The 57671-nt window shown below is 51.2% G+C and carries 50 protein-coding genes (2 of these 50 cut by a window edge); 15 read left to right on the top strand and 35 right to left on the bottom strand.

Annotated features, from left to right (window positions below):
* A protein-coding gene (locus WFJ73_RS25910; RefSeq protein ID WP_336775835.1) for a LysR family transcriptional regulator crosses the window boundary here: on the top strand, nucleotides 1–204 show its 3' portion. 681 nt of this gene lie to the left of the window's left edge; 204 of the gene's 885 nt are visible here — the last part of the coding sequence; its start codon lies off the left edge, out of view; the stop codon is at nucleotides 202–204.
* Nucleotides 205–283: 79 nt separating this feature from the next.
* Entirely contained in the window at nucleotides 284–682 is a 399-nt protein-coding gene (locus WFJ73_RS25905) for a GNAT family N-acetyltransferase (protein ID WP_336775834.1), read from the top strand.
* A 219-nt stretch (nucleotides 683–901) separates the two neighbouring features.
* Here WFJ73_RS25905 and WFJ73_RS25900 read toward each other — a convergent pair whose 3' ends face one another.
* The 4 genes from WFJ73_RS25900 to WFJ73_RS25885 form a co-directional block, all read right to left on the bottom strand.
* On the bottom strand, nucleotides 902–1504 hold the full coding sequence (locus WFJ73_RS25900; RefSeq protein ID WP_336775833.1) for a response regulator transcription factor: 603 nt from the start codon (nucleotides 1502–1504) through the stop codon (nucleotides 902–904).
* Nucleotides 1505–2593: a sensor histidine kinase gene (locus WFJ73_RS25895; RefSeq protein WP_336775832.1), complete on the bottom strand. Its 1089-nt coding sequence runs from the start codon at nucleotides 2591–2593 to the stop codon at nucleotides 1505–1507.
* A gap of 74 nt (nucleotides 2594–2667) precedes the next feature.
* Complete coding sequence (locus WFJ73_RS25890) at nucleotides 2668–3426, bottom strand: ABC transporter permease (RefSeq protein WP_336775831.1); 759 nt, start codon at nucleotides 3424–3426, stop codon at nucleotides 2668–2670.
* Between the two features lie 15 nt (nucleotides 3427–3441).
* Complete coding sequence (locus WFJ73_RS25885; protein WP_336775830.1) at nucleotides 3442–4332, bottom strand: ABC transporter ATP-binding protein; 891 nt, start codon at nucleotides 4330–4332, stop codon at nucleotides 3442–3444.
* Between the two features lie 200 nt (nucleotides 4333–4532).
* Between WFJ73_RS25885 and WFJ73_RS25880 the strand changes: the two genes are divergently transcribed.
* On the top strand, nucleotides 4533–4991 hold the full coding sequence (locus tag WFJ73_RS25880) for a VOC family protein (RefSeq protein ID WP_336775829.1): 459 nt from the start codon (nucleotides 4533–4535) through the stop codon (nucleotides 4989–4991).
* A 265-nt stretch (nucleotides 4992–5256) separates the two neighbouring features.
* Here WFJ73_RS25880 and WFJ73_RS25875 read toward each other — a convergent pair whose 3' ends face one another.
* The 4 genes from WFJ73_RS25875 to tynA all read right to left on the bottom strand — a co-directional run bounded on the left by WFJ73_RS25875 (nucleotide 5257) and on the right by tynA (nucleotide 9318).
* On the bottom strand, nucleotides 5257–5919 hold the full coding sequence (locus WFJ73_RS25875) for an HD domain-containing protein (RefSeq protein WP_336775828.1): 663 nt from the start codon (nucleotides 5917–5919) through the stop codon (nucleotides 5257–5259).
* An 18-nt stretch (nucleotides 5920–5937) separates the two neighbouring features.
* Entirely contained in the window at nucleotides 5938–6294 is a 357-nt protein-coding gene (locus tag WFJ73_RS25870; protein ID WP_336775827.1) for a hypothetical protein, read from the bottom strand.
* A gap of 143 nt (nucleotides 6295–6437) precedes the next feature.
* Nucleotides 6438–6896 (bottom strand): GNAT family N-acetyltransferase, encoded by a 459-nt coding sequence (locus WFJ73_RS25865; RefSeq protein ID WP_336775826.1) that lies wholly within the window; start codon nucleotides 6894–6896, stop codon nucleotides 6438–6440.
* Between the two features lie 124 nt (nucleotides 6897–7020).
* Nucleotides 7021–9318: a primary-amine oxidase gene (tynA, locus tag WFJ73_RS25860; protein WP_336775825.1), complete on the bottom strand. Its 2298-nt coding sequence runs from the start codon at nucleotides 9316–9318 to the stop codon at nucleotides 7021–7023.
* A gap of 192 nt (nucleotides 9319–9510) precedes the next feature.
* On the opposite strand from tynA, the gene WFJ73_RS25855 reads away from it, so the two are divergent.
* The 4 genes from WFJ73_RS25855 to WFJ73_RS25840 all read left to right on the top strand — a co-directional run bounded on the left by WFJ73_RS25855 (nucleotide 9511) and on the right by WFJ73_RS25840 (nucleotide 12356).
* On the top strand, nucleotides 9511–10311 hold the full coding sequence (locus WFJ73_RS25855) for a helix-turn-helix transcriptional regulator (protein WP_336775824.1): 801 nt from the start codon (nucleotides 9511–9513) through the stop codon (nucleotides 10309–10311).
* 97 nt (nucleotides 10312–10408) lie between these two features.
* A complete protein-coding gene (locus WFJ73_RS25850) occupies nucleotides 10409–11215 on the top strand; it encodes an alpha/beta fold hydrolase (protein ID WP_336775823.1) in 807 nt (268 codons plus the stop codon).
* A gap of 18 nt (nucleotides 11216–11233) precedes the next feature.
* Nucleotides 11234–12208, top strand: coding sequence for a sensor domain-containing diguanylate cyclase (locus WFJ73_RS25845; RefSeq protein ID WP_336775822.1), 975 nt, complete (start codon nucleotides 11234–11236; stop codon nucleotides 12206–12208).
* A complete protein-coding gene (locus WFJ73_RS25840) occupies nucleotides 12198–12356 on the top strand; it encodes a hypothetical protein (protein ID WP_336775821.1) in 159 nt (52 codons plus the stop codon). Before WFJ73_RS25845 ends, WFJ73_RS25840 begins: the two co-directional genes overlap by 11 nt.
* A 14-nt stretch (nucleotides 12357–12370) precedes the next feature.
* Here the strand turns inward: WFJ73_RS25840 and WFJ73_RS25835 are convergent, their stop codons facing one another.
* On the bottom strand, nucleotides 12371–12640 hold the full coding sequence (locus WFJ73_RS25835) for a hypothetical protein (protein WP_336775820.1): 270 nt from the start codon (nucleotides 12638–12640) through the stop codon (nucleotides 12371–12373).
* Nucleotides 12641–12806: 166 nt separating this feature from the next.
* Between WFJ73_RS25835 and WFJ73_RS25830 the strand changes: the two genes are divergently transcribed.
* The gene (locus tag WFJ73_RS25830; RefSeq protein ID WP_336775819.1) at nucleotides 12807–14012 is read left to right on the top strand and encodes an MFS transporter; all 1206 of its coding nucleotides are present in this window, start codon (nucleotides 12807–12809) and stop codon (nucleotides 14010–14012) included.
* A 67-nt stretch (nucleotides 14013–14079) separates the two neighbouring features.
* Here WFJ73_RS25830 and WFJ73_RS25825 read toward each other — a convergent pair whose 3' ends face one another.
* The 6 genes from WFJ73_RS25825 to WFJ73_RS25800 form a co-directional block, all read right to left on the bottom strand.
* Complete coding sequence (locus WFJ73_RS25825) at nucleotides 14080–15279, bottom strand: glycosyltransferase family 4 protein (RefSeq protein WP_336775818.1); 1200 nt, start codon at nucleotides 15277–15279, stop codon at nucleotides 14080–14082.
* Nucleotides 15269–16267 carry a lysylphosphatidylglycerol synthase domain-containing protein gene (locus WFJ73_RS25820; RefSeq protein WP_336775857.1) on the bottom strand — a complete coding sequence of 333 codons (999 nt, stop codon included), beginning with the start codon at nucleotides 16265–16267 and terminating at the stop codon, nucleotides 15269–15271. Before WFJ73_RS25820 ends, WFJ73_RS25825 begins: the two co-directional genes overlap by 11 nt.
* Before the next feature lie 186 nt (nucleotides 16268–16453).
* Complete coding sequence (locus WFJ73_RS25815; RefSeq protein WP_336775817.1) at nucleotides 16454–16903, bottom strand: GNAT family N-acetyltransferase; 450 nt, start codon at nucleotides 16901–16903, stop codon at nucleotides 16454–16456.
* A gap of 122 nt (nucleotides 16904–17025) precedes the next feature.
* Nucleotides 17026–17796, bottom strand: a complete 771-nt coding sequence (locus tag WFJ73_RS25810) for an ABC transporter permease (RefSeq protein ID WP_336775816.1) — start codon at nucleotides 17794–17796, stop codon at nucleotides 17026–17028.
* Entirely contained in the window at nucleotides 17789–18769 is a 981-nt protein-coding gene (locus WFJ73_RS25805; protein WP_336775815.1) for an ABC transporter ATP-binding protein, read from the bottom strand. Before WFJ73_RS25805 ends, WFJ73_RS25810 begins: the two co-directional genes overlap by 8 nt.
* A gap of 26 nt (nucleotides 18770–18795) precedes the next feature.
* Entirely contained in the window at nucleotides 18796–19398 is a 603-nt protein-coding gene (locus WFJ73_RS25800; protein ID WP_336775814.1) for a TetR/AcrR family transcriptional regulator, read from the bottom strand.
* A gap of 498 nt (nucleotides 19399–19896) precedes the next feature.
* Here WFJ73_RS25800 and WFJ73_RS25795 point away from each other — a divergent pair, with 498 nt between their 5' ends.
* A complete protein-coding gene (locus WFJ73_RS25795) occupies nucleotides 19897–26880 on the top strand; it encodes an Ig-like domain-containing protein (RefSeq protein WP_336775813.1) in 6984 nt (2327 codons plus the stop codon).
* Between the two features lie 136 nt (nucleotides 26881–27016).
* A complete protein-coding gene (locus tag WFJ73_RS25790) occupies nucleotides 27017–27634 on the top strand; it encodes a DUF975 family protein (protein WP_336775812.1) in 618 nt (205 codons plus the stop codon).
* A gap of 281 nt (nucleotides 27635–27915) precedes the next feature.
* Here the strand turns inward: WFJ73_RS25790 and WFJ73_RS25785 are convergent, their stop codons facing one another.
* The 5 genes from WFJ73_RS25785 to WFJ73_RS25765 all read right to left on the bottom strand — a co-directional run bounded on the left by WFJ73_RS25785 (nucleotide 27916) and on the right by WFJ73_RS25765 (nucleotide 33259).
* Nucleotides 27916–28950, bottom strand: coding sequence for a FecCD family ABC transporter permease (locus WFJ73_RS25785; RefSeq protein ID WP_336775811.1), 1035 nt, complete (start codon nucleotides 28948–28950; stop codon nucleotides 27916–27918).
* Between the two features lie 3 nt (nucleotides 28951–28953).
* Complete coding sequence (locus tag WFJ73_RS25780; protein ID WP_336775810.1) at nucleotides 28954–30030, bottom strand: FecCD family ABC transporter permease; 1077 nt, start codon at nucleotides 30028–30030, stop codon at nucleotides 28954–28956.
* A 146-nt stretch (nucleotides 30031–30176) separates the two neighbouring features.
* Complete coding sequence (locus WFJ73_RS25775) at nucleotides 30177–31184, bottom strand: iron-hydroxamate ABC transporter substrate-binding protein (RefSeq protein WP_336775809.1); 1008 nt, start codon at nucleotides 31182–31184, stop codon at nucleotides 30177–30179.
* A 236-nt stretch (nucleotides 31185–31420) separates the two neighbouring features.
* Entirely contained in the window at nucleotides 31421–32293 is an 873-nt protein-coding gene (locus WFJ73_RS25770) for a carbohydrate ABC transporter permease (RefSeq protein WP_317982344.1), read from the bottom strand.
* 18 nt (nucleotides 32294–32311) lie between these two features.
* Entirely contained in the window at nucleotides 32312–33259 is a 948-nt protein-coding gene (locus WFJ73_RS25765) for an ABC transporter permease (RefSeq protein ID WP_317982345.1), read from the bottom strand.
* Nucleotides 33260–33416: 157 nt separating this feature from the next.
* Here WFJ73_RS25765 and WFJ73_RS25760 point away from each other — a divergent pair, with 157 nt between their 5' ends.
* From WFJ73_RS25760 to WFJ73_RS25750, 3 genes are all read left to right on the top strand, one after another.
* Nucleotides 33417–35165, top strand: coding sequence for a histidine kinase (locus WFJ73_RS25760; protein WP_336775808.1), 1749 nt, complete (start codon nucleotides 33417–33419; stop codon nucleotides 35163–35165).
* 37 nt (nucleotides 35166–35202) lie between these two features.
* Complete coding sequence (locus WFJ73_RS25755; protein WP_336775807.1) at nucleotides 35203–36810, top strand: response regulator transcription factor; 1608 nt, start codon at nucleotides 35203–35205, stop codon at nucleotides 36808–36810.
* Nucleotides 36811–36928: 118 nt separating this feature from the next.
* The gene (locus WFJ73_RS25750) at nucleotides 36929–38635 is read left to right on the top strand and encodes an ABC transporter substrate-binding protein (protein WP_336775806.1); all 1707 of its coding nucleotides are present in this window, start codon (nucleotides 36929–36931) and stop codon (nucleotides 38633–38635) included.
* Between the two features lie 61 nt (nucleotides 38636–38696).
* Here the strand turns inward: WFJ73_RS25750 and WFJ73_RS25745 are convergent, their stop codons facing one another.
* The 4 genes from WFJ73_RS25745 to WFJ73_RS25730 form a co-directional block, all read right to left on the bottom strand.
* Nucleotides 38697–39671 carry a glycoside hydrolase family 43 protein gene (locus tag WFJ73_RS25745; RefSeq protein ID WP_336775805.1) on the bottom strand — a complete coding sequence of 325 codons (975 nt, stop codon included), beginning with the start codon at nucleotides 39669–39671 and terminating at the stop codon, nucleotides 38697–38699.
* 30 nt (nucleotides 39672–39701) lie between these two features.
* Complete coding sequence (locus WFJ73_RS25740) at nucleotides 39702–40544, bottom strand: carbohydrate ABC transporter permease (RefSeq protein ID WP_336775804.1); 843 nt, start codon at nucleotides 40542–40544, stop codon at nucleotides 39702–39704.
* Nucleotides 40545–40546: 2 nt separating this feature from the next.
* A complete protein-coding gene (locus tag WFJ73_RS25735) occupies nucleotides 40547–41431 on the bottom strand; it encodes a carbohydrate ABC transporter permease (protein ID WP_201006611.1) in 885 nt (294 codons plus the stop codon).
* Between the two features lie 121 nt (nucleotides 41432–41552).
* Nucleotides 41553–42833 carry an ABC transporter substrate-binding protein gene (locus WFJ73_RS25730; RefSeq protein ID WP_442955990.1) on the bottom strand — a complete coding sequence of 427 codons (1281 nt, stop codon included), beginning with the start codon at nucleotides 42831–42833 and terminating at the stop codon, nucleotides 41553–41555.
* Between the two features lie 147 nt (nucleotides 42834–42980).
* Between WFJ73_RS25730 and WFJ73_RS25725 the strand changes: the two genes are divergently transcribed.
* Entirely contained in the window at nucleotides 42981–44051 is a 1071-nt protein-coding gene (locus WFJ73_RS25725) for a GntR family transcriptional regulator (protein ID WP_336775803.1), read from the top strand.
* A gap of 612 nt (nucleotides 44052–44663) precedes the next feature.
* Here WFJ73_RS25725 and WFJ73_RS25720 read toward each other — a convergent pair.
* On the bottom strand, nucleotides 44664–45494 hold the full coding sequence (locus tag WFJ73_RS25720; protein ID WP_336775802.1) for a sugar phosphate isomerase/epimerase family protein: 831 nt from the start codon (nucleotides 45492–45494) through the stop codon (nucleotides 44664–44666).
* Nucleotides 45495–45801: 307 nt separating this feature from the next.
* Nucleotides 45802–46086 carry a hypothetical protein gene (locus WFJ73_RS25715; RefSeq protein ID WP_336775801.1) on the bottom strand — a complete coding sequence of 95 codons (285 nt, stop codon included), beginning with the start codon at nucleotides 46084–46086 and terminating at the stop codon, nucleotides 45802–45804.
* A 238-nt stretch (nucleotides 46087–46324) separates the two neighbouring features.
* Here WFJ73_RS25715 and WFJ73_RS25710 point away from each other — a divergent pair, with 238 nt between their 5' ends.
* Nucleotides 46325–46942, top strand: coding sequence for a DUF975 family protein (locus tag WFJ73_RS25710; RefSeq protein WP_336775800.1), 618 nt, complete (start codon nucleotides 46325–46327; stop codon nucleotides 46940–46942).
* Nucleotides 46943–46993: 51 nt separating this feature from the next.
* Here WFJ73_RS25710 and WFJ73_RS25705 read toward each other — a convergent pair whose 3' ends face one another.
* From WFJ73_RS25705 to mmsA, 9 genes are all read right to left on the bottom strand, one after another.
* Nucleotides 46994–48268 (bottom strand): hypothetical protein, encoded by a 1275-nt coding sequence (locus WFJ73_RS25705; RefSeq protein WP_336775799.1) that lies wholly within the window; start codon nucleotides 48266–48268, stop codon nucleotides 46994–46996.
* A complete protein-coding gene (locus WFJ73_RS25700) occupies nucleotides 48249–48791 on the bottom strand; it encodes a sigma-70 family RNA polymerase sigma factor (protein ID WP_336775798.1) in 543 nt (180 codons plus the stop codon). The genes WFJ73_RS25705 and WFJ73_RS25700 overlap by 20 nt, the downstream gene beginning before the upstream one ends.
* 602 nt (nucleotides 48792–49393) lie before the next feature.
* The gene (locus tag WFJ73_RS25695) at nucleotides 49394–49828 is read right to left on the bottom strand and encodes a rhodanese-like domain-containing protein (protein ID WP_336775797.1); all 435 of its coding nucleotides are present in this window, start codon (nucleotides 49826–49828) and stop codon (nucleotides 49394–49396) included.
* A 104-nt stretch (nucleotides 49829–49932) separates the two neighbouring features.
* Entirely contained in the window at nucleotides 49933–50820 is an 888-nt protein-coding gene (locus WFJ73_RS25690) for a LysR family transcriptional regulator (RefSeq protein WP_336775796.1), read from the bottom strand.
* A gap of 30 nt (nucleotides 50821–50850) precedes the next feature.
* Nucleotides 50851–52044, bottom strand: coding sequence for a response regulator (locus WFJ73_RS25685; protein WP_336775795.1), 1194 nt, complete (start codon nucleotides 52042–52044; stop codon nucleotides 50851–50853).
* A complete protein-coding gene (locus WFJ73_RS25680; protein WP_336775794.1) occupies nucleotides 52010–53893 on the bottom strand; it encodes a cache domain-containing sensor histidine kinase in 1884 nt (627 codons plus the stop codon). The genes WFJ73_RS25685 and WFJ73_RS25680 overlap by 35 nt, the downstream gene beginning before the upstream one ends.
* Before the next feature lie 22 nt (nucleotides 53894–53915).
* Nucleotides 53916–54929, bottom strand: a complete 1014-nt coding sequence (locus tag WFJ73_RS25675) for a substrate-binding domain-containing protein (protein ID WP_336775793.1) — start codon at nucleotides 54927–54929, stop codon at nucleotides 53916–53918.
* Between the two features lie 102 nt (nucleotides 54930–55031).
* On the bottom strand, nucleotides 55032–56195 hold the full coding sequence (gene mmsB / locus WFJ73_RS25670) for a multiple monosaccharide ABC transporter permease (RefSeq protein ID WP_336775792.1): 1164 nt from the start codon (nucleotides 56193–56195) through the stop codon (nucleotides 55032–55034).
* Nucleotides 56196–56201: 6 nt separating this feature from the next.
* Nucleotides 56202–57671 carry the 3' portion of a multiple monosaccharide ABC transporter ATP-binding protein gene (mmsA, locus tag WFJ73_RS25665; protein WP_336775791.1) on the bottom strand. The gene runs 60 nt beyond the window's last position, so the window shows 1470 of its 1530 coding nt (coding positions 61–1530); the start codon falls outside the window, past its right edge; its stop codon occupies nucleotides 56202–56204.

Genomic DNA, 57671 nt, shown 5'->3' with positions numbered 1-57671 from the left:
CCGGGCTTTACGGCACGTCCGCCGTTTATCGGCGTTGTCCTTGCTTCCACCCCTCTCCCCGATGGAGTATTGCCGCTTGCCGTTGACTGGGAGGAGCACATAATTCCCGTTGGACTGCTTGAACGGCGGGATACGGTATATCCGTCGGCTGCGCGCGAGCGGCTTATCGGTATCCTCAAAGAGGTCTGGTTCAATGAGGCTTGACGAAAAAGACCGTTGACAGAACGAGCGATCCCCTATATTTTTCTTAATAAACAAATCGTAAAAAAGAGGTGTATCCGCCATGCCAGTTGAATACCGCATTGGAGCTCCCGTTACAGCCGTGCAAGTCGCCGAAGTATTCCGAAGCTCCGGCATCAAACGACCCGTTGACGACCTGGCCCGCATTCAGAAAATGATCGATAACGCCGATCTCATCCTCACGGCTTGGGATGGCGAAGAGCTTGTCGGCATTGCCCGGGCGGTTACCGACTTCTCCTATTGCTGCTATCTTTCCGATCTGGCCGTAAGCAAGACGCATCAACGTCTCGGAATCGGCACGGAGCTGGTGAACCGGCTGCGGGAACACGTAGGCGAAGAGGTTGCCCTTCTTCTGCTGTCCGCGCCCTCCGCCATGGACTATTACCCTCAGATCGGCTTTAACAAAGCCGATAACGCGTTCCTGATTAAGCGGGTAAGATAATTCCCAAATCCATACTCAAACAGTTGAATTGCGAAAATGCAGGTGAATTCCTCCTGCAACAGCAAAAATTCCGATTAAAATGCAAAAGTACAGCTCATCCGCGGCAAGATGCTCATTGGAGCATTTTTCATCGGAATGAACTGTACTTTTGCTTTTTCATTCTATTTGCAGGCCTAAACCATCCAATTCACCTGCACTTTTGCAGGTAAAAGCAAACTTCTAATCGAGCCAGCCGTTTTTCTCCGCGATTCCGATCGCGTCAATCCGGTTCTTGGCGTCAAGCTTCTGAATGGCTTCGGACAAGTAGTTACGCACGGTACCCGCGGACAGAAACAGCCGGGAGGCAATCTCGCCGGCAGGCAGACCTTCACGCGCCAGACGCAGCACCTCCCGCTCCCGCTCGGTGAGCGGATTTTCCGCTTCCCAGAACGATAGGGCAAGCTCCGGACTAATCGCCCGCTTCCCGGCATAGACGTTGCGAAGCGCCGCGGACAGCTCATCGATCGGGGAATCCTTAAGAAGGAAGCCCTTTACCCCAGCCTTCATGGCCCGCTGAAAGTATCCGGAGCGGGAGAACGTTGTCAGAATGACAACCAGGCAAGGATGCTTATCCGCACGCAAGCGTTCCGCAACTTCCAGCCCGGTCAGCTTGGGCATCTCGATATCCATCACGCAAATATCGGGCTTCAGGCTGCGAATCATTTCTAACGCCTGCTCACCGTCCTCCGCTTGTCCGACGACCTCGATATCCTCTTCCAAATCCAATAGGGCGCTGAGCGCACCGCGCAGCATTCCCTGATCCTCGGCTACAAGTACTCTCATTTATGTGGAGTCTCCCTTCTTCGATGACGAGCGTACTCTAGGCACGGTAATCGTAATAACGCTGCCGCTGCCTTTCGTGGACTTGAATTCAAATTTGCCGTCCACCAGATTTAGTCGTTCCTGCATCCCTCTAAGTCCGTTATGCGCCGGCCCTTTGTTGGCCAGATCGCAGCCAACCCCGTTATCCCGGATAGCCAAGCGGTACTGGTCAGGCGTCATGGCCCATTCAATGACACACTGACGGGCTTCGCTATGCTTCACGACATTGGTTACGGCTTCCCGCAGGCACATGCCCAGCATATTATCGATGAGTGGGCTTAAGGATGCGGAAGCGGGATCGCCTTGCACCTTAATGGTTATAAAAGCTGCTGCCAGAATCCGCTTGGCATTCGACAGTTCATCCTGCAGCGTTACCGTATTCATCCCCGTAACCAGCTCCCGAACCTGCTTCAGCGCCGCACGGGAGGTAAGCTGAACATCCCTTATTTCCTGCTTCGCCCGGTCCGGATGATGGACAATAAGCTTCTCGGCCAATTCACTCTTGAGCGTGATCATCGTAAGGGTATGGCCAAGCGTATCATGGAGCTCGCGGGAAATCCGCTGCCGCTCCTCCTGAATGGATAAACGGGCAATCTCGTCATTGGCCAGCTCGAGCTGGGTACGAAGTACTCTGGACCGTCGTCCGATAAACATGACAAAAGGAACCAGCAGTACCGCAAGCATAGCAGGCAATAAATTATAGAGCCCTTCCAGGCCGTTCGTTTCTTCATAGTGCCAGACCTCCATCCCGTACAACAGAAGCACGCCGGACATGGCAATTCCGATCTGACGAAGGTTTGGCAGCATGCCGACGAGCGATGCCGTAAAAAAGCCCATATACATGAAACTTTCATCATACCGCCAACTGAAATACCCGATTACGAGCAATTGAATAATAACCGCCCAAATACGCCAGGCTTTGCTCAAATGCCCCGCAATGTAACTTGCGATAAACAAAACAATAAGCGGGAAGCCTATCCACTGCTCATCGGACGGCCTTTCGGCGAGTGCCATGACCGGGAATAAGATATAGATGAGCCATAATAGCATAAAGAAAATGGGCGGCCCTCCTTCGGGGGACCGCTTCATTATAAATCGACGTAAATCATGCAAGTGTTTTTGCATTACACCGCTTCCTGTTTTTTCATGATATAAGACGAAATCGCAAGGAATACCACCACATAAGCTGCCAATATACCTACGCCGGTCCAGTTAATGGACACTCCGGCAACCGCATCCCAAGCCCCTTGGCCAAGACGGTAGGTAGGCGTCAGATGAGCAATAGTCTTCATCGTGCTCGACATTGTGTCCGTCGGGAACCACAGACCACCCAGAATGGACAGTCCCATATAGCATATCATGGAAAGGACCTGAACAAAATCCGCATTTTTGATCGATCCGATCAAGGTGCCAAGACCCATAAACGAGAAGCCGCCGATAAAGATAAACAATCCGCAAGTGATCCAGGTCGATGCGCTTAAGTGAACATCCTTAAACACTCCGCCAACGATAAACATGACGATGATAATGGCCAAGTTAATAACGCCTTGCGACAATACTTTGGACAGGACGTATGACCAGGACGGGAGCGGCGTGATTTTCAGCAGAGCCAGCCAGCCTTGGCTTCGTTCTCTCGACAGTCGCTGCGCATAGGAGGTCAAGCTTGCCCCTACAACCCCGTATACCGTCATCGACATCAGGTAATAGGCTTTCCAATCGACATTGCCAACTTGCACATTATCGCCAACGGTATTGGTAAAGATAAAGTAGAGCACAACCGGCATAATAAACGAGAAAATAACGAATCGACGGTTACGGACGGTACGCAGCAGCTCCGCCTTGCATTGCGCCAGCGTTGCCTTCATGCTTGTGGATTGACTCATGGTTATAGATCCCCCTTAGTTCGTGGAGTGGACAATCGCCTGGAATGCATCCTCAAGGCCGCCACTTTGAATTTCGATATCTTTCATCTCAATACGCTGTTCGATCAACGTTATAATCAAACGGTCGGTATCCCGGCTATGAAGCTTCACGCGTCTTCCGTTCCATTCCACGTCGATAACTCCAGGCAGCGCCTGCAGCTGATCGTTCGTTACGGAAGCACCAGCCGTAAAAGAAATGACCCGGCCCGTTGTTTCGGCTTTGATCTGACTTGGCGAGCCGTCCGCTACAACCTTGCCCTGATTAATAACGACGATACGATCGGCGAGGCTATCCGCTTCTTCCAGGTAATGCGTCGTCAGAACAACCGTGCGGCCTTTGTCCGCCATTGAACGGATCGTATCCCAGAACATTTGGCGGGAGGTGACATCCATGCCTACCGTAGGTTCGTCGAGGAAAATAATTTCGGGATCGCCTGCCGCTGCTAGCGCGAAGCCTAGACGGCGCTGTTGTCCGCCGGAGAGGGATGCGGCCATTTTATCCTTTTCCTTCTCCAGACCGGAGATCCGGAGCAGCTCCTGCAAGGAGAGCGGATTGCTGTAGTAATTGCGGAACAGCTCAATCGTCTCCGCTACCTTCAAGTTATCAATAACGCTGACATCCTGCAGCATCGCGCCAATCCGGTTGCGGACCTTAATGTCCTTCGGGCTTCCGCCCAGCAGCTTGATGGTTCCGGAGGTTGGCAACTTCAGTCCCAGAATCATGGAGATCGTTGTTGTTTTGCCGGCGCCGTTTGGCCCGAGCAACGCGATCACCGTCCCCTTTTCCACCTTCAGTGATAGATTGTCTACCGCTTTTTTGCCTTGGTAGATCTTCGAGACCTGATCCAATTCGATTGCATAACTCATTGTCTGCTTCACTCCCGCTATCTATGATTTGTTGTGCTGTTCACGTCTCAAGTTGTTGTCTTTCTCACATACATATCTTACCTTTTCGAGCAGCTTACTCCCACGCATGAACGTAATCTCTTTGGGATGACAAATGTCATATCACCGACATGATAAGTTACAATAGGATAAACAGGCATTTATTAAAGGAGTTTACCGACATGATTGATTCCATCTTCGAAACCCATTTGCAGGTGACGGATTTAGACCGTTCCATCAAGTTTTATAAGAAGCTGGGGCTAACCCTTGCGTTGCATAAGCCCGAGCGGAGGTCTGCCTTTTTCTATGTAGGAGAACGCAGAGACCTGCTTGCGTTAAAGGAGCTGCCGAAAGGACAAAAGCTGCAGCCGCGTCACTTCGCTTTTGGCGTTCAGCTTGATCAGCTGCTTACGGCTTCGGACTGGCTGATCGAGCGGGGAATCCACCCCCTTCCGGGCTTTGGCAAACAAGAGGCTCCTCAAGAGCCTTTCGTTCATGCGTGGATGCCGGCTGCAAGCGTCTATTTCAACGACCATGACGGCAATGAGCTCGAATTCATGGCTTGGCTGGACGAAGAGCCGCAGAATCTTAACTATGTTCCTTACTTAAGCGAGTGGAATGAAACCAAGGCAAAAAAATAAGACCTCCAGGGGTCTTATTTTTCTTACTTGTGTCTGCACAAGGCAGTTGAACAGATCCCGCTGCACGAAATGCAGGATATGGACTGTGAGTGAGGGCGTTTGGTGAATTATGCTGTACAGAATACAGCATATTAGATGGATTATGGCTGAATGGGCGGTTTAGCTGCTAATATCCTGCACTTCGAACAGGATATTTCTATGTATAGGGGTTAATTAGGCGAATATACTGCAATTCGTGCAATGACGTCATTCGCCACTACCTGCTCTACCGGTTCCCGTCCCATTCCTCGTAGAACCGTTCCACGAATTGCTCCATATAGAGGTGACGCTCTTCGGCTATACGTCTGGCAGAGTCCGTATTAACCAGGTCTTTAAGCTTCAGAAGCTTCTCGTGAAAATGATTGATCGCCGTACTCTTCCCGTTCCGGTATTCCTCGGCGGTCATTTCGCTGCGGGGCGGAATAGCCGGATCATGGATCGGCGTACCCTTCCAGCCCGCGTATACAAAAGCTCTCGCGATCGAGATAGCCCCAATGGCGTCAAGCCGATCTGCGTCCTGCACAACCTTGCCTTCCAGCGAGCGCATCGGGGGATTTTTCCCGCCGTTGTAGGACATGTTCGAGATAATATCCATCACGTGAGCGCGATGTTCTTCCTCCGACAGATTGGCTTCCAGCCAAGCCTGAACCTTGTGCAGGCCCGCTTCCTTCGAAGGATTCAGCTTCTCGTCCGCCACATCATGCAGCAGCGCCGCAATCGTGCAGACGAACAGATCCGCTCCTTCCTCGCGGGCGATCCGCTTCGCCATCTGTACGACCCGGTGAATATGCCACCAGTCGTGGCCGCTTGCATCATTCTCCAATACGGATCGGCTGAACTCTTCCGCCTCGCGGATTATCTTATCTTTATCTTCATGCGTAATTGTCATGGTTGCTGCACCTCATTTTTATTGGCCGTATTCATGCGTTTGTATCTTCTCCTTGTTTTTACGAGAGGCTAGAGCTGCATTTCTATCGTAGGCAACCCTGCATAGCTTAACGAATAGAATCCCTATTACGATAAAAAGAACGGTAACCCAAAACGTAAACGCGCCCGTATGTCTTGTAGCCGTATACCACAGCGGCGTCGAGCCCGGATTCCATGCATCGCTGGTAAATCGGTCGTATCCGCCATCAATAAACATCATCGCCCAGATCAGATAAATCTTCGCCATGGCGTAACCGGCAATACAACCAACAACCCCGCCTAGATAATAATAAGGATTAACCTTCTCCAACGCTCCGCCAATCAGACCGTCATTCATCTCCCCTGCAACTCCCTCCTTAAAGGTTCGTGTTCCATTTGTCATTTTCTACCGATAATGTTAATCGAGAACCATCTCCAGCCGCAAGCTAAGCTTTCAAAAATAAAACTCCGCCTCGAAGGACGGAGTTGATCTTCTATAAGTTACAGCACCTTCTCATAACAGAGGCTAGATTCGCAATCGGTATATTCGCCGAAGCGGTCGATCTCGTAATAGCCTTTGCTGTTGTAAAAACGAAGGGCCTCCGGCTGCGGCGCTCCCGCTTCCAACCGCATGATGCGTCGGTTCATCGCAATCGCCTTATCCTCCAGAGCTGATAAGACGGCGCCTGCAATCCCCTGCCTACGGTAGCTGGGATCTACATAGAAGCGCTTCAGTTCAACGGTTGCCTCATCCAGCGGGCGAATAGCGCCGCAGCCGACCGGAGTTCCGTGGATATACGCGACCATAAAGATCATATCCTTCACTTTCGGATCCGAAAAATCCACCGTAAACACTTCGTCCTGATTGGAATAGCGCTCTGCCAAATCCTCGTCCAGCTTCCGGATTAATTCATGCAAATCTTTGTTGTCATGGGCAACCTGGACAATCTCTCTATCCATTGACAGCTCCTCTTTCCCGGCATCCCAGCCTGTACGTTATATTTTCTAACATTATAGCTTGCTAGACTTGGAGGAACAACTAAAAACAAGGGTCCCCTCAAGAGACCCCTGTACAATACCATGCTTATTTTTTGCCGTTCAAATTCAGCGTTGGCGTCTGGTCGAAGAAGTTCCATGGCTTCAGCATCGTATACACCCATTCCGTCGGCATAATCGGCCATTCCTCGGCGCGCGCCACATGAGTGGTGCCCGTCGTCATCCAGACCACGTTGTCCGTATTGACGATGGATTCATTATCCGAGGTGAATAACCCAAGACCTGTATCCGTCTTCGCGCGGTTCGGGTATTTGCCCTCGGGATATCGCTCGTTCTCGTAATATCGCGTAACCCAAAGCTGCTTATCCATAAAGTTAACGCGGTTGAACAGCCATTCGTCCTCGCTGAAGTTCGCTCCTTTGGCAATCGGATGAGTGCCTCCGGCATACGGGATAATCTGATAGGAGACCGGATTGCCTACCTTGTTCTCTTTATTCGTGTTTGTGATCAGGCGGATTGTCGAAGCATCGAACTTCTGAGCCGCCTCCTGCTCCGTCCCCACAATACGCGTCTCGGTCTGCATCGTGCTCTTGCGCGGGCCGCCTGCCGTATTATCCGCCACGACGGGATTAATCTCCATCAGGAAGTTTTGCTCGCCGTCCACGTCCATATCGAGACGGAAATTATAAATATGCTGATGTGTCGTACCCACGATGTTATGGTCAATCAGCGTGCCGTATTTCGTATCATCGGCAGCGGTCTCGTCATGCATCGTGCTGGATTCTACGCCCTTTACGGCTTCAATGCCGGTAGCACCGGCGTTAATGCCGATCGTGCCGTTTTGCGCGAATACCCAGTCGAAAATATAATCGTAATTGCCAACCGTACTGATCCAGCGGACAACAAGCTCGCGTCTTTCGGCGCTGACATTATCCTGTCCCATCTCCTGATGCTTGTATTCCGGGCCTGCGTATCGCTCGAAGATCGCCATCGCGCTTGGAATGTTCATCGCCGCGCCCGTGTAATCGGCGATCGTCGCATCGAGCAACACAGCGTTGTCTGGCACATCCTTGCCCCGGGCAAGCGAGGAGGTCAAGGTCCCCATGCCATATTCGCCCGAATCGAGGTAAGCCTTGAAGTACCAGCCTACATCCGGATCCCCGTAAGGAACAATCATGCCGCCAAGCGAGCCCTCGTACATGATTTTGCGCTTTTTGCCCTGATCGTTATAAGTGACCGTCGACAGAATCGGACCTACGCGGGAGTCCAGGCGAAGGTGGAAGTCCCAATTTTGCCAATGAATCGTATTGCCGGTAATCGTGTAGTTCTTGCCTTCCGGTTCCGTAATTTCAAGGGGCTTAGAAGGCGTTGCGGCAGTCATATTGCTGCCATCGTACGGGGTTGCCTTCATTGGGATCGGCACGACGCCGGCATCTTCAATCTTAATAACCTTTTTCTGCTCGAGATCGACCACCGCGACCAGATTCTCGATCGGATGCGCCCAGTAATTGCCATCCCCCGTGTTCAGATAAGCGACTACCTTAAGCAGCCTCTTGTCCTGCTGCAGCTCGTCCTTGCCGTCGAAATAACCAACCGTCAGCGGCGTCGAGACGACTTGCTTCACATCGGTAATGCCGCGTTTCTTCAGAGCAGCCGCATATTCCGCGCTTTCTTCAATAGCGGTCTGCACCGTACCGAAATCATCAAGCAGCACCATTCCATGCGCGCCTTCAATCGGCTGCCATGCGGTCACTTTTTTGGCTGCCAGATCAACCGTCCCCTCAATAACATGCTTGCCGTCCAGAATTACGACCGCAGCCGAGCGGTGAGCCGATACGGCCGTGCCGTCAAGCGCAAACTTCCACACCTGCTCCTTTGGCGGAGCCTTCAGCGTAATTTCGGTAAAGCGGTAGTTGTCCCCGAGCTTCCCTTCCGCCTTCAAAATATTAACCGTCTCCGCAATCTCGGCGGAAGTAAGCGGGTTTAGCGGATTAGTCTTTTTCTCTACCTGGAACGTCTGGTCCAGACCAGATTGGAATACTTCACCGATAAAATGATGGGATACGTACGCCAGGCTTTTTTTCATAATGACCGGGGCTTCCATCTCCAGGCGTTGGCCGTTCACCAAGGCGACATTGGAATTTGGCTTTACCTTGACCAGCGTGCTGTTCTTGGTAATTGTAATGGTGCCCGCGAAGCTGTCCCATTTCACCTCAGCCCCAAACTCCTCCAAGGTTGTGCGAAGCGGAACAAAATCCTCCGAGCCTCCATGCGCTTCAGCTGTTGGTGCAGATAGCGGAGCGACTACCCCGCTGCCAAGCGCAACGGTTAAAGCCGTGCCTAATACCGCCGATTTTTTAGCAAGCGAACCCTTTAATTTCTTCATCTTTGTTTGCCTCCCCATTCTCTTGCGCCTCTTCTTGACGTTAATTTACCTGACATTATGGAGTGGGGGATTGTAAAAAACGGAACTAATCCGAAAATTATGTTAGAAAACATAACTTAAACACATTGACGAAAGAACAATGCCTTTGTTATTGTTGTACGCATATTAAGGTTGCGGGAGGAACGGACACAGATGATGGAGGAACTTATTAGCGGCATCCAATACGGCTTTGAATGGGAAACAACGAGCTATATAGAACGGAAAATTTATTATAGCGGGCAGCCCGTCATCTATTATCAGTTCAAGACGGATGCGTCCGGGCGGATGATCCATGTCGTGCCGGACGGCTGTGTCGACCTCCTCTTCTGCTGCCATCCCGGAAAGCCTTCCGCCAGGGTTTGCGGCACCGTGCTGCAGGGAAAAGAGCTTTATTTCGAATCTGATACTACCTATTTCGGGGTTCGTCTGTCCGCGAGGCTAAGTCTTCTGCTGCCTAATCTGCCGTTGAAGGAAGTCATTGAAATCCAGGTCCCATTCGAGGATTCTTTATCTAAATACAAAGATACGGGAGCTATTATTGCGGAGCTTGAAGGTTTTTCCGAGCGGATAACAAGCTTTGAAAAGCTTTGCATGCCCATTCTGTCCGGCGATGTCCGTTCCATCCGGATGATTGATTACTGCCTGACCTCCATGCAGCGATCAAACGGCAGCGTTACGATCCGCGAGCTGGCAGAGGATACCGGCTACTCCGAGCGTTATATCCGCTCAAAGTTCGAGCAGTCCCTCGGCATCTCCCCCAAGCTGTACAATCGGATTATCCGTTTCCAGCGTTCGCTCGGCGGCATTGTAAGAGGAGCATCCTCCTTGACGGATGTAGCGATGGAAGGCGGTTATTTCGATCAATCCCATTTTATGAAGGAATTCAAATCTTTCAGTCAGCTCACCCCTATTCAGCTACGGAAACACCTTAAACCTTCCTCATCCTTCCTCTAGTAAATTCGACACAAATCTACAAATGTTCATCCCAATTCCAAAATAATCCGATATAATGTTCATAGTGTTATACTTCTCTTAAGAGAGGAGACCGTCTATGAATACGGATATTCTCACACGCAATAACGTAAAAGTGCTTGGCCGCGGAAAACAGGCTATCGTATTCGCCCACGGTTTTGGCTGCGACCAGAATATGTGGCGGCATATGGTCCCCCTTTTCGAAAAGGACTATCGGATCGTTCTATTCGACTACGTCGGCTCCGGAGCATCCCAAATCAACGATTACAGCCCAGACAAATACAACAGCTTAAACGGCTATGCCGAAGATGTGCTTGATGTGATGGATACGCTTCGTTTGGAGGATGCCATATTCGTTGGCCACTCCGTTAGCGGTATGATTGGCATGCTTGCTTCCATTCGGGAAAAGAAATATTTTCGGCGGATTGTTATGCTTGGCGCATCTCCGAGGTACGTCAACGATCTCCCAAGCTATTATGGGGGCTTTGACCGCAACGAAATTGACGAGCTGCTGCAGATGATGCAGATGAATTTTATCGGCTGGGCAAGCTACCTCGCCCCTATCGTTATGCAGAATCAGGATCGCCAGGAGCTGTCAACCGAGCTTGAGCAAAGCTTCTGCTCCAGAGATCCGCATATCGCGAGGCAGTTCGCGGAAGTGACCTTCTTGTCCGATTGCCGGACGGAGCTGGCCTTCGCTTCAATCCCTACGCTTATTTTGCAATGCGCGGATGACAGCATCTCGCCCCCAGAGGTCGGAGAGTACATGCATACGAAGCTGAAGAACAGCACGTTAAGGCATATGAAGGCAACCGGACATTACCCGCATCTCAGTCATCCGGAAGAGACAACGCAGAATATTAAGGATTATTTGGCGATTTCTTAATAGAAAGGCAGTATTTGAATGGATACCCTGTTAAATGAAGCACCTTGCGGTTATTTCTCTATTACCGACAAGGGACTAATTCAATCGGTCAATCAGACACTGTTAACGATGCTGGGTTATGACCGCGAGGAATTGCTGGAAAGGCATATCGAATCCACGATGTCGGTGGCGAATAAAATGTTTTTCCATACGTACTTCTATCCCTACATCCAGCTTTACGGTCAGGTGAATGAAATGTACCTCTCGCTCCGGACGAAGGAAGGCAAGGATCTTCCCGTTCTTTTGAACGGCATCAGGCGGAACCGGGACGGCAAAGCCATGATCGATTGCGTAGCATTGGAGATGCGGAAACGGATTGAGCATGAAAAGGATATTATGAAGACCAAGCAGCAGCTAGAGGTCTTGTATCAGCAGACGAATGAAGCCAATCATAGGCTGGAGCTGCTGCATGCCCAATACGAGAACAAGCAGCAGGAGTTAATGGAGCTCAATGAGCGGCTCGAGGCCTTGGCTTCGACTGACCCGTTAACCGGACTAAAGAACCGGCGGTATTTCCAAGAGCAGCTGCAAAAGTATACGGACCTGTCCGAGCAGACGGAGGCTGTACTCTCGCTTTGTATCGTTGATATCGACCGCTTCAAAAGCATCAACGATACATACGGCCACCCTGTCGGCGACCTTGTCCTGACCAGACTGGCCCAGCTGCTGCAGGAGCAGTCGCCGGATGAGGCGGTTGTCGCCCGGTTCGGCGGAGAAGAGTTTGTCATTCTGCTGCCTGGACTGGATCAGGAGCAGGCACTCGCTGCCGCGGAGCGGTACCGTGCGGCTACGGAGACAACTCCGCTTGGCGATCTTAGGATCACCATCAGTATCGGTGCAGCAACCTTTGCTGCCTCGGAAACCGAACTTTCCCTGCTCCAGCAGGCCGACCAAGCGCTCTATCTCTCCAAAAACAACGGGCGTAACCGGGTTACGCATTACCGTGGTTCATAATAAAGGCAGTCCGTACCGGTGGTACGGACTGCCTTTATTCGATTCCTATTCGCTAGCCCTTGTGTGGGCCAGCTTAGTGATGTGCGGCATCATTAAGGCGGTTAACCAGCGGCTTTTTCACAGCCTTAACGATGCGCCGTATCGTTAAGAAAAACCTGGTCATCAACGATGGCCAGGTTTTTCATTAACCCCATTACTTTTAAACAATAAACCATAAAAGAACACAACCGCAAAGAGCAACGCAGCGGAAATAAGGAGGATATAAGCTACCCGGTACTTAACAAATTCACCGCGAAAGACAATAAGCTCCACGCACGCAATCATACTTAGACCAACATTCTCGCGATTGTACTTCGTTAGTTTATAGCGGAATATCCGATAGATAAGCAAAATAAAGATAAAGCCCAGAATAACACTTCCGAAATAGATCACGCCAACAGCCTCCCTTCCCTATAGATACGCAACTTCCAGTTATGCCCAAATAATACCATGCTGCAAAAACTTAATCTACCAGCCGCCATCTTCCACTTTACATTAAGAAATTTACGAGTAAGATTGTTAAGACAGTCAAATCTTATGCTCGAAAGGAACCGTCGTCATGTCTTCCACTCATACGCTACAATCACCGGCAGCACCGGCGGACAAAGCTTCGCTTTCTAAGGGGCTGCTGCTTCTGATGGCTTTTACCGCCGGTATGACCGTTGCGAATTTGTATTACAACCAGCCGCTCTTGGCGGATATCGGCCGTTCCTTTGGTGTTGCCCCCGATGAGGTTGGTTTTGTCTCCACCTGCACCCAGATCGGCTACGCCTTGGGCATGTTCCTGTTTGTGCCGCTTGGCGACATCAAAGAACGCAAAGGACTTATTACCGTCCTGCTCTCGCTGGTCAGTCTTTCCCTGATTGGCGTAGCCACCGCGCAAAATCTCGCATGGATGTTTATCGCAAGCTTTGCCGTTGGCCTGACAACCGTTGTGCCGCAAATCCTTATCCCGCTTGCTGCAACACTGGCAGCACCCGGCGAGCAAGGCAAAGCCGTCGGCACCGTAACAAGCGGTCTGCTGCTGGGCATCCTGCTCACCCGGACCGTGTCCGGCTTGATCGGCGGAACCTGGGGCTGGCGTTTCATGTACGCCGTAGCTGCCGCTGCCATGCTGGCTCTGCTGCTTCTGCTCCGTATCAAGCTTCCCGTCGCCCGCGCAACCGCCGAGCTGCGCTATAGCGAGCTGCTGCTCTCCATGGGCAGACTCGTGAAAAAGTACTCCACGCTGCGGGAGTCCGCTTTGATTGGCGCCGCCAACTTTGCCGCCTTCAGTATTTTCTGGACGGCGTTATCCTTCTACCTCGAAGGCGAGCCTTATCATTACAGCAGTCAGATCGCCGGCCTGTTTGGCCTTATCGGAGCGGCAGGAGCATTAGGTGCTCCCTTCGTCGGCAGACTCGCCGACCGTATCCCGACCAAGTGGATGATTGGCGCTTTAATCGCGCTTAATATCATCGCGTACCTGTTCTTTGGGCTGCTCGGCGGCATGTTATGGGCCCTTATTGCGGGCGTTATTTTGCTCGATCTGGGTGTACAAGGCACTCAGGTTGCCAACCAGACCCGCATCTATGCCCTCGAGCCACCGGCGCGCAGCCGTCTGAATACGGTACAGATGGTGACCACCTTCCTTGGCGGAGCGATTGGGTCGTCTGTAGGCAGCTTCGCCTGGCATGAATGGGGCTGGAGCGGCGTCTCATTTGCGGGCGGAATGGTAGGACTGCTCAGCTTTTCCGTATGGCTGATCCACCGTTTAAGAAAATAACGCACACAAGAAAAAACGCTGTAAAGCTGGTCTACCGCCAGCTTTACAGCGTTTTTCCCTTTAAGCGCTACATCCGCTGGGCTGCTCTTTTCCCTGCCCGTTTATAGCTAGCGGCAACCGGACTGGAGCAGATACGTCCCGCATATTGATCAAAAACCTCCGCAAGCACATCATGCTGGAATTGCAGCTTTGCGCGTTTATAACCTTCACGAACGAGTTTTTCGCGCAGCGGCGTATCGCTCGCCAGCTTTACAACAGCATCCGTAATAGCCATAACGGACTCCGGCTCCACAAGGAGCCCCGTCTCTCCGTCAAGCACCGCTTCCGAAGCTCCGCCGGAGCGTCCGGCAATAACCGGTACGCAGGCGGAAGCCGCCTCCAGATAGACGATGCCGAATCCTTCGGCGTCACCCTTCTCGAGCTGCCGGCTTACCATAATGAATTGATTGGCCAGATTGTAATAATCGTTCAGCCGTTCCGTGCCGCTCACTCCGCCTACGAACCGGACCTTGCCTACCACGCCAACCGTTCCGGCCAGCTGCTCCAGTCTATCCCGCTCCGGCCCGTCTCCTACGATGACATAGACGGCGCCCGGAATATGGCGCAGAATCGCAGGCATTGCTTCGATTACCTTGTCATGGCCTTTGCGGGTAACAAGCCGCCCTACCGACAGCAGCACATACTTCCCTTCCAACCCATGCTCCCGCCTTAACTCCTCGTCAACCGCCTTTGGCCCGAACAAGCTTTCAACGCCGGGATGAACAATCCCGATTCTGCCGGGCTCCACCCCGTACTCTTCGACCAGGCGGCGGGTGAATTCGCTGTTGACCAGCACGCCGTCCGCCTTGCGCAGAATCAGCTTCACAATATGATTAAGACCGAAATAACGACGGAACATCAGCATATCCATGCCATGGGCCGAGATAATATAACGACGTCCGCCAAACACGCGGAATAACAAACCGATAAAGCCGATTAACACATACCCGTACACCGTGACATCCGGTTCTTCGCTGCGCAGCGTTTTTTTGACCTGCCGGAACAGCCGTCCCCAGCTGAACACATCGGCACGCTCCCCCCGCATAAACGCCCCTCTTATGGTCCGGTAAGGCTGACCCTCGTCAAACGAAGCATAGTCCGGATATACCGGTGCTATTACGGTCATCTGATGCTTTGTATGTCTGGACAGATTGTAATAGTAGTTTTGCATACCTCCGACACCCGGCGGAAAAACCCCCGCGACGAGCACGATCTTCCTACGTTTCATATACCTTCTCCCTTCGCGTCAGATAGCATACAGCCCGAATAACCGCCCAGAACAGCACCTCCGCCATAATATTCCACAGCCGGGCAATAACCGAAATTTGAAGCGCCGTCTCCGTCCCAAGCTTCATGGACAGGAAATAGACCAGGAAGCCCTCCCTTACGCCAAGCCCGCCGGGCAGCGGACTTACAAGCCCAAGGAGCCAGGAAGTCGCAAACGTTCCCGCAGCGTAAAACAAACCTACCTTCCCTCTATCAAAGCTGTTGGTTAATAGCCAAAAAGCGATACCCATGACAAAGTGGCTGGCCAGAAAGCATGCCAAATAAACAAAAAACTGATTCCGAGTCAGGCTGACCTCCGAGCCGGCCATCTGCGCGCCGCCAAACGACTTGGACATTTTTCCGATCATCTTCTGCAGGAATTTCCACTTCGAAGCTTTGACGAACAAGCTTTTGACCGCTACCGTGAGCGGGCTGTAGAACAAATAAATAAGCGCAAACACGAAAACCAGCAAAAGCCCCACCCAGACCGGGACAATATGCAGGCTGACAATCAGCATCATGGCGTAGACCAGTGCCGCTGCAACGAGCAGAATATTCTCGTATACAATAGCGGCGAATTGGGCATCCAGCGGAACTCCCGCTTTGGTCGCCATCACAATCCGTCCGGCAACGTTCCAGAAGCCTCCGGGAATGTACTTGCCGAACTGGGTTTCAATAAAAATACGGAGACCGCCTAGCATCGGAAGTCCCGTACTGCCGCTTAAGCGTCCGGTATCGGATAAGGAGGCATTGACGATTAACACCCAGATACCGGCTTGAAGCATCAGAAAGATCGAGAATAAGAGCAAGGACAAGTAAAACCGGTCGTTCGCATGTACCAGGAAGGAAGTAAGATCCTCCAGCTTAAGCGGAATGTTGCGAACGATAAATACGACGATGATGGCCAAGACAGCGACCTTGAGCACCGTTGGCGCCAGCTTGCGGTACATCGGCAACCATCAACACCTCCTGACTATAGTTAAGCCATCTTTCCATTATAGGAATGTTCTGTTATCCGTGATTTATCTAGAATGCCGAATTTGGTAAAATCCCATACCTTTTCCATTTAAAAATGGATAAACAAAAAGCCGGCTGCCGAAGCAGTCAGCCTTGAATAGCTGCCTTTTCCGCCGTCGTTAACCCAGTTCCCTAAGCTGCTTCTTGAACCCCTGATTATCGCTGGAGTAGCCCAGCGCGCGGTAGAACTGATGAGCCTTCTCCCGGTAACCGCTGGATACAAAAATAATGTAGCTGCACACGCGCTCTTCTGCGAACTGCTCGAGTCGCTTCATTAGCATCTTTCCAACGCCTTGTCCTCTATAATCAGGATTCACCACAACATTCTCCACAACCAGGAACGGATGGCAGCTCCCGACGAGATCATAACACTCAATACCCATTGCGGTGCCAATCACCTTATCGCCCTCACAAGCGACTGCCAGAAAATAATGCGGAGCCTCCGTCACTATTGCCAGCTGTCTGCCCATCGCTTCCATATTAGAAGGAACCTCCATCAGCATCTCGAATAGCTTGGCCAAATCCTGAAGATCCCGCAGTCCCGCTTCCCGTATTTCAATCGTTGTCATATCGAGCATCCTCCAGTCTTTCTTTACCGTAGATTATTGTATCATTCCGGTGGACCATGGCCAAAAGCCGAATAACAAAAAACCGCCGCCTTGAAGGCCAGCGGTCATTGCTATCTTAGGAGTTAATCGGCTGCACGCCAGTTGATCATTCTCGAAATGAAGGCAAACGATACAATAATGAAACCAATCAGGACGAACATATCCACGGTCACTTGATGCGTCCAGCCTTTGGTGAGCATCTCCCGGAGCGCGGAGGCAGAATAGGTGGTCGGAAAAATAACCCCGATATATCTCAGAACCGGCGGCAGCTGACTGGCTTCCATCATAACCGGCGACAGGAATCCGACAAACATCATCAGCCCCTGCACAAGCATATTCGTCATCTGGTGGTCCGGGGACCAGAACCCGATTCCAGCCCCAATGCCGACCATGCTTAATACGGCCAGCAGGAAGATCGGAATAAGTCCCCACTCGTAATGCAGCCTGATCCCGTAAGCAAACTGCCCGATAAACGCCATGATGATAACCGAAGGCATTGCCGTCATCAGTCCGCGCACCAGCTGAGTGACGACAAAGACTGCTTTTGAGATTGGAAGAGAGGAGTAGAAGGTAAAGTACCCCGCATGCTTTTGCCAGGAAATTTCCTGCCCCAGCGCGTTAAAGCCCATCATAATAATGGCAAATACGATATTGCCAACGATGACATTTACCATGATCTGTCCGGAGGATATCCCGTACATAAACTTCATGAACAACAGCGTGGTAAGCGGAAAGATCGTCGCCATAATAAAGATCCATATCCATTGCTCCCGCACGATGGCAACTTGGATTCGCAACAGGATATACAGCTCGGTCCACATTCGTCCTTTGACAAAAGCAAGCGCATTAGCCAATGAAGCTCCCCACCTTTTCCTCATTGATAACATACCCCGCAGCCTTCTCCTTCTGACTGTCAATGTAGAGATAGACGTCCTCCAGATTGGGAGGAAGCATCGCGTATTCATCAATAGGCAGATCGTTCGCATGAACCATCCAGTCCAGCATCGTACCGGCCCGATTCTTATCGATCAGAAGCCTCAGCCGGTTCTCGCCAGTCTGCTGGATATCTCCCCATTCCTCCAGCTGCTTCATCAGATTCCCCGCTTCGCCTTCCGCTGCCGTCAGCTCAAGCTTCAGCCTTCCGTCCACCCTTTGTTTCAGGTGAGGAACGCTATCGATCTCCAGAAGTCTTCCGTAGTTGATAAAAGCAACCCGGTCCACCACCCGCTCCGCTTCCAGCACGTTATGGGTGACGAGAAGAATGGTAGCCCCTTGGCGATTCCGCTCCACGATAATATCCCACACCAGCCGCCGGTTCAGAGGATCAAGCTCGTTCGTCGGCTCATCCAGCACAAGCACGCGGGAATCGCCAATAATGGTTGTTCCGATTCCGACCATCCGCTTCTGTCCGCCGGACAGCTTCTTAAGCGGCTTGCTCGCAAACTCCGCCATGCCGAACCGCTCCAGCAGCTCCATGGTCTGCTTCTCGGCCTCCTTTTTGGGCAAGCCGCGAAGAACGCCGGTGAAGAGAAGCGCCTCTCTGGCCGTCAGCGCGCCAAGGGCATGCGGCTCTTGCGCATAATAGCCAAACTCCGACGCCACCTTCTTAGCTTGCTTAAGCACATTGACCCCTGCGTACCGGACTTCGCCGGAGGTTGGAGCAAGCAGTCCGACGATCTGCTTGATTAACGTGCTCTTGCCCGCGCCGTTAGGCCCAAGCAGTCCAAGAATCTCACCTTCCCGGATGGAAAAGCTGATGTCGATGTTAGCTTGCTTTTTCCCCTTCTTATATACCTTGTTGATCTGGTCAATCTCGATTAGATCCATCGGCAATCCACCTCTTGTTTCCAAGGTTATTGGTTTATTACGGGTGCAAACAGCTGCAATCCAACCCGGCGCATCCCATCCCATACCGGTGATGAAGGATCATCGGTGTTGACCAGTCCTACGCCTTGAATAAAGCAAAAGTACCCCCACGCGACTTCATGCGCATCATAAGACTGAAGCTGGCCCGCCGATTGGCCTTCGGCGATAACCGTGGTCAGCCCCACCGTATAATCATTGGCGAACCGGTACATCGCTTCCGCTTCCTCCGGAAACCGTTGATGCTGACCCAGCACATATTGCACCAACCGCAGGAAAGAAGAGTTGCTGGCGGCAATTTGAATATGCGCGTCAATCATGGACTTGATCCTGTCCAGCGGCGTTCCTTCCCCGTGCACGAAGGCAAGGAAGGGCTCACGGAACCGCTCGAGCGGCTCCAGCACGGCACAACGGAACAGCTCCTCCTTGCTATCGAAGTAGAGCAGAATCGTTGCCGCGCTCATCCCCAAGCTTTTAGCTAGCAAAGCAAATGTGGTACCGGAAAAGCCATTTTCGGGAAAAACGGTGACGGCTGTCTGTAAGATAAGCTCCCTTCTCTCTTGTCTGGCCTGCTCATTGACAGTCCTTGCCATGTACGAAAGACCTCTTTCCAATTAAATATATGAACGTTTATTTATATAATAAGCGAAGTTCCTTAAATTGTAAATACATCCATTTAAGAATTCGTAAAATTGTTACTCTCCTTTGTCTTTGCCTTCTTGGATTCTAGAAAAAAATGTTCCCCGATGCCCTCGTTTACTAGATATGTAAATAAAAAAAATATTATTTTTTTAATCTATTATTCTTTAACGCACTATCTGTTTTCCTATTATTCAAAGCTTCAGCAGTTAATAATTTCCGCCTAAAACAAGTTATTCTCGCTTAACTCTCCTTTAATAGCCTTATTCCAAATTAAGGAACGTAATCTCTTGTCGAAAAAATGGATATTACTAGAAAAATTCAAGTTGACGCTGTCGCCTGCTGTCATTTATAGTTATTTAGTACTAGTTTGGTGTCTAATTTAACAGGGACTTTTTTCCTAAAATTTGACACAACGAAAACAACTCTATTAACAGAAAGGAAGTGAGTCTATGTTGTCTCGATCATCGGCCTTTACAAGAATCGCTCTATTGCTTCTTGTATTAGGAGTCATGCTCGCAGTCACGCATCCAACTGCCACCAAAGCAGCAGTAAATGTGGTTGACATCAAGAGTAATGCGATGAATTTGGGTACACCTACCCTGGTTTCCGGCACTGCCGGACAAGTAGGGGCCGTCTACAAGTATACGAACGTCATTACAAGAGACGGTGTTACGATTGATGCCAAAGTAACGATTAAAGGGGCTAGCGGGGCATCCCTTGCAGGTAATGTATTGGATAATCCGGGAACCGGCTTTGATGAGCGGTTTAACCCATGGGTCACAACCAGTCCCGGAAGCGGCTCATTGACCCTTCACTTTGATTTCATTGATCAGGCAACCGGCAATCCGGTTCAAATCAAGAACTTCTTTGTAACGGTCATAGACATTGACGGCAGTAGTTCCACCTCTAAGGAATTTGTCCAATTGTCCGGCTTCGCAAGCTATTCTGTGAATAAAAATACACAGCTTGTCATAAGCTCGGTAACCGCCGGCAGAACGCAATTTGCAGGAAGAGGGTCCTCCCTTAATGGTACATCTTTTGAAGATACCGCTTCCGTAATCATCAATTACACCGCACCAATAAACGGGCTGGATCTTGTCGTTGGCAACACGAGCAATTTAAGCTCCCGTCAATTCTCGGTCAACTTCGGTGCTCCTGGCGGTACATTCAGCGATCCGAAGCAGGTAGACAACAGCGCTTCCCCAACTATCAACGTTTCCATTGACGACGGTGGAGACGGCAAACTGACCGCAGGACAAGATAATCTTAAACTGGTTAATATCTCCGGATCCACAAATGCGGGCGCTGGACAGCCTGTCACCCTTACGGTGAAGGATTCCTCGGGCACGGAACGAAATTATGCGGCAACCGTTGGGCCCGACGGGAAATATGCCGCTCAGCTTGACTTCTCCGCTCTGAAATACGGAACCGTAACCGTATCGGCGGACACGGTCAGCTCCGACGGCAATCCGGCCAAGACGGCAACGGATACAACGGATAAAGTGAATACGGCCCCAGTTGCCGCAGACGCTTCTTTCTCGGGAGACGAAGATACGATCTTTAACAAATCCCTGAGCGATAAAGGCAGCGATATCGACGGTGACTCTATCATCTATTCGCTTGTCACTGCTCCTACTCACGGCACTTTGGTTCTAAATGCAAACGGCTCGTTTACATACACGCCAAGCGCGAATTTCAACGGCTCGGACAGCTTCGCTTACAAGGTAAACGATAGCTCGCTGACCTCGAATACTGCGACGGTAACTCTTACCGTTAACCCGGTGAATGATGCTCCAATCGCTCATGATTCCAGTACAAGCACCGTGGAAAATACGCCGGTTGACGGCAATGTGAATGGTTCAGATATAGATGGAGATCTATTGCTGTACCTAGAACAAGACTTGCCGCAGCACGGTACTTTAGCTCTGGACGCGATAACGGGTTCATACACCTACACACCTGACAATGGGTTCGTTGGAACGGACAGCTTTACGTTTACTGCCAACGACGGCGACTTGGGCTCGAACACGGCAACTGTCACCATCACCGTTACAGCGGCGCCTAACGCTGCTCCGGTAGCGCAGGATGGCAGTAAGACTACAAATGAAGACATTCCGGTTACCGATGCAGTATCTGCAACGGACGGAGACAATGACACTCTAACCTATACGCTTGTTACAGCACCGGTTAACGGTACGGTCGTACTGAATGCGGACGGTACTTACACGTATAATCCAAATGCAAATTACAACGGCACAGACAGCTTTACCTATAAAGCGAATGACGGCAAAGCCGACTCCAACGTCGCAACCGTTACTCTGACGATTAATGCAGTTAACGATGCACCTACCGCGAACAATTCGAGCAAAACAACGGATGAGAACCAGTCGGTAAGCGGAGTTGTTACTGGACAGGATATCGATAGCAGCTCGCTATCTTATGAGCTGTATACTGCGCCTGTTAACGGTACGATCGTCTTAAACAGCGATGGCACCTACACGTATACGCCAAACCATAATTACTCCGGCTCGGACAGCTTCACCTTTAAAGCTTACGATGGTCAGCTTTACTCCTCGCCTGCTACCGTAAGTATCACGATTAATGAAGTCAATGAGGCTCCTGTTGCTCAAAACGATACTCTGCAAACCGAGGAAGATAAACCTCTTAACGGCAGCGTTCATGCAACAGACGGCGACGGCGATACGCTTCACTATTCGGTAGTCAATCAGCCTGCTCATGGCGATTTGACTCTGAACTCGGACGGAACGTTCACCTATACGCCAGATCCTAATTACAACGGACCGGACAGCTTTACGTTTAAGGCGAATGACGGCTTGGAAGATTCGAATACGGCATCCGTGAACATCACGGTAACATCGGTCAACGATGCGCCTACGGCCGACGCTTCCAGCAAGACAACGCCTGAGGATACCGCATTAAACGGCAGCGTATCCGGCCAAGATGTAGAAAACAGCACGTTGACCTATACGGTTGTTACGGAACCTGCGCATGGCGATCTTGTGCTTACTCCGAACGGCACTTATACCTATACACCAGATAAGGACTATAACGGTCCCGACAGCTTTACGTTTAAAGCCAATGACGGAGAACTCGACTCTGCACCGGCAACCGTTACAATCACGGTTACACCGGTCAACGATGCTCCTTCCGCGGTTAACAGCGGCGTTACAACAAACGAAGATACACCGATCAACAACTCCGTGTCCGCTAACGACGTGGATAACGACACCATCACTTATACGGTTAAAACCGAACCCGAACATGGTACGTTGGATTTGAAGTCGGACGGTACTTATACGTACACGCCGGATCCTAACTTTAACGGCGAAGACAGCTTCACATTCGAAGCGAATGACGGCCATGGCGGCAAGTCTACCGGCACCGTTACGATTAATGTCACTCCGGTAAATGACGCGCCGGTTGCGGAAGCCGGAACGAAAACAGCTACCGAAGATACTCCGGTTAACGGATCGGTTTCGGGAAGCGACGTGGAAGGCAGCACGCTGACTTACACGATTGTGACTCCGCCGCAGCATGGTACGGTTGATTTGAAGCCGGACGGCACTTATACGTATACGCCGGATCCTAACTTTAACGGCATGGACAGCTTTACGTTTAAGGCAAACGACGGCACGGATGATTCTGCTCCTGCTAAAGTGGACATCACCGTTACTCCGGTAAACGATGCGCCGGCTTCGGAGAACAGCACCTTCAGCACGGCAGAAGATACAGCACTTAACGATAAGGTCAAAGCAAGCGACGTAGACGGCGATACTTTGACTTATACGCTTGTTAATGAACCGGAACACGGGATAATTATTTTCAATCCGGACGGTACCTTTACTTACACGCCAGACCCGGATTACAACGGCCCGGACAGCTTCACCTTTACGGCAAATGACGGAGAGCTGGATTCTACCGAAGCTGCTGTCAGCATTACCGTAACTCCTGTAAACGACGCGCCAACGGCAAATGCAGGAACCAACACAACGCTTGAGGATAAGCCGGTAACCGGCACAGTAACCGGCAATGATGTAGACGGCACAACGCCTACCTACGTTCTTGTAACGGAGCCTGAGCACGGCACGGTTATTCTGAATCCGGACGGCACTTATACGTATACGCCGGATCCTAATTACAACGGTCCGGACAGCTTCACCTTTAAAGCAACCGACGGAAAGGCCGATTCCGTGCCGGCAGTTGTAGAGATTACGGTTACTGCCGTGAATGACGCACCAACGGCATCGGACGATTCCAAAGTTGTTGATTCCGGCTCCAGCGTGACGGACAGCTTCAAGGCTAATGATGTTGATGGCGATACTCTTACCTTCTCGGTTGTAACTCCGCCGACGCATGGTACGGTTGTTATCAATAACGATGGAACTTACACGTACACGCCAGACGCTGGCTATGGCAGCACAGACAGCTTTACGTTCAAGGCTAACGACGGAGAGCTTAATTCCAATACGGCTACCATCACTTTAACCGTTCGTCTGCTTGACGGTTGGGTTGGCGATCGTCCTGTTACGGATACATCCGAATGGACCGTAGCGCCTAACAAACCGCTCAAAATCTCGGCTATTACGGAAGTAACCGCAACGGCCGTTACGGCAACCTTTGACTTCGACGGTCCGGATAGCGGAACGGACAACGATTCGGTTACCCTGGCATTGGCTAACGGCGATACTTACCAGACAGACGGTTTCAAGAAATGGGAAAACGTGCAATACCGTCTTCCTTCCGAAGTAACGAGCGGCGCTCATTCGGTAACCTTCACCTCTTCGAAGGGTAACGAGGTTTTACCGGCTGAAGCTGCTTCCAAGCTTCTAAACAATAATTTTACCGTGATCCGCACCGTGTCCGTTGACGGAACGGTTAAAGATCGCAACACCCAGGCTCCGATTGAAGGAGCAAAGGTAACCTTGTATGATCCGACAGGAACCAATAAAGTTGCTAATACAACTACGGATGCTTCCGGTTACTATAAATTCCCGAATGTCCGTACCGAGCATTACCTGATTGTCGTAGAGAAGCAAGGCTACGCAACACGCAATCAAGTCATTAATGCTTTGCCGGGCTTGGCGGCTGAAACAACGATTCATCAAAACTTCGAGCTTGTGAAATACATCTTGAAGCTTAGCGCTAACCCTAGCTCCATCGTAGGTGATGGCCATACGGTTTCGAAACTGACGGCCATTCTGACTGACATTGACGGCAAACCGCTCAAGGATGTCAACATCACCTTCTCCGCATCGCTCGGAACCTTCCTAGGCGGTTCCCCAACCGCGGTGACCGATGCGGCAGGCAAGGCTACGATAGATTACCAATCGTCCAAGATAGAAGGTATTTTATCGCAAAGCGTTCCGGTAACGGCTACGGCTAATGACGTAGAACGCAGCATTTACGCGCAAGAGCAAATTATCATTACCTTTGAGCCTGCTTCCGTAACGGGCGTTGTTGCTACAACGGATAACGGAACGCGCACGATCGTTGCAGGCGCAGTCGTTAAAATCACAAAAGACTTTGACGGCGACGGCATTATCGATTTCGCAGCTGAAGCCATTACCGACGCAGACGGCAAGTACAGCATCGCCGTTCCGCGCGGTGACGAAAGCTACGATATCGAAGTCATCAAAACCGTTCAAGTAGGCGGCCAGACCAAAGAGGTTTCCTTCAGGCAAACCGTTGAGGTTGGCGCGGTAAGCGGAAATGCTGGCGAGGTTTTTGAATCGACGAAGACCATTACCGGCCTCCTTACTCAGAAGCTTCCAACCGGTCAAAATGACGTGCTTCAACAGGATTTCATGAACCAGGTAACTGTGAAGCTGATTGGTCCGGCACCGGATCATAAAGAATACACAGCACCTTTGAACGGTGGCGTATTTAATATTCCAGGCCTTGAGCGGAATACGGAATATCAGATTGCAATCATCTTCAAGGTTCCCGATGCGGAACACGGCGGCTTCAAAGACATCATTATTAACGCATTGGACAACAACGGTACCCTCCCGACAATCAAGCTGGCAGCCAACGGCGAAATGAACATTCTTAACGAACTCATTGACCCGTATGGCGACATTACCGACATCAATACCCATGCTGCCATTGACGGGGCAATCGTAAAGCTGTATTACGCAAACACGCCGCGTAATATTACAAACGGCAATACGCCTGGCACGGAAGTTAAGCTGCCTGCAATCGCAGGCTTCGCTCCAAGCGACAACGCGAACCCGCAGACAAGTAAAGACGGCGGTAAATACGCGTACATGGTTTATCCGACGACCGATTACTACATCGTTGCAACGGCTCCAGGCTATGTCACTTATACGAGCCCAACGATCCCTGTCGAGTTTGCGATTGTCCGCCATGACATTCAGATGTCCAAAGCGTCTGTTGCCCCTGCCGGCAAGCCTAACGTCGTTGTTAACGTATCCGTAGACAAGGACAGACAGGAAGAAGGAACAGCAGGCAAGATTAAAGTGGAGTACCTGAACAACGGTACAAACCAAACTACCGGCGCAACCGTGACGTTGACCCTTCCTGAGGGAACAACGGTAACCAATGCCGACGGCGGCAAGGTAGAAGGCAATAAAGTGACGTGGAACGTGGGAGATTTGAACATCGGAGATAAAGGCGTACGCAATGTGGAAGTGAAGTACCCTTCTATCAAAGAGACAGAGCTTCTCGTAACGATTTCCGCAGAGGGCAAAGCGAGCCAAGAGCTGCTGAACCCTGAAGCGGCAAAAGCATCCGTGAAAGTATTGCTGTTCAAGACCGGAGACGAGACTGTGAAGCATCAACGCTACATTCTCGGCTTCCCTGACGGCAAATTCAAACCAAGCCAGAAGCTGACCCGCGCGGAGCTTGCGGCCATTATCGCACGCCTCCTGAACGGCGGCTCGACAACGCTGAAAGCTGAATTCAAGGATGTGCCTTCAACCCAATGGGCTAGCGGCTATATCCGGATCGTAACGGACAGCGGTATCTTTAAAGGCTTTGCAGACGGCACCTTCCGTCCGAACCAGCCTGTAACCCGCGAAGAATTGGCTACGGTTATGGTACGTTACCTGAAGCTGGAGACGTCTATGCCAATCACTCCGCAATTCGGAGACAGCGACGGACGCTGGTCCTCCTCGGCAATCGAGGCATTGTTCCGTAACGGCCTGACAACGGGTTATCCGGACGGCACGTTCCAACCGGGCAAAGACATCGTTCGTCTTGAAGCCGTAACGCTGATCAACCGTCTTCTGTACAGAGGCCCGCTGACTGACGTAGAACCATCCTTCCCGGATGTTGGGAAGAGCAACTGGGCGTTTGGTCAAGTCGAAGAAGCAACAAGAAGCCACGAAGCTAAGCGCACTTCGGACGGCAACGAGCATTTCGTTAAAGCAATTGACGACAATGTGAAGTAAATCGTTAAGGCCGGCAATCCATATAGGACTGCCGGCCTTTTTTTTATCACATGGAATTAGGGCATTTACCTAAATTAAACCAATATTGCTGCCGATTAGATAATATACAGACAAATAGGAGAGTGTTATTTTCGCAATGAACGTTACTTATTCAGAACTTCGAGCAAGAGCAAGGGAAAGTCTGCAAGGCAATTGGGGCAAATCGATTCTGGCCATCATTGTATACGGCATTGTTGCCGGCCTCATCGGTTTGCTAAATTTCATCCCTGTAATCGGCTATATTATTCAGATACTTACAGGCGGAGCTTTTGCACTAGGCTTAATTATTTTCTTTGTTGGCATTGCACGGAATGAGGGTCCGCAAATTAGTGAAGTATTCAGCGGCTTTTCTCATTTTATTAAAGCTTTTTGTGTCTATTTCCTTATGACTCTCTTCACCGTTTTGTGGTCGCTATTGCTCATTATTCCCGGTATTATTGCGTACCTTCGTTATTCGCAGGCTTATTACATTCTGCAGGATAATCCGGATATCGGGGCGCTTGAAGCGATTCGTCAAAGCAAACAATTAATGAAAGGCCGCAAGTGGAAGTTTTTTGTGCTTAATCTTACGTTTATTGGCTGGATGTTCCTTGCACTCCTTACTTTCGGTATAGGATTCCTATGGCTCTACCCTTATATCTTTGTCACCCAAGCTCATTTCTACGACGAGATTACGGGCAGAACAACGCCTCCTCCTCATCCCGCATCCTTCTAACGAAACGTAGAATGCTTATTTGGCGAAAATCCAGCATTACGAGATTCTAACGAAACGTAGACACGCTATTTTCACGAAAATGCCTCGCAAGGCAGCTTAAACAGGCAAATAACGATACCAGGTTTCGTTAGATTTCATAAGAGGACGAAATCGGCAAAATAAGAATATGACGTTTCGTTAGCTAATACGAAAAAGAGGCAGTTGCCTAAGCCAATGATATGGCTTTTGGTAACTGCCTCTTTGCCTATACGCATGGGAATACGGGCTCCATCATCTACCGCTTATCCTTTTGTCCGAAACATTAAGTAGAGGAAATATGGAGCTCCAATAACCGCAACAACGATACCTGTCGGGATCTCCGACGGCTGCAGAATCCATCTGCCAAGCGTATCGGCTACAAGAACAAGCAGACCTCCGGCAAGCGCCGTGGCGGGAAGCAGGATCTGGTAGCGCTGGCCGACCAGTCTTCTGGCCAAATGCGGCGCGATCAGCCCAACAAAGCCGATACTGCCGCTGACCGCTACGCAGGAGCTTGCCAGGCCAACGGCAGCGGCTAGAAGCCAGATCTGCTGCTTCGCAACGGCTGCTCCAAGTCCCGTAGCAAGCGGTGCGCCAAGATTAAGGACATTAATCGTTTGCGACTTGAAATAAACGAAAGGCAGCAACACTACGATAAATGGCAGCAATGCCGTAACGTAGCTCCAGTCCTTGCTCCAGATGCTTCCCGCTATCCATGTCGATACGAATTGATACTGCTCCGGATTAATCCGCAAGGAGACCAGAATCGTCACCGCCGAGAAGCCCGAGCTGATCGCTACGCCGTTCAGCACAAGCCGGTTCGAGGACAGTCCCTTATGCTTGCGGTAAGAGATAATAAAGACCAGCAATGCGGCAACGCCGCCTCCCAGCCAAGCGAGAATCGGTAGCAAATACGCCGGCGCTGCTGTCGGTGAAGAATAGAATGCTACATAGAGCAGAATAACCATGCCTGCACCGGAGTTAATTCCGATTATGCCGGGGTCAGCCAGCGCATTTCTGGTCAGAGCCTGAAGTACGGCGCCGGATACGGCCAGTCCCATGCCGATCAGAATGGAAATGACAATACGGGGCAGCCGAAAATCAAACAGCACCAGATGCTGCTGGGCGGTTCCGAAGCCAAAGAGCGTTTTGACCACGTCAAGAGGCGACATCCGGATAACCCCGGTGTTCATGCTTATTAGAAAGGCTGCAAGAATACCGATTAACATGACGGAAATAACAAGAGTACTTCGCCGTTTTCTGCGTAGTTCGGTTAAGGAAATGATCGTCCCTTTCATCGCTTACAGCTCCCTCCTTTCCTTGTTGGCAAGGTACAGGAAGAATGGAACGCCAATCAGCGCAATCATTGTGCCAATAGGTGTCTCATAAGGAGGATGGACCGTTCTGGCAGCCAAATCCGCAAGCACAACAAGCAAAGCGCCAAGCACGGCCGAGGTTGGAATAATCCATTTGTAATCCACGCCTACCAGCTTGCGGGCCACATGCGGAACAAGTAGGCCGATAAAAGATACCGCCCCTGCCACCGATACCGCCGAACCCGCCAGCATAATGACGATGATAACGCCTGCCAGCTTAACGGGTCCCGTCCGCAGGCCAAGACCCTTGGACACTTCTTCGCCTAGACTCAGCATCGTGATGGAACGGGACAGCACCATTGCCGCGATAAGCGCAACGCCTACCCACGGAAACATAATTTTAAGCTGCTCCCAGCGGATACCTGCAACCCCTCCGGCATACCAGAAGGCAAGCTCCTGGCCAATGCGGAAGTATAACGCAATTCCTTCGCTTAATGCGGTTAACAAAGCGGACAGCGTTACGCCCGCAAGCACCATCCGCATTGGAGTCAGCCCTCCGCGTACGGATGCCCCAAGAACAACGACAACAATAGTGCTGACTGCCGCGCCAAGGAAAGAGAATAGAATAAGGTAGGGATAAGAAAGACCCGGGAAAAAAGCAAAGCATAAAGCAATAGCAAAGCCGGCGCCGGAGTTCAGGCCAAGCAGACCGGAATCGGCAAGCGGGTTACGCGTCATGCCTTGCATAATCGCGCCCGCAACCGCAAACGCGCTGCCTACCAGCATACAGCCTAGTACCCGCGGCAAGCGCAGCTCCTGAATAACCTGATGCTCCTTCAATTCCGGATTAAAATGAAAAACGGCATCCCATACCATCAAAAATTTGATGTCCATCGCGCCAAAAGAAACCGATAGTCCCAGCGCCAGAACCAGCGCAACAAGACCTCCGAGAATGATAAGAATTGCGGTTAGCGGCCGGGAATACAGCCGTTCAACCTCCTGGCCCGCCAACGCGGGTTCGGATTCCAATTGAGAGTTATGCAGCCTAGAGTTCTCAGCCATATCGTCTTATCTCCGCTCCAACTGAATTAATATAAGTACTGTATAGAGGAAATTATACTCTCTTTACTAACGCAAGGCGAAACGCCGTTCAGAACGGCAAAAAAGGGAGCAGCAGCTCCCTCTAATCCCTACTACTCCGTATTTCATTATTTCAAGAGATCTTTCAAGACATTGTCGATCATTTGGGAGCTTGCTACCGGTCCGTAGTACAACCAGCTGGACGTCCTGTCATATTCATAAACATGACCGTTCTTAACAGCCGGAATGGATTGCCAGATCGGATCTTTCAACGCTTCAGAGCCGGTCGCTTTGTCGCTGTTAACCAGAATCAGATGGTCAGCGTCCAGATCGGCAAGCTTCTCAAGGGAGATTTCATTCCAGCTGCCCGTTCCGGAAGCGGAAATTTCTTTCACGACATTCGGAACTTTCAGGCCAAGGTCGTTATAAAGAACCGTGCCGCTCGAAAGTTTATCGCTAACCACAAAGAATTTGTTGCCTACAAGCCAAATTGCCGCAACCGATTGGTCTGGAATGGCTGCCTGAAGCTTTGTTTTCGCGTCTGCCGCTTTCGCATTGTAATCGTCAAGCACCTTTTGAGCTTGATCTTTCTTCTGCAGCACTTCACCGATTTTCAGAAGCGCTTTGCGCCAATCGCTATTCACTTCGTCGCCCAGAACAAAGGTTGGGGCAATCTTCGCGTATTGATCGTATTTGCCTCCGTCAGCCGTGCTGTTAGCGCCAAGGATCAGCAGATCCGGAGTGAAGCTTGTTACCGCTTCGTAAGGAAGATCATACGCGATTGTCGGAATATCCTTCAAATCGCCTTGCAGGTATTCTTGAATACCGTTTGCTACGCTCCATTGCGCAACCGGCTTCACGCCAAGAGCGACCAGGTAATCTTCCAGGTAGGAAGCGATAATTCGTTGCGGATTAGCCGGAATCGTAACTTCGTGACCCATGCCGTCCGTCAGCTTCTGCTCCGTTGGTGCTGCAGCCGTCTCCGTCGTTGCAGGTGTCGGCGATGCGCTTTCCGTTGCCGCCGCGTTATTCGCATTACCGTTATTTTCTTTATTCCCTCCGCATGCCGCAAGTACAAGCGAAAGAGACATTACACTCAGAAGTACAATAATTAGCTTCTTCCCTTTACCGAACACAAATACGTCCCCCTATAAGCTGTTACGCCGTAATCTCGTTAATTGACTAAAGTGATGATAACAATTCTCATTATCAAAGTCAATCCTTAATTATAGGAAGAAACGCAAACACGATCCCTATTCGGTGCTCCTCTCATAAATGTTGCGTTTGATGACAAAAAAAACCTCTAATCGTAACCACTCGGGATGAGCGGCCGCGTTTAGAGGCTAATTTTGTTTCCGTATGGAATTCCGGTCTATTCCTTCACGGCGCCGATTACGACACCTTTCACGAAGAAGCGCTGGAGAAACGGATATACGATCAGAATCGGCAAAGCGCCGATGAAGATCTGCGAAGCGCGGAGCGTCCGCTGCGACATATTCGCGATAGCGGCTGCGTCGAATGACGTCATGTCCGACTGCACGATAAGCGTCTGCATAAAGCTCGCGAGCGGAAGCTTGGCCGCGTCCTTCATGTAGATCAGGCCGTCAAAGTACGCGTTCCAGTGGCCAACCATCGTGAACAGCCCTACGGTCGCAAGCGAAGGCAGCGAGATCGGCAGATAGATGGAGAAGAAGCTCCGAAGATGGCCCGAACCGTCCATAAATGCCGCTTCCTCCAGCTCCTTGGGCACCGTGCGGAAGAAGTTCAAGAGCAGAATCATATTGTAAGCCGCCACGAGACCCGGCAGGATAAGCGCCATAAGGTTATTGATCAGATGCAGCTTCAGGATAAGAATGTAGCTTGGAATGAGGCCGCCGCTGAACAGCATCGTAATGACGAAGTACCACAGGTAAATGTTTCTCGCGCGGAATACTCTAGTGTCCTTGGACAATGCATAAGCCGCAATCGCGTTCACGAACAGGCCAAGCGCCGTGCCGAGCAAGGTACGCTCGATGGCTACCCACAACGCGGTAAGAAAGTTCTTATTGTCGAACGTCTTGGCATACGCCTCGAAGGTAAAGCCTTTCGGCCAGAACGTGACCAAGCCTCCGTTCGCGGCGGCGCTGGAGCTTAAGGACACCATGAGCAAATGGAACATGGGCAGCAGGCAAAGAATCCCGATGACGAGCAGAATGACGTTATTAAACGCGCTGAACACGCGATAGGGTATCGTTTTGTGATACATGGGTTCCCCTCCCCTTTCCTAGAAAATCCGGTAACCGGCGAATTTGTAGGCAATCCGGTACGAGATCACGATCAGAACCAGACTGATGACCGACTTGAACAGACCAACCGCCGTTGCGAAGCTGAACTGACCGCTCAACAGGCCTTCACGATAAACAAACGTGTCGATGATGTCGCCCTGCTGGTAGATCATCGGGCTGTACAGGTTGAACACCTGGTCGAAGTTGGCGTTCAGCACGTTACCCATGGCAAGCGTTGCGACTACGATCAGCATTGGCAGGAGCGACGGAAGCGTGATGTGCATCGTCTGCTTCCAGCGGGTCGCCCCGTCTACCTCCGCCGCCTCGTAAAGGGCCGGATTAATCCCAGAGAGCGCAGCCAGGAAGACGATGGTGTTGAAGCCAAATTCCTTCCAGACGTCGCTTACGACGATGGTCATCCGGAACCAGCTGCCATCCCCGAGAAAGAAGATCGGCTGAATGCCAAAAACGCTTGTCAGGAACTGATTGACGATACCGGTCTGGCCCAGCACGTCGATCAGGATGCCGGACAGCGTAACCCAGGACAGGAAGTGGGGCAGGTAGACCAGCGTCTGAACGGAGCGCTTCAGTCCCATGTTGCGGACTTCGTTGAGCAGAAGCGCGAAGGCGAACGGGATGATGAGGTTCAGGACGATTTTTGAACTGGCGAACAGCAACGTATTCCCTATGATTTTCACAAAGTAATCGTTGGAGAACATGTAATTGAAATGCTTGAATCCCACCCATGGCGAATGAAGGAAGCCAAGCCGGGCCTTATAATCCTGAAAGGCCATCACGACACCCGACATCGGGATGTAGGAGAAGACAAACGACAGCAGAACGGCCGGCAGCACCATGAAGTGGAGAATCCATGGCTGCTTGTAGCGTCGTCTTTTGCCGGCTTTCGGCGGTGTCGATAATTCGAGACTGTTTGTTGTATTTTCCATGGCACTCTCTCCTATCTATTTTCTAAAAATCGTTAACTGGTATAATGGAGCAAATCCTTGCTTAGCTATCGTAGCAATCAAGCGCATCGTCCCACTATAGGACATTGTTAGGATCGATAGGGTTTTGTTAGGCATATCTCCGGGGGGAACGGAATCTATGAAGAAAACGAGACAGTCATTGCAGATCAGCCTGTTCGTCAAATACTTGGGGCTTATTATCCTGCTGTTTATACCGATCGGCATTTTATTCGCATATTCCAATAATGTCGCCACAGGCGTCATCGGCAAGGAAATCCGCAACTCGAACATCAAGCAGCTCAGCTTCCTGTCCAGCCAGATTGAATCCCGGATTAACCAGACGATGGATTTCGTGTTTACCTTTTCGAAGGATCCCAACGTGCAGAAATACAACGGACTTAACATCTGGGACGATAACTACGACTGGATGCAGACGCGATATATGGTTTTGGAGAAAATGGCGCTTCAGTCCGGCGTCGTCAACATCTGGCCGGTCGAGTTCACGGTGTATTCGCAGCTGCACAAGGAAGCGCTCTCAAATTCCAGTACAAGCGCCGCGTATGACGAGGAGTATCTGGAGCGCCATATATCGAAGAACTGGACCTATAGCGAAGGAGCGTCGGGGACGGAAGGAATGGCATTCCGCTGGTTTTATGCCGACTCGCTTGGCCAGCAGAAGCTTACGGGCAGCAATCTGGTCGTAGGAGCCAGCTTCGGCGCCTCGAACATCCAGAATATGCTGGATACGTACAAGGAAGGCGGACAAGGCGATCCCCTCTTCTACGCCCCGGGCCAGAAGCCGATTCTGAACAGAAGCGCCTCCCCGGAGCTTGCGGAGGAGTTGACGCGTTACTTGGACGGCCAAAAGCTGGAGGATTCGATGCAGAAGACGATCAAGCTGAACGGGCAAAGCTATCTCGTCAGCCTGGTGAAGTCGCCGCAGCTGGAGTGGTATCTCGTTGATCCGGTGCCTCTTGACCAAATTCTCGGCCCGATCTCGTCCAGCCGGAATTTGTTTTACCTGGCTATGGCCCTGTTGCTCGTTATCGGAGCTTTCTTCTCGATCGTGCTCTACCGCGACGTGCAGCGCCCGATTCTGAAGCTGATCCGCGGACTGAAGAAAGTTCAGCTCGGCGATTTCTCGGCTCGCATCCATGCCAAGGCGAACAGCGAATTTACCTTTCTGTTCTATCGGTTTAACGATATGTCGGCGCAGATCGAGACGTTGATCGACAACGTGCTGAAGGAGCGGCTGATCGCGCAGGAAGCAACGATGAAGCAGCTGCAGGCGCAGATCAATCCCCATTTTTTATATAACTGTCTAGGGTACATGATCAATATGGCGCAGATGAAGGATGAAGAGGCCGTCGTCAAGATGGGCTACAGCCTTAGCGCTTACTATCGCTACATCACCCGGATGGAGAAGCCGGTATCCAGCCTTCAGGACGAAATACAGTTAATCGTTAACTACCTGGATATTCAAAAAATGCGGAACGGACGGATCCACTATTCCATAGATATCCCGGATGAGATGCGGGGACAACAGGTACCGCGGCTTATGCTGCAGCCCCTGGTGGAAAACGCCGTCATTCATGGGGTAAGCAAATCCTATTCCTCCGGGGAGATCCGCATCGCCGGACGGATCGACGGCGGCTTCTGGCGAATCTTCGTCGATGACGACGGACCCGGTCTGGACGGAGAAAAGCTGGAGCTGATGAATCAAAAAATGAAAGGCCCTATGCAGGACGAGATGGGGTACGGGCTTTGGAACACCAATCAGCGGATTATCCATTGCTTTGGCCCCCGCTCCTCCCTGTCCTTCTCCTCCTCCGAGCTTGGAGGCTTCCGGACCGAGATCGTATGGGAGATTCCGAAGGAAGCTTCATAATTCCAATTAAGCAGCACACATACAAGGAGGCTCTTCCATGCAATTGTTAATCGTAGACGACGAAGCCCACTGGGTTGAGAACCTGTCCATGCACAAGCCTTGGCATACGCTTGGGATCGAGCATGTCCACCGCGCCTATTCCGCCCGCGAAGCGCTGCAAATCATCGGCACGAATCCGATCGATATCGTCATTTCGGACGTGCTTATGCCGGAGATGACCGGGATCGAGCTTATCGAAAAGATTCGGGAGCAGGACAAGCGAATCAAGTGCATCATCCTGTCCGGCCATGCCGACTTCGAATACGCCAAGGAGGCGCTTCGGCACCATGCCGTAGACTATTTACTGAAGCCGCCGACCAACGAGGAGCTGCTTGGCGCCGCGCAAACCGCGATCGATCAGCTTAAGGCGGAATGGGAAAGCATCAGCTCCCAGGAACGAACGGAGTTCGCCCTGCGCGAGAACCTTCCGCTCCTTAGGGGCCAGCTGCTTCTTGGCGCCTTCCGGGGAGAACGGATAGCGGAAGAGGAATGGATCCGGAAGCTGGACATGTACGGCTTGCCATTCCGGAGCGGATCCTGCGCGCTGGCGCTCGTGCGCCTGGAGGATGAATTCGGCCATTACCGGGGCAACGGACAGCATCTTGTGGAATACGCCATTATGAATATTGCGGAAGAGATTCTCCAGGAATTCATGGGCGTATGGAGTGTTAAAGAGGAGCACGGATACCTGGCCTTTCTGCTGCAAGCCAAGGAGCATCCGGCGGTAGACCGGCCCGACATTCTGCTCGAGAAGCTAGCTATGCAGATACAGGCCAAGGTGAAGCAATTCCTGAAGGGTGCCGTCTCCATCGTGGTGACGGATACGTTCCTCTTCCCCGAAGAGCTGCCGGAGCAATACCGGCAAGCGGTCTCCTACTTCCGGCAAATCGTCGGGGATGAACAGGAATTTGTCATGAAGGTGGACGGTACGAAGAAAACGGCCGCTTTTGGCGCGCTTGATGTCATTCACGGTCATCCGGGGCTCCTCAACCTCGCGGAAGCTGGCCGCTGGGATGCTGCGGAAGACAAGCTGGCCGCAGCGTTCGACGAGCTGGAGGACAAAGGCTCCGAGTCATGGGAGCATTGTCTCGAGATGGGCTATACGATCAGCTCCGCCTTCATGCACCTTGCCCATCGAAGCGGCCACACCTTGGCGGATTTAATTGGGCCGGATATGGAGCTGCTGCAAAGCGGGGAAGCCTTCGCTTCGATCGGCAAGCTGCGGAAGTGGTCGCTTAACGCTCTGGCGAAGCTGCGCGAAGGAACGGCCCACGACGCAAAGAATGCCCGCTCCCAATACGTGCAGAAGATCAGGGATTACGTGGACAAGCATCTTCATCTCGACGTATCACTGCGCGCGCTGGCGGATTACGTCAACCTTCACCCTACTCACCTGTCGAAAATCTATAAGCTGGAGACCGGTGAAGGGATCAGCGACTACGTAGCTTCCGTTCGGATGGAACGCGCCTGCCACCTGCTGAAGGCGACCGACAAGAAGATTTACGAAATCAGCGCCGACATCGGCTACCTGGATCCCGCTTATTTCATCAAGGTGTTCAAGCGGCAGTTCGATGTCACACCGCAGGAATATCGGGATGGACGTTGATTTTTCGCCAACAGCCTAAGAGAGTCCTACGAAAACTAATATCGCCATATAGATGCCGTCCCCGAACTCTTGATAGAGTTACACATGAAGACACCAAACAACGTTGGGGGATAGATAAATGAGCAAACTCAAGAAAAATTGGCTCGTACCTGCTGCCATGTCGCTCGTCGTTCTGGCCGGCTGCTCGAATAATAACGGCGGAAACAACGCAAGTCCTTCCGCTAATGCCGACGCAAGCCCTTCCGCTACGGCATCCGCGGAGCAATCCGCTGCCGACAAGGCTTTCGCGGCAGGCAAATACGACCCGGCAATCGAGATCAGCACCATTCTTATGCCGAAGAAGTATAGAGAGGGCGAGACCAAGGAAAACAACGTCCACACCCGCTTTATGGAGGAAAAGCTTGGCATTAAGCTGAGCAAGGATACCTGGTTCCCGGCAGGCAGCGACCAATACAAGCAGCAGCTCCAGCTTGCCCTGACTTCCGGAGAGAAGCTGCCCGACTTCATTATGGTGCCAACCGATCCGGTTCTGACCAACCAGCTGATCGATTCCGGCGAATTTATGCCGATCGACGAGCTGTTCGACAAGTACGCGAACCAAACCTGGAAGGACCACGCAGCCAAGCATCCGGAGCTGTGGTACCCGTTCACCAAGGACGGCAAGAAGTGGAACCTGCCTATTATGGAATACACCGATAACGACGATACCGTGCTCTGGCTGCGCGAGGACTGGATGGAGAAGCTGAACCTGCAAGCTCCGAAAACCATCGCGGATCTCGAGAACATTCTGGATAAGTTCAAGAACGAGAACCCGGACGGCCTGGCTGCGAAGGATGTTTATCCTCTCGCCGTCTCGCTTAAGAACAACACGAATACGTGGATGGGCGGCCTGGATTGGCTGTTCGGCGCTTACGGCACGATTGAGGAGCAATGGAACAAGGATGCTAACGGCAACCTGGAATACGGCTCCGTAAATCCGGGCGCAAAGCAAGCGCTCGCGAAAATGCAGGAATGGATGCAAAAAGGCTACATCCATCCGGACGCTGCCCTCTGGGATGAAGGCAAGTCTGCCGAAATCTGGACCAAAGGCAATGCAGGCGTCTTGCCTGGCGCAAACTGGGTTCCGGACTGGCCGGCTCCCGACCTTCTGAAGAACGTAAAAGGAGCCAAATACAAAGCTTATCCGGTTCCGGCCGGACCGGACGGCAAGATCGGCACGAAATGGCAAAACTCCGGCGTTAACAGCAGCTTTATGATCAACAAAAACGCCGAGCATCCGGAAGCTATCATTCTTTATTACAACTACTTGCTGGATAATCTCGCGAACCCGGCCGTTGGCAGCGAATACGAGTACGGCTTCGCCAAAGGCTACGACTGGGATGTCGTCGACGGGGAACCAACAAGCGACCAATCGAAAATCAAGGACTTCAACAATGACTTCCAGTTCATTACCGGCCCTGCCCGTATTCCGGACTTGTACATGAAGACGCTGGTGAAGCTGGCGGAAGGCAATAAGCCGGAAACACCTTACGAGAAGCAGCTGTTCGAATTCCGCAAACCGGAGAACTGGTACGCTGCGAAGGTGGTTATGTCGCAGATCGACGTCCGCAAGCAGAACTACTTCACGGGCGCGGCAACGCCAACAATGATCTCCAAATGGAACCTCCTCCGTCAGTCCGAGCTGGAGACGTTCAACAAGATCATTTACAACAAGCTTCCGATCGACGCATTCGATACCTTCGTCTCCAGCTGGAAATCCAACGGCGGCGATCAGATTACCCAGGAAGTTAACGACTGGTTCAAGTCGGTATCGCAATCGCAATAACAATAGCATGCGCAAAAAAGGACGGCTCGAGAATGATCTCGAAGCCGTCCTTCTTCTTTTATTATTGGTTCAATGCCGCAACGGATGCCCGGAAATCCGGTCTTCCGTCTTCGGTCCACTTCAGCTCCGTCACAAAGGTATGACGGTTCGGGTCATACAGCGGGTCGCCTACAATCTCTTTGTAGGTTCTGGCGTGGAAGACAAACAGCGCGGTTGAACCGTCCTCTGCTACCGTAAAGTTATTATGGCCGGGACCATAAAGGCCAAGCAGCTCATCGGTTGTCAGCACCGGTACCGGCGATTTGTCCCACGAAGCCGCATCAAGCAAATCCGCATCGGCGGAGGCTTCCAGAATTCCCATGCAATAGTTGAAGTCCGTTGCGCTTGCGGAGTAGGACAGGAAGACGCGGTCTCCTCTGCGGATAAAGGCTGCCCCTTCATTCACCTTAAAGCCGATTCTTTCCCAGTCCAGATCCGGAATAGAAATCATCGTTTGCTTGCCTGTGAGCGTCCACGGATTGCTCATTTTCGAAATATACAGATTGGAATTCCCTTCAATAGCCGGATCCTTCTGCGCCCAGACGTAGTACCTTTCCCCGTTATGTTCGAAGGTTGTGGCATCCAGCGAGAAGCTCTCCCAAGCCGCGCGCACCTGCCCCTTTTCCACCCACACGCCTTCCAGCGGGTCGGCAGCGCCGCACTCCAGAACAAACATCCGATGGTCGAACAAGCCTTCATTGGTCTCCGAAGTATGCGCCGCGGCGAAGTAGACATACCATTTGCCATCGATAAAATGCAGCTCCGGCGCCCAAATATTCGCGCTTAGCAGCCCAGTCTCGTGCTTTCTCCAAACAACGGCCGGCACGGCCTCCGCAAGTCCTTGAATCGTATCCGCTTTGCGGATTTCAATTCGGTCATACTCGGGGACGGAAGCAACAAAGTAATAACAGCCATCCGTATGTCTATAAATGAAAGGATCTGCTCTTTGTTCGATTAGTGGTTTAACTCCGTTAATTCCCGATTGGTGGACTCCCATCCTGTCACCTGCTTCTATTAGTATTAGTCATTAGCCTTTAACGCCACCCACGGTTAAGCCGGAGACGAAATAGCGCTGGAAGAAAATAAAGACGATCATAATCGGCACAATCGCCAGCACGGAGCCGGCAATAAGAATATCGTAGTTGTTGCCGTACGGCGTAACGAGACTGGACAGACCGATCGGCAGCGTCAGCTTCTCTCCCGAGTTCAGGACGATAAGCGGCCAGACAAAGCTGTTCCAGCTGGCGAGCGCCTGCACGATAATCATCGCGCCAAACGCCGGAGTCATAAGCGGCACGAAAATTTTGAAGAAAATGCCGTATTCGGAGCAGCCGTCGATTCTACCCGCATCCATGAAATCCTTCGGAAGCCCCGCCGCGTATTGGCGGAAGAAGAAGATCGGCAGCGGCGATACGACAAACGGCAGGATCACGCCGCTGAACGTATTGATCAGGTTCATCGCGATCATCTGCTTGTACAGCGGCAGCATGATAATCTCTACCGGTACCATCATGACCAGAAGGACAAACAGGAAGATGATATTGCGGCCCCTGAAACGATACATCGCTAGCCCATATCCAACCATGGAGGAGAGCAGCATGCAGAAGATCGTATATATAACGGTTACGATTAAACTGTTTTTGTACCAGATCAGGTATTTCTCCGCCCCGCTCGAGAAAATAAACGAATAGTTATGGAAGGATAGCAGCTCCGGCTGCAGGCGAATGTTCAGACCGAAGCGAAGCAATTCCTTTGACGGCTTGAACGAAGCTAACAGCAGGCTGTAGAAAGGAAAGACCGACAAGGCCGCAAATAGAACGAATAAGGCCAGCAAAAGCCAGGTTTGAGGACGATTCCATTTGGTACTCACGTTCAATCCTCCTTCCTAAACAAGCCGAATAAGCGAAGCTGAATGACATTAAGGACCATCGTAAGGAGCAGCAGGATCATCCCGATTGCCGAACCAAGCCCAAGCTCGTTCTTTTCGATGCCGCTGCGGTATAACAAGCCGATCATGGTAAGGCCAATATCGTTTGGCGAGTGGTTGCCGCTCCACAGAATGAAGCTTTCCGTAAACATGGAGTACCCGCCGTAAATGCTGATCGTAATGACGTAAATCGAAATCGGTTTGAGCAGCGGCAGCGTAATACGCCAGAATTTGTTCCAGGTATTCGCCCCGTCGATGCTTGCCGATTCGTAAAGCTCGCTTGGAATAGACTGCAAGGCCGACATAAAGTAAATGATGTTAATGCCCAGATAACGCCATGTCGCCAAGATGACCAACACGAGCATGCCCGACGCGCTGCTGCCAAGCCAGTTGATGGTCTCGAAGCCAAAGGCATGGCGGAACGTATTCATGACGGAGTTATCGAGCGAGCCAAATACGAGCCGGAATACGATGCCCGCTACAACAACCGAAGTCAAAGCCGGCAGAAACAGGGTCGAGCGGAAAAACGCGCTCCACTTCATCAGCTTCGAGTTAAGGAACACCGCAAGCACGAGCGGCAGCGGAATGAGGACGAGAATCGTCCAGAACGTATATTTCGAGCTGTTCCAAAGCGCGGTATAAAAGGAATCATCCCAGAGATTCCTGTAGTTGTCTAAGCCAATGAAATGGGTCTGGCCCGGCAGTACTTCCTGAAAGCTCATAATGAAGGTCGATATAACGGGATAGACGAAAAAGATCGCAAGCGAAAGCACAAACGGCAGCACAAAAACATAAGGGGCGACTCGCTGATTGTATAGTATCTTTTTCATTCGGACGCTCACTCGCTCCTTCCTGATCAGGATCACTTCGCTGAAGGACCGCCATGCATTGCATTGGGTCCTTCAACGAAGCGGTTAAGCTTGTTTTTTCAGCTAGACTGTCAGCTTCCTTCTACTTAATGCTCGCCGCTGCATCGTCCAATACTTGCTTCGGATCCTTCAGATCGTTAAGCGCCTGGAACATCGCCTTTGTCTTGATCACGTCGGATACGGCAGGCGTTTTCTCTTTGATATTCGTAGGCGCGATTTCGTCCTTGAGGCTGCTGAGGAACGTAAAGATATCTTTGCCGAAGTAGTCGGTATATTTGTTCGACTCGTTCATAGCCGGATCCGTCCACGCATCCGTACGGATCGGGTCAAAGCCAAGCTGTTTCCAGATCTCGATATTGCCTTCTTTGGATACTTTCGCGAACTCGAGGAACTTCTTAACCAACTCTTGGTTCTTCGATTGATTGGTAATAACCGTACCCGTACCGCCCATACCGGAGGAACGCATTTCGCCTTGTTTGAATACAGGCATTGGTTTGATGATGATTTTGCCTTTCAGGTCAGGCATGTAGTCCGTGAAACGGCCCATGTACCACATTGGCATCCAGATGGAAGCGGCGCCGCCGCCGTTCATAAATCCGTAGTATTCTTCCGCGTGATGGAAGCCGCCCGGCGCTACAACGGCTACCTTTTCTTTTACAAGCTTCTGCAGATAGGTCAGCACATCCACATTCGCTTGGTCGTTAAGCGTTACATTGCCGTCTTTATCGAGGAAGTCCGAACCGTGCTGAACGACCAGCGGCCAGAACGACCATTGGTCCGTTGTTTCAACGGTAGTCATCGGCTTGCCGGTTTTCTCGAGCACCTGCTTGCCTGCTGCTTCGTAATCATCCCAGGTGATGATCTTGTCGGCATCTACGCCTGCTTGATCGAGAATTTCTTTATTGTAGTAAATCACTTCCGCGCCTACGTGGTAGTCGATTCCGTAGTATTGTCCGTCCTTGGCGTAGTTGTCGAGGCGGGACATAACGAGATTGTCTTTATTCGGTTCTACGATATCGTTGAGCGGTACGAGCTGAGGCTCGCCTTTGAGGAAGTTGCCGATTTTGCTGATCTCGATGTCGGCCATGTCCGGAGCGCCTTTTCCGGATTGCAGCGCAACCTGCAGTTTGTTGTGGTTATCGTCGTACGGGAATGTCGTAGCTACCAGCTTAATCTTCTCGTCCGGATGCGCCGCATTCCATTTGTCCGCCATGCTCTCGAAAAATTGCTGATGAAGTTCATTAAAAGTCCAAAAGACAACCTTGGTTGCTTTGCCCGAGGACCCCCCGGAACTGCTGCAAGCGGATAAGACCAACATGAGTGCCAATGCCAAGGTTGCTGTTAACGTAATCCCTTTTTTCATTTGACGTTTCCCCCTCACATATTGGTTAAGCTTTTGTTACCTGACCATTGTAAGCGCTTCACAATTAGATTATAATAGGCGTAAAGTATTATTTATATATCCAATTGGTTATAAAAACATATTTATTTATTGAGAGTAGGTGCCTTCATGAAAAAGACAGCTCTGTATAAGCAAATCCAGATTGAGATCAAGGAACGAATTGCCTCCGGGCAGCTCCGGCCGCTCGACCGCATTCCTTCCGAGCAAGAATTAATGGATGAATTCAAGGTCAGCAAGATTACCGTTAAGAATGCATTGACGGAGTTAGCGGATGAAGGACTCGTCACTCGCATTCAAGGCAAAGGAACGTTTGTTGCGGCGGATTTGAAGCCTGTCGAAGTGAAGACGCCTGCTCCCGAGCCTGAGCCTGAACCTGTCCAAGTCCCTCTTGTTGGCTTCATTATCCCTACCATGAAAACAACCGTTATCCAGAAGCTCGTTGATTATATAGAGTTCTATTTGAAGGAAGCCGGCTTCCAAATGATTCTGAGCATTACCCGCGAGCATGCGGCAGAGGAATCCAGGGCGATAACCGCTTTGGTCGATGCCGGCGTTCAGGGGCTTATCGTGTTTCCGACTGAGGATGAGAAATATAACGAGTCCCTTCTGCGGCTGTCTCTCGATAAGTTCCCCTTTGTGTTTATTGACCGTTTCCTGCGCAATATCGAGACGTATACCATTACTTCGGATAACGATGGCGGCGCCTACCGGACCGTAACGCATTTGTTATCGAAGGGGCATCGGCAGATCGCGCTGATCTCGCCGGAGAACGCCAACACGACTATTGAAGACCGGACGACGGGTTTCGAGAAAGCCTATATCGATCAAGGCGAATCCATCGACAAAAGCCTCTGGTGCCATGTGCCGCTGGATGTGCTGCGCAGCGAGGGGGCTCTTGATTATGTAACGGACTTCCTGAAGTCGCATCCGACTATCAGTGCCGCCTTTACGCTAACCGAGGAAATTGCCGGCCTGACCTGGCAGTCTCTCCAGCTTCTCGAGCGCCGCACGGACGTCGAGCTCTTCTCCTTCGACAATCCGGACATCCCGAATGTCCCTTACGTCCAGCAGGACGAGCAGGAGCTCGCCCGCTCCGCGGTTATGCTGCTGCAGGACCAAATCGGGCAAACCTACGACCCGCGGCATATCGTTGTGCCGGTGCAGCTGGTGTTTCCGTGAGGCTTGCGTATCAGGCCATGCCTCGTCAAGTGGGCTCTTCGCGAGGGGCTAACGATGCTGGGCATCAGCAATGACTGATTCAGCCCGTTTCGGGCCAGACTTTGACGTTTAAGGGTTGCTTAACAATGTCCAACATTGTTAAGGAGCTGGTAAAGTTATTTTTTTGGAGTCTTAGCGATGCGGCGCATCGTTAAGATTAGAATGGTTTACGTGGAAGGCAGCTAGATTTCGTGTATAGGAGCTCTAAGGCGCGCTGTCGACAACAAAATGCAGAAGTACAGGTAAATATGATCCACCGTGGCGCGGCGGGCCATCGTAATGCAAAAGTACAGGTCATTCGCTAGTTGCACCCCATAAATGCCTCGATTCACTCGATTAACCTGCACTTTTGCAGCTGGATGCGTTAGTTTAGGGGTTAGTTGGAATAGAGAGTGGCTGCTGCTTGCTATTAATAATCAGTTACTTGCGGTAGCTGAGGCAATCGATAGTTGCTTTTTCGTGCTACAGCTCCATACGGGATGATGGTGTGCCACACGATAATCCGGCCGAGATCAGCCCAATAGAAAAAGGCTCTCCCGACAGGGAGAACCTTTTTCACTTTCATACACTCTATTAGATATTCGCAAACACCTTGTCAAACCCGGCTTTAGAGCGCTCGAGCGCTTCTTCGACCGAGCTGACGATGTCGCCTGGAGCAAGAATTTCTTGGGCAACCGCGCCGGTGTAGCCGATTTTCTTCAGACTGCGAAGGAAACCAGGCAGATCGATGACGCCTTCGCCCGGATACACGCGGTCATTGTCCAGTACTTGCTCGACCGGAATGTCTTTTGCATCGTTAATATGGACATGGACAATCTGCTCAGGGGACAGCTTTTCGATATCCTCCGTGCCAAGCCCGTTGGTATACCAATGATATGCATCAAACAGCAGGCCAACGTTCGGAGCATTGATTGCATCCGCAAACGCAAGCGTGTCCTCCATCGAGTAGATAAACGGATAATTCCAAGCCGTACGCAAATGATGCGGTCCAACAAACTCCAATCCAAGCTTAACGCCGTAACTATTTAACACGTTTGCACATTCTCTAAGACGGCGGACGGCCTGAATGGTGAAAATTCCCGGAGATACGTCTGTAGCCGGCAAAATATAAGTGCAGCTCGCCGTACAACCCAGCTGTGCCGCGGCTTTCGCCTCCTCCTCCAGTTGAGGCAACCCGTCCCGGAACGCCTCATCCGTAGCGCGCCATTCTACAGGAAAGCCGCAAGATCCTATCGAAATCCCGTTTGACGACAGCAATTCCCGCGCGCCGTCCAAGCCATATGTATGAATAAGTTTTGCAGCATCCAGATCTACCGATTGAAACCCGTAACGTGCCGCCTGTTCAATAAATGCTTTGTCATCACCGATTGGTCCAAGTCCTGCACGCGTTAACCCTTTCAGCATCTAATCAGCTCCATCCGATTGTAAATAAGTACTAGCTTTATTATACAAGAGCCCTTCCCCTGTCACTATTATAAAAAGGCGCCATAAAAGCCGTTAAATGGCGCCTTTTTATTCTGCTTTATTACAGTAGCCTATCGAGCAGTCGCACCAATCCAACCGCCGCTTTCGAGCGGGCAACTTCCTTATCCGTAGCGAAGTTTCCGTAGCCGGCACCATTCATTATACCGGAGGAAAAAGCCTTGTTAATCGCTTCAAGCGCTCAGCCGGAGATAGCGTTAATGTCGTTATATTGGTGTGTATTCCCCGTCTAGGATAATGTCGCGTATAAAAGCAATGTCCCAATGCTGCCCACCCATAACAAAGGTACACAGTTTGTTATTATTGCAGCCCTCTTATAGCGCCTGTGTATGGACCAGGCAATAATGGCGCTAGCGATCATAAAGAGCGGATAAACGCCAAGGCCCAATACAAACAAAATGTTTAATGCCGTGAAACCTCCGTCAAACGACATAAAAGACATCCCGAACGTAAACAGCCACGGAATCAGAAACAGCAAATAAATAATCTGGCTAATAACGAGATATTTCTTCAATTTTATCCCCCTAAATTCTATATGACCTTAATAGTTCGCTATGCGGAAAAAATATCCTTTTGCTTATTTTCAGGAATGTTCACGCTGTTCCCCCCGTATATTTAGATGGATATCCATAACAGCCCTAAACCAGGCTGTTTGAGTGATAATTCTTTTAAGCTTATGCTTTCGACGCAAGAATCATCATAACAGCCCTAAACCAGGCTGTTTGAGTGATAATTCTTTTAAGGAGGTACATATGAACGCATCGTACTCGGAACTGCGGGCCAGAGCGAGAGAAAGCCTGAGCGGCAATTGGGGAAAAGCGATCGGAGGCTTTCTGCTGGCCATATTAATGGGGGCCGTTGTAGGACTGATCAACTATTTGATCCCGGTACTCGGCAATGTCGTAAGCATCCTGATTAGCGGCTCCATCTCACTTGGGCTCATCAGCTTCTATCTGGGCATTGCCAGGAAAGAGAACCCTCCTGTATCGGAGGTCTTTAGCGGCTTCGCCCACTTTATTAAAGCGTTCTGTCTGTACTTTATGATCGGACTATTCACTTTATTATGGACGCTTCTGTTTGTCATTCCGGGAATTATTGCGTCGTTTCGCTACTCGCAAGCGTATTTTATTCTCCGGGATAATCCGGATATCGGCGTTATGGATGCCATTAACGAAAGCAAACAAATTATGAAGGGCAATAAATGGCGCTACTTCGTGCTGCAGCTGACCTTTATCGGCTGGGCAATCCTGGCCGCGATTCCTTTTGGGCTGGGTTATCTTTGGCTGTGTCCATACATCAGCGTTACGCAAGCTCATTTCTATGATGAAGTGACCGGCAGAAATTCGCCTCCAACTCCTGATTCGTTCTAAGTACCCCATAACAAGAAAGAAGACAGCGGCATCCGCTGTCTTCTTTCTTGTTTAACCGGAGAAATCACTTTGCCGCAAATGAAACACCCATGGTCCCCGAAGGACAAAATTAGGTCGATTGATATGCAAAGTTAACTGCTTGCTCCCCGGTTCCATCGTACATTCCAAGTACTCCACTTCGCCCGTTTTCTCCTTAAGCTTAGCCATTCCGCTTTCCTCGGCGCCAATCATGTACAGCGAGGAAGGCGCCTGCTTGTCATAGTGAAAATCCGTGTAAACCCTAAGCGTCGTTGGAGAAATCTTTTCTACTTGAGTAATCGTAACCGGATAACCAGCAATTTCGAATGTTTTGTTCAGGTTATCCGTTGTTTCGGCCGGCACTTTCACGCTGACCTCATCCTTGTATTCGACGTTTATTTCCGGAATCGTAAGCGTATATGGTTCATCTAGCGTGCGGCCAAGCGGAAAATACAACTCGCTTTGGGGGCTGCTCAAGCCCTGAACCGTGGTGATCTCCAGCTTTTTGCCTTCCTTATTCACGACATTCAGCTTGAGACTTTCATCATGCATGTAGACGCCATGTATTCCGTAATCGATAATCCGAAAATCCTGCCGTGGAGGGGTAATTATAGACACCCTTGCTTTTCCGTCTACCTTATCCGTTATAGCCGTTATGGACAGCCCATTTGCTGTGGAGGTTGGACCAAGCTCGGAATAGCTGTCGAAGGATTCCGCCTTCGTTAGATGAATGGGTACTTCTATCGGAGCTTGCTCCCCAATAATCAGCTTGCTCCCCCCCTGTACATCCAGTTCTCCTTTATGCCAGAAAGCAGACGTCCAGACCGTTCCTCCCCAAGAAGCCATAGATGCGTCAATCGTTACGGCCTCACCTTGTGCATTAACTAGAGTAACATCCTTCAATCTGGTTGCATTTTGCCCGGTCATCGTTATATACGTCATTTCATGGTCGGACATCATGCCGGTAATAACAACGGATCCCTCTTCCCCGACCTTTACGTTGATGGGCTTGCTTAGGATGTACCGGACCTCCGGCGACTTCTCTTCTTTCACCATTCCCATTCCAGGGACAAACTGCAAGGCATTCTGAATAGCCGCCCATACCTTCGTATGGTTAACTAGCGCCGTAGATAATAGAAGGACAACAATTACAGCAGCAATAGATGCCCAGCCGCGTCTTAATCGCGTTGCCTTCCGCCTCTCTGTTCCTGCTTGCTCTATACCAAGGCGCGCCCTGTAACGAAGCTGCTCAGAGGGGATGGGAATGGTCTGCATTTGCTGCTTTATTTTATCGGAGCCCGTATCCATAATCTCCATCCTCCTCTACCCGTTTCCTTAGCTTTTTCAACGCCCGATACAGCAAGGTCTTTCCCGTGCCTAGCGGTATATCCAATACTTCCGTAACTTCCCGGATCGTTAGATCATAATAGAATCTTAGAATAACGACGCTTTTCTCCTCCGGCTCCAGAGCCTCCACCAGTTCCTTTAACGTAATCGACAACGAAAAATCCTCCTCATCGCTGACGGTTATCGATTCCAGATATTCCGGCTTCCATTGAATTTGTCTCTTCCGTTTGCGCAGCAGATCGATCGAACAGCTTATCGCAATCTTAATGAGCCAAGTTTTGAAATAAGCAGGCTCCTTCAGCTTGCGTATTCCCTTGAAAGACCGATACGCCGTCTCCTGTATGACATCCAAGGCATCCTCTTCATTCCCCACATGCACATAAGCCGCCCTATACAAATCCTCTTCATACTGCTGAAAAAGCTCCAAGTACGCGGACTCGTCGCCGCGCTGCGCCCTTCTCACCAGATCAATAATGCCCCTCACCTACTTTGCTTTAACCTCTCTGTTCTATAGATTAGACGCATGAGCGTTTCTTTTGGCTTTAGCAAAAAAAAATACCAATCGGGCGATGCCCCTTCGGCCGGAGGCGGGTAACACTAACGAAACTGTAACACGCTATTTCAGCGAAATGGAGCCGTTGGGAATTCTAACGAAACTACGTATCGTTATTCCCAATATAAGTGCCTCTTTTAGCTCAAAACGGCCAAATAGCGTTACCACGTTTCGTTAGTTTAGAAATCATGGTGTTTGGGGTCAAATAAGCATACGTAGTTTCGTTAGCGGGGAGTGTGCGGGAGCGACGGCGGCCATTAGCTGGGAATGCTGGAATCCGACAGCGTACATTAGCGGGAACGAGCGGGATCAGACGGTGAACATTCGCGAAAAAGCGGAATCGAAAGGCGCTCGTTAGAGGGGAAGACGGATAGAGCGGTACTTGCTAGTGGGGAAGGTATGCGCGGTGTCGGACAGCTATCGTTAGCGAGGGGAGCCGAGGTGCAGGCTGCATCAAGACCCCCCGTGTCATGCTGCGTAACTTTAGCAAAAAGCCAGATTCCCCTCTGGGAATCTGGCCTACCACTCACTCACTACCCCACCATCGGCGCGGTCTCCGCATGCGTGCCTTCTACCGGGTTGCCTTCTTTGCGCCAGTACTCGATGCCGCCAATCATCTCTTTTACTTTGAAGCCTAGACCGGACAAGCGCGCCGCGCCTTTGGTGCCGCCGTTGCATGCCGGGCTCCAGCAGTAAACCACGATGAGCTGCTCCTTCGAGAACGATGCCGTTGTCTCAGCCGTCATTTCTCTCGAAGGCAGGTTAACCGCCCCCGGAATGTGGCACTCGGCATACGCTTTTGGACTGCGTACATCAATCAGTAAAAAGTCATTGAGGCCATGCTGCATGTCGTAGTACACATCCGCTACGTCCGTCTCAACGGACAGCTTGTTCATATAGTGGCGGTGCGTAGCTTCCGGTGCTGCGGCAGGAGTTTCAAGGACGAGCGAAAAGGGTTGGTTTGTCATAACGAGTACCTCCAGTTAGGGATTTGCCAAATGCCTTGGCTTGTTGAATTCAATATAGCATGATCCCTAACAACGGAGTTATCGATGGTTTTCGATGGCATACTTCAATGATTCTGATGATTGCCTCCGCCAATTAGATCCACGAAGCCAAGAAAGGCTTTGGACTGCCATTTCTTCTTCGAATAGATCAGCTGGGTATAAAACCTGCAAGCCGGATGGTTAAAAGGCAATGCAATCAGCTGCTGCCTCCGAATTTCTTCGGCAGCCGCGATACGCGGCAGCAAAGCAACGCCAAGGCCATACACCACGCATTGCTTGATGGCCTCCATGTTCCCGAATTCATAAGAGGGCTTGCTGTCAATCTCGCCGTCCCGCAGCACTTTGAGCAGCATGGCCCGGTACGTGCAGCCATCCTCGGTGAGGATGAGAGGCTCGCCCGATAAATCCTCTGCACGAACCTCGCTTAACGCCGAGAATCGATGCTCGGGATTCGCGATAATAACAAGCTCCTCTTCCCTCAACACCACCGTATGGAGCTCCGGATCCGAGAACGGCGGGTCCAGGATAATGCCTACATCCAGCGTCCCCTCTTTGACGGCTTCTATAATAAGAGGCTCATTTCCCGGCTGCAGCATGATACTGATATCCGGGTACTGCTGGCGGTAAGCCTGCAAATAGGGCGGCAAGTAATAAGCAGCCAGCGTCTCAATTGTCCCGATAGATAGCGTCCCTTTGGACTGCTTCGACACGACTTCCTTCGATTCTTCGTGGAGCCTGATCACTTCCTTGGCATAGGGAAGCAGAGCCTCGCCGGCGATCGTCAGCCTCATGCTCCGGCCGAACCGTTCAACTAGTACGGCTCCGTACGACTCCTCCAGCCGCTGGATTTGCGTCGTAATGCTGGACTGGGCATAACCCAGAATTTCCGCCGCGCGGGTGAAGCTTCCGTGCTTCGCGACTTCGCAGAAGGTTTTTAAATAGGTTAATTCCACGCAAGAACCCTCCTTTTCGCCAAAAGCAAGCTAATTCCGTTTACGATATTGATTCGGGGGCAGTCCCGTTGTTTTCTTGAATGCCGTGCTGAAATAATGCTGCGACTCGTAACCCGTCTTCTCGGCGATTTCATGAATAGCCAGATCCGTCTCGTTCAGCAGCCGAATCGCTTCCTTCATCCGGGCGGATGTCAGCATGCTTATAAAAGAAGCCCCCATCTCTTGCTTGAAAATACGGCTCAGATACACGGCCGACACGTTCAGCTCACCCGCAATTCCCTCAAGCGACAAGTCGCGGTCCTCATAACGGTTAGCGATAATTTCCTTCGTCCGCCGGACAAAGGGACTAAGCTTCGTTTCCCGGTTAACGGAAGCCCGTGCCTCCGCATAAAGCGAGGGTACATCCCCGGAAGAGCTATGCTGATAGCTGGCCACAATCTCAATCTTCAAATAGCCCGCCACATCCGCTTCAATCTGCCTAAAGACCGCTTCCGGCGGCTTGCCCCAGATCAGAACAACAATTAATCCTACTTTATCCCGGAAGTGAACGGAAGTAAACGGCTCAAGATGCTCTTCCATAATATTCTCGATGGCAAACAACAGAAGCTGGCGGTCCTTCTCGGAAAAAAACGCCTTGCCCTTAGACTGCTCCGGCCACCGGATGACGCCCACATAGTCCGGTTCCTCGCCCGGCATCCGAAGGAACGCAAGCTGCTCGCGAATCTCCGCTTCTCCGAGCTCCCCCTTTATCCATTCGAGGCAAAATCTTTCCCTCAGGAGCGCGAAGTTTTTATCAATCTGCTTGGAAGCCATCTGCAGAAGCTCTTCGTTAACGGTGGTATCCTCCAGCTTCTGAACAACTCTTGCCAGCACCTCTCCCAGCATATCGGGATTAACCGGCTTCAGAATATAATCGTCCACCTCCAGCTTGATTGCTTCATAAGCGTAATTAAATTCGTCATGGCCGGTAATGATGACAATCTTGCATTTGGGAAGCTGCTCCCGAAGATGGCTGATCAAGGTGAGGCCATTCATAATAGGCATGCTCAGATCGACGAGAAGAATATTCGCCTGCTTTTCCACGGCCAGCTCCAGCGCTTCCTCTCCGTCCTCGGCTTCCCCAACAACCTCAAGCTGCAGCTCCTCCCATGGTATAGAGCTGCGGATTCCTTCCCGGATAATGGACTCATCATCCGCGATTAACACCTTCCATGTGCGTATCATGCGTACCCTGCCCCTTCCGATGAATGATAGGATGCTTAATGATTACCGTCGTTCCGGCTTTCTCTTTGCTCTCAATCGTAATCCCGTAGGTCTCGCCAAAGCTCAGCCGAATTCGCTCCTGCACGTTACGGAGTCCGTAGCTGGCCGCTTGCCCCTGTCCTTGCTGACGCTCTTCGGCTGCCCTCTGCGCGGCAGTTGCTTCATGAACCGAAGGCACGGCCTGAAGCACGGCTCGCAGCGCTTCGAGTCTGGCTTCCGTCATTCCCGCTCCGTCATCTTGAATAACCAGCTCCAATATCTCTTCGCTAATAATGGCGCGAATCGTAATCATCCCCGGCCCGCGGCGTTCCTTAATGCCGTGATAGATCGCATTCTCGACAAGCGGCTGAAGAATAAGCTTCAGCACGAACAAGTCGTCGCAGCTTCCGTCTACTTCGATGTTATAGTTCAGCTTATCTTTATAGCGGGTTTGCTGGATTTTCAAATAGCTGCGGATATGCTCGATCTCATCGGTGAGCGGGATCATCTCTTGGCCTTTGCTCAGCCCGATCCGGAACAGCTTGGACAAAGCCTCGACCATCTCCGTCGCTTCCTTCGCGCCGTCCTTGCGGGCCAGCCACTGGATCGTATCCAGCGTATTGTACAGAAAATGCGGCTGAATATGGGCCTGCAGGCTGCGAAGCTCCGCCTCCCGCTTGAGCCGCTGCTCTGCCCACACCTGCGAGATAAGCCGGGTCATCTGCGACAGCATCTTGTTAAAGCTGCGGCCGAGCAGGCCAATCTCATCCTCCCGCTCCTCCGGAATACGAATGCTCATATTGCCCTCCTCAACCTTGCGCATGAAGGAGGCCAGCTGCGAGATCGGCCGAGAGATCGAATGAGACAGGTAATACGACGCGGCAATGCCAAGCATGCACACGATAAATACGAAGGTAACGAGATAGAGGTTAATATCCTTAATCTCCTGCACGCTGTCCTGAACGGCAAAGACCCCAACAGTCGTCCAATTGGTAAAAGAGGATTTCTGATAAATAAACTGCAGCTTCTGGCCTCCTACCGTTTGAGCGAACATGCCGGATAACTGCTGGCCGGGCAGGGCAACGCCCAGACTTCCGACCTTGGAGTTTTTTGGCGCGTAAATGCTCTCGCCCTTATCGTCGATAACCATCAAGTAGCCGGATTTCCCAAGCCGCACATCGCGTACCGTTTCTGCGATTACCCTAAGCTTAAGATCAATAAGGACAACGCCTAACGTCTTCTGCGTGTCCGGATCCTGTATGGCACGTACAACAGAGACGACCTCGCTGTCCTTGTAATTGGAATGGGTCGTCACGTTCCGGTTAGCCGGATGGCCGATGATTTTGAATATCCCTTTGGCCCCAACGGCCTCCTGGTACCAGGTCTCCTTCGCTAAACTATCGTTCGTCCGGGCATACATCTCATTGCTGAAATAATCGCCGTTAGGCCGCACAACGATAATTCCCGCAACCTCCGAGTAGAGCGAGGTAAAGCCCTGCAGAAATTTGGACATGCGGTATTCCTCATGGTCATCGTCAATGGCCTTCTTCCCTTCGCTCAGGAAAGCCTGAATTTCCGGATTCATCGATATAAAATAGGAGATATTCTGAATATTGCCCGCGTAATAATCCAGCGACTTGTTCACGTTGTCGATAAGCTGCATCGTATGGCCGTTAACCTGCTTCTCAACGATGCCGTTAACGATCCACCCCATTAATAATCCAATAACAAGGGAAGGCAAAATGCTGATCAATAGAAAATGAAGAATAAGCTTGTATCGGATAGACCAGTTGTTCAGCTGGAAGCTCTTCTGCAGTTGCTTGAATACCATGGTTAGCGCTCCCCTTTACCCGTTACTTGGCATAAAACTGGTCTACGTCACCCGGAGTCACTACCGTAATGCCCGTATCGATGTTCGTCGGCAGCGGCGGAATGCTGGAATCCCCGTTATCCGACATCGGATTTACGATATGGTTGCGGAGATGGAACAGCTGCATAAGCGACCAATATCCCATGTTCCACGTCCCCTGCGCCAGAGTCGCCGAGATCGTGCCGCTCTTAACCATATCGAGCGTTCCTTTATCCGTGTCAAAGCTGATGATCTTGACCTGATCCAGCTTATTTAACCGCAGAATGGCATTCCCCGCGCCAACCCCTCCGTTCGCTTCCGTTACGAAAATGCCGCTTAGATCCGGGAACTTGCTCAGCAGATCGCGGACCTTCTGCTCCGATATCATCTGATCGCCTTTGCCGTCGGCAATCCCAACCAGCTGTAGATCAGGGAATTCCTTTTCCAGCGTCTCCTCAAAGCCCCTTGTTCTCTCCTGATGGTTTAATTGATTAGGCAGCGTAATGACGCCAACCTTGCCGGTTCCGCCCGTCAGCTCGGCCATCTTCCGGGCTGCCGTTACCCCGGCGTTATAGTTATTAGTCCCGATGTAGGAATAAGCTTTGCTGCGCGGAGCGTCCGCGTCGAACATCACAACGGGAATGCCCGCCTCCACCGCTTTATTAATCGCCGGGTTTAGAGCCTCGGAATCGATGGCGCTTACGGCTATTCCGGCGGGACTCCGCGCGATAACCTGCTCGAGCACCATCATTTCCTCCTGCACGTCGTATTGCGTGGAGCCCCGGTATTCCACCGATACGCCAAGCGCTTCCGCCGCGTCCTCGAAGCCTTTTAGCCCATTTTTCCAATAATCGATACCGGCCAGAAAATTCACCATCACATACTTCTCGTCCAGCGTACCGTGCAGCCCCTCGGGCTCATCCAGCAGTCCGCTGTTGTCTTCCTTGACGAATACCATATACAAATAGGCCATTAGCGTCCCAATCAGCACGATATAGACGAGCAACAGCTTCTTCACCCGGATCCCCCCCAATATGCAAAAAACCGCTTTCATTAACATAGCAGTTAAGCGCGCCTAGACACAAGAAGTGTTTAGACGCGCTAAGAGACGGCTCTGTTACTAAGCAGATTTGTTTTTGTTATAGAGGTCAAAAGCGACCGCGAGCAGCAGCACCAGACCCTTGATGCCCTGCTGATAATCGATGCCGAGACCAACCAGCGACATCCCGTTATTCATGACGCCCATAACGAGACCCCCAACGATTGCCCCGATTACCGTACCTACTCCGCCCGTTGCCGAAGCTCCGCCGATAAAGACCGCTGCGATAGCATCCAGCTCGAAGTTCACTCCGGCTTTCGGAGTAGCCGCGTTCAGCCTTGCCGCAAACACAAGACCCGCAAGGGCGGCAAGCACGCCCATATTAACGAAGACCCAGAAGGTCATTTTTTTCGTCTTCACCCCGGACAGTCTTGCTGCCTTCTCATTGCCTCCGAGCGCATAGATATGACGGCCCATAACCGTTTTGCGCATCACGAAGGTGTACAAGGCAATCAGAATAAACAGCATGATGAGAATGTTCGGGAGACCTTTGTAGGAAGCAAGCACGTACGTGAAAAGGTTTGTAATAATCACGATAGCCGCCAGCTTGATAAGGAAGAACGGAATCGGCAGCAGCTCCAGCTTGTATCTTTTCTGGGCCAGGCGTCCGCGCCACTCCATAAAGATGTACAGCACCGACAGCACGATTCCGATCAACACCGTGAGCAGATGAATGTCCCAGCCGCCAGGAATGTCGGGCAGGAAACCCGTGCTTATGGAGCGGAAGCCCTGCGGAAACGGGGCTACCGACTTGCCGTCCAGCACCAGCATCGTGAGGCCGCGGAATAATAACATCCCCGCCAGCGTGACGATGAAGGACGGAATCCGTACGTAAGCAACCCAGAAGCCTTGCCAAGCGCCAACGATAGCGCCAAACACAAGCGACAGCACCATCGCTACCGGGAAGGACATCCCGTGTTTGACCATCATGATGGCCGATACCGCGCCAACAAAGGCAGCAACGGAGCCGACGGAAAGATCGATATGACCGGTGATAATGACAAGGAGCATGCCAATAGCCAGAATAAGAATATAGCTGTTCTGCAAAATCAGGTTCGTAATATTAAGCGGCTTCAGCAGAATGCCGTCGGATAGAAACTGAAAGAGCAGCATGATTAGAATAAGTGCAATAAACATGCCGTACTGCCGGATGTTGCTGCGTAATAATTTCAGTGCGGTTTCCATGCTGTCCTACCTCCTGCTTTTCGTCATATACTTCATAAGCGTTTCCTGACTGGCTTCGGCTCTTGGCACTTCCCCGGTAAAACGCCCTTCGTTCATGACGTAAATCCGGTCGCACATCCCGAGCAGCTCCGGCAGCTCCGAGGAGATCATCAGAATGCCTTTCCCTTGCTCAGCCAGCTGATTGATAATGGTGTAAATCTCGTATTTCGCCCCTACGTCGATGCCCCGGGTTGGTTCATCGAGAATAAGGAGGTCCGGACCGGTAAAAATCCACTTGCTCAGCACGACCTTCTGTTGGTTCCCTCCGCTCAGGTTGCCGGTTTTCTGATGGACGCTTGGCGTCTTGATGTTCAGCTTCTTGCGGAAGCCTTCCGCCTCGGTTATCTCTTTGTAATCGTCCACCACAAACCATTTGGAAATGCCCCATAGGTTGGCAAGCGTTGTATTGCGTTTGATATCGTCCATCAGGATAAGCCCGTATTCCTTGCGGTCCTCGGTTACGTAAGCAATGCCCTCGTCGATCGCTTTGCTGATATCGGGCAGCCGGATTTCCCGGCCTTCCTTGAACAGCTGGCCGCTGATTTTTTTCCCGTAGGACTGACCGAAAATACTCATCGCAAGCTCCGTCCGTCCTGCCCCCATTAGCCCCGCAATGCCAACAATTTCGCCGCGGTTAATATGGAAGCTGACCTCGTCGATCACTTTCCGGTCCGATTGCTGCGGATGATAGACGTTCCAGTCTTTGACCTCGAACAGGATATCTCCGATATGCGGCTCCCGCTCCGGATAACGATGCGTCAGATCGCGTCCAACCATCCCTTTTATAATCCGGTCCTCTGTAATTTGATCCTCCCGGACCCGCAGCGTCTCGATCGTCTGGCCGTCGCGCAGAATCGTAATCGAATCGGCCACCTTCATAATTTCGTTAAGCTTGTGGGAGATGATAATGGACGTCAGACCCTGTTCCTTGAACGCCAGCATCAGATTCAGCAGATTCTCGCTGTCCTCTTCGTTTAGCGCTGCGGTTGGTTCGTCCAGGATAAGCAGCTTTACTTCCTTCGATAAAGCTTTCGCAATCTCCACAAGCTGCTGCTTGCCTACCCCCATCGTCCCTGCAGGCGTGTTCGGGGATTCGGACAAGCCTACCGTTTGGAGCAATTCCCGGGTCTTCACAACCGTCTCGTTCCAGTTGATAATGCCGCGGCTTGCCTGCTCGTTGCCTAAGAAAATATTCTCAGCCACGGACAGCTGCGGAATAAGCGCAAGCTCTTGGTGGATGATGACGATGCCAAGCTGCTCGCTGCTTCCGATATCTTTAAATTCGCAGGCTTTGCCCTTGAATAAAATGTCGCCTTCATAGGATCCAAACGGATATACGCCGGAGAGTACCTTCATCAGCGTCGATTTGCCCGCGCCGTTCTCTCCCATAAGCGCGTGTATTTCGCCTTCTTTTACCTTTAAATTAACGTTCTCCAG

The organism is Paenibacillus sp. MMO-58, assembly GCF_037146255.1.
Lineage (GTDB): Bacteria > Bacillota > Bacilli > Paenibacillales > Paenibacillaceae > Pristimantibacillus.
This window is presented reverse-complemented; position numbering and strand designations above follow the sequence as displayed.

Bases quoted from the DNA above. Each gene is read 5' to 3' on its own strand.
- WFJ73_RS25750 (WP_336775806.1), top strand. From the start codon at position 36,929: ATGAGCAAACTCAAGAAAAATTGGCTCGTACCTGCTGCCATGTCGCTC.
- WFJ73_RS25875 (WP_336775828.1), bottom strand. From the start codon at position 5,919: ATGACAATTACGCATGAAGATAAAGATAAGATAATCCGCGAGGCGGAA.
- WFJ73_RS25745 (WP_336775805.1), bottom strand. From the start codon at position 39,671: ATGGGAGTCCACCAATCGGGAATTAACGGAGTTAAACCACTAATCGAA.
- WFJ73_RS25805 (WP_336775815.1), bottom strand. From the start codon at position 18,769: ATGGATCTAATCGAGATTGACCAGATCAACAAGGTATATAAGAAGGGG.
- WFJ73_RS25785 (WP_336775811.1), bottom strand. From the start codon at position 28,950: ATGAAAGGGACGATCATTTCCTTAACCGAACTACGCAGAAAACGGCGA.
- WFJ73_RS25890 (WP_336775831.1), bottom strand. From the start codon at position 3,426: ATGAGTCAATCCACAAGCATGAAGGCAACGCTGGCGCAATGCAAGGCG.
- WFJ73_RS25720 (WP_336775802.1), bottom strand. From the start codon at position 45,494: ATGCTGAAAGGGTTAACGCGTGCAGGACTTGGACCAATCGGTGATGAC.
- WFJ73_RS25710 (WP_336775800.1), top strand. From the start codon at position 46,325: ATGAACGCATCGTACTCGGAACTGCGGGCCAGAGCGAGAGAAAGCCTG.
- WFJ73_RS25760 (WP_336775808.1), top strand. From the start codon at position 33,417: ATGAAGAAAACGAGACAGTCATTGCAGATCAGCCTGTTCGTCAAATAC.
- WFJ73_RS25885 (WP_336775830.1), bottom strand. From the start codon at position 4,332: ATGAGTTATGCAATCGAATTGGATCAGGTCTCGAAGATCTACCAAGGC.
- WFJ73_RS25695 (WP_336775797.1), bottom strand. From the start codon at position 49,828: ATGACAAACCAACCCTTTTCGCTCGTCCTTGAAACTCCTGCCGCAGCA.
- WFJ73_RS25730 (WP_442955990.1), bottom strand. From the start codon at position 42,833: ATGAAAAAAGGGATTACGTTAACAGCAACCTTGGCATTGGCACTCATG.
- WFJ73_RS25905 (WP_336775834.1), top strand. From the start codon at position 284: ATGCCAGTTGAATACCGCATTGGAGCTCCCGTTACAGCCGTGCAAGTC.
- tynA (WP_336775825.1), bottom strand. From the start codon at position 9,318: ATGAAGAAATTAAAGGGTTCGCTTGCTAAAAAATCGGCGGTATTAGGC.
- WFJ73_RS25800 (WP_336775814.1), bottom strand. From the start codon at position 19,398: ATGGCAAGGACTGTCAATGAGCAGGCCAGACAAGAGAGAAGGGAGCTT.
- WFJ73_RS25900 (WP_336775833.1), bottom strand. From the start codon at position 1,504: ATGAGAGTACTTGTAGCCGAGGATCAGGGAATGCTGCGCGGTGCGCTC.
- WFJ73_RS25880 (WP_336775829.1), top strand. From the start codon at position 4,533: ATGATTGATTCCATCTTCGAAACCCATTTGCAGGTGACGGATTTAGAC.
- WFJ73_RS25780 (WP_336775810.1), bottom strand. From the start codon at position 30,030: ATGGCTGAGAACTCTAGGCTGCATAACTCTCAATTGGAATCCGAACCC.
- WFJ73_RS25865 (WP_336775826.1), bottom strand. From the start codon at position 6,896: ATGGATAGAGAGATTGTCCAGGTTGCCCATGACAACAAAGATTTGCAT.
- WFJ73_RS25895 (WP_336775832.1), bottom strand. From the start codon at position 2,593: ATGCTATTATGGCTCATCTATATCTTATTCCCGGTCATGGCACTCGCC.
- WFJ73_RS25850 (WP_336775823.1), top strand. From the start codon at position 10,409: ATGAATACGGATATTCTCACACGCAATAACGTAAAAGTGCTTGGCCGC.
- WFJ73_RS25735 (WP_201006611.1), bottom strand. From the start codon at position 41,431: ATGAAAAAGATACTATACAATCAGCGAGTCGCCCCTTATGTTTTTGTG.
- WFJ73_RS25820 (WP_336775857.1), bottom strand. From the start codon at position 16,267: ATGTACCGCAAGCTGGCGCCAACGGTGCTCAAGGTCGCTGTCTTGGCC.
- WFJ73_RS25790 (WP_336775812.1), top strand. From the start codon at position 27,017: ATGAACGTTACTTATTCAGAACTTCGAGCAAGAGCAAGGGAAAGTCTG.
- WFJ73_RS25755 (WP_336775807.1), top strand. From the start codon at position 35,203: ATGCAATTGTTAATCGTAGACGACGAAGCCCACTGGGTTGAGAACCTG.
- WFJ73_RS25705 (WP_336775799.1), bottom strand. From the start codon at position 48,268: ATGGATACGGGCTCCGATAAAATAAAGCAGCAAATGCAGACCATTCCC.
- WFJ73_RS25795 (WP_336775813.1), top strand. From the start codon at position 19,897: ATGTTGTCTCGATCATCGGCCTTTACAAGAATCGCTCTATTGCTTCTT.
- WFJ73_RS25845 (WP_336775822.1), top strand. From the start codon at position 11,234: ATGGATACCCTGTTAAATGAAGCACCTTGCGGTTATTTCTCTATTACC.
- WFJ73_RS25685 (WP_336775795.1), bottom strand. From the start codon at position 52,044: ATGATACGCACATGGAAGGTGTTAATCGCGGATGATGAGTCCATTATC.
- WFJ73_RS25825 (WP_336775818.1), bottom strand. From the start codon at position 15,279: ATGAAACGTAGGAAGATCGTGCTCGTCGCGGGGGTTTTTCCGCCGGGT.
- WFJ73_RS25815 (WP_336775817.1), bottom strand. From the start codon at position 16,903: ATGACAACGATTGAAATACGGGAAGCGGGACTGCGGGATCTTCAGGAT.
- mmsB (WP_336775792.1), bottom strand. From the start codon at position 56,195: ATGGAAACCGCACTGAAATTATTACGCAGCAACATCCGGCAGTACGGC.
- WFJ73_RS25725 (WP_336775803.1), top strand. From the start codon at position 42,981: ATGAAAAAGACAGCTCTGTATAAGCAAATCCAGATTGAGATCAAGGAA.
- WFJ73_RS25770 (WP_317982344.1), bottom strand. From the start codon at position 32,293: ATGTATCACAAAACGATACCCTATCGCGTGTTCAGCGCGTTTAATAAC.
- WFJ73_RS25765 (WP_317982345.1), bottom strand. From the start codon at position 33,259: ATGGAAAATACAACAAACAGTCTCGAATTATCGACACCGCCGAAAGCC.
- WFJ73_RS25830 (WP_336775819.1), top strand. From the start codon at position 12,807: ATGTCTTCCACTCATACGCTACAATCACCGGCAGCACCGGCGGACAAA.
- WFJ73_RS25870 (WP_336775827.1), bottom strand. From the start codon at position 6,294: ATGAATGACGGTCTGATTGGCGGAGCGTTGGAGAAGGTTAATCCTTAT.
- WFJ73_RS25680 (WP_336775794.1), bottom strand. From the start codon at position 53,893: ATGGTATTCAAGCAACTGCAGAAGAGCTTCCAGCTGAACAACTGGTCT.
- WFJ73_RS25855 (WP_336775824.1), top strand. From the start codon at position 9,511: ATGATGGAGGAACTTATTAGCGGCATCCAATACGGCTTTGAATGGGAA.